Here is a 57671-nt window from a genome sequence, read left to right as displayed (position 1 = left end):
GAGGCTCGGGTGGCGGAGCGAACGCCAGTGGAGGGCCGTCCGGGCAGTCGACGCCGTGGGGCGTCCCACCCCTTTCGGTCCCGGATGACACGCGCAGGACGAAACAGCGCCGCACGACGGTCTTCTGGGAGTCGAGCCGGTCGCCGTACGCCGAGCCGGAGGTGCGGATGATCACCTCGATGCCGTCGTCGTGGGTCGAAGTGCCCGTCACACGCAGCACCTCGACGCCGTCGATGCCCGCGGCGGAACGGCCGACTTCCGCCGCCGATCGCGGACGCTGCCCGTACAGCTTTCCACCCGCCTCCACGGCCACGTCCTGGGCGGCGTCCGCCGCACGTTCCTCGGGGAGCTGCACCACCACCCCGCAGCCGACGACGAACGGCAACAGCGGTGCCAGCAGCAGGAGTCGGCGCATGCCCCAACCTCCCCTGCACGACGCCCGGCGGGCAGCCGCTCGCGTACTCGGACCGATGGGGGTGATCCTACTCAGTCGGTCCGAGACAGCCACAGGAACCGTCCCCCGGGGGTGGGGTCGGCTGGGCCGCCGAGGTGCATCAGAGCGAGGGAGAGCCGGGCGCCGCCGTCCCTGCCGTCGCCGGTGAACGGCAGGAAGGCGCACCAGGAAGATCTCCACCTGCGAGGCTGGACCGGCTGCCGGCCATCACCGGTAGCCTGGGCTCCTTCACGACACCGCTCCCCCCGTATCGAGAAGCCCTCGAACCCCGTCGATGAAGAAGAACGGTCCGCCCCACCGGACCCGACGGCACCAGATGAGCCACTGCCCGGCGGACGGCCGGGCGCCGGCACCACATATGGGGAGAACATGCCCGCACCGGACACCACCCCCGGCACCGCATCCGATGTGACCAGCCGGTCAGCAGGCTGCATCACCGAACTCCTCGACGTGCTCTGGGAACACGCCAGGAACTCCACCAGCCACGCCACCACGCCGTTGTCCACCTCGCAGCTGCGGCTGCTCTACGCCGTCGACCGAGACGACGGCATCCGTATGCGGAGGGCCTGCACCGTGCTGGCATCCTCGCCGTCCAACGTCAGCCGGCTGTGCGACCGCCTGCAAGCCATGGGATTCCTCGAACGCCACCCCTGCCCCGGCAGCAAGCGCGAGATCACCCTGAAACTGACCGCGGCAGGAAAGACGCACCTCCAGGAGATCCGCGAGAAGCGCGACGCCATGCTCCACCGGGCAATAGAGAACCTGGACCCCGCCGAACGCAACGCGCTGGGCGAGGGGCTCACGGCCCTCGCAGCCCAACTCCGCTCCCCCGCCGGGCGGGATCCCGACAACCCCCGCACCCGTCAAGCGGCCTGATCACACCCCGAACCTGTGCCTGCCGTCGCCTCGGCAAGCTCACCCGCAAGGCACCGGCCGTCGCCCGGCCTCTCGGAGGACGACGCGGCGGCACCGTTCAGGTCCTCGACCCGCAGGCCACGGGCCGGTGGCGCGTTGTCATCACGCCACACACCCGGGAGGAGGGTTGCTCCGACAGAGGTCAACGCCGCAGCCACTCGAGGAGTTCGTCGTGACGAACCTGGTAGACGGTGCCGGCTGACCGCAGCAGCCCGCGTTCGTGACACCAGCGAAGGAACGCGGTCAGGCGCCACGGCAGTTTTCCGCGCGTGGTCAGGAGCAGCGCGAGGTGCTGGCGGCCGGTGACCGAGACGAATCCGGGCCCCGCGGCTACGCCGCAGGCCAGGGCCGTGACAGCGGCGAGCGGCCAGGGGACACGCAACCACTCCACGCACAGTGTCCCGTAGAGGGTGAGCAGTACGACGACGGCACCGGACACCACCCCTGCGATCACGTCATTGCGCAGAGGGGAGAGCGGCGTGGGCACGCCGGGCGGATCCGGGTCCGGCTCTCCGCCGTTGTTGCGCCGAGCGGCGCTCAGCCCCGCGGTCACCCCCATCGCCAGTCCGATCGCTCCGGCACCGCATCCCGCGATGAGGCCGATGAAATTGCCGAGTCGGCCGACGAAGTAACCGGCCGCCGCCGCCACCGCCAGGGCTGTCGGAATACTGACGGCGACGAGTCGGGGGCGGTCGATGTCCGCCCTCACCGACAGCGCCAGGCCGAAGCCGAAGACCGTGGCGGAACCGGCGCCGGCGGCCAGCGCGAAACCCGCACCGAACAGGGGTGTCAGCGGCAGCATGAGCACGCCGCCCAAGGCGGTCCCCAGGAGCATCCGGCTCCAGCCGAGTATGCTGCCCAGCCGCTGGAACAGGATGCGGCGGGGCTGGACGTACGGCGAGCGCGCGTTCCAGGCCGACAGCAGCGGGGCGGGGGTCAGAAGTGCGAGCAACAGGGCGCCGGGCAGGGGCAGGGCGTTGTTGCGGCGGAGGCAGACCGCCAGGAGAAGCAGGGCGGGAAGCCAGCAGGCGAAGGTGATCGCCGCGGCGGCGTAGCGGGCCTTGCGTGGTCCGGCGACCGGCCACAGCGTGTGGATGGCCAGGTCCCGGGAAAGAATGGCGGCGCCACCTGCCACTGCCGCATGGCCGCCGCGCAGGCTCGCGGTGAGCGACCTCAACCACCGGGTCACGGCTTCCGCCCGGTACGGCCGGCGGCGGTCGGCCGGATCCGGCTCGCACAGGGACGGGATGAGTCCTTCCAGCAGGGCCGCCCTCAGTTCCTCCTGTGCCCGTCCGTCGGAGGCCGGCGCCCCGATGAAGGAGAGCAGTTTCGCGGCTCCGGCTTCCGTCTGCGAGGCAAGTGACGCCAGCGTCAGCATCCAGGGCGAGGACAGGACTGCTCCCGTGGCCGTCCCCACCGCGCACAGATCGTCCTCCAACTCGGCGAGCCGGGCCCTGTCCACGGTCCGCTCGACCAGAAATCGCCAGCCCTCGGCGGGGCCGACGCTGTCGATCCGCACTGTCGCGCAGTCCAGCAGACGCCGACCGGCGCGGCTGAGCCCGGCGTACTCGTCCGAGCGGCAGGTCAGCACCAGCGGCCCCGCGAACCGGTTGAGCTGGGAGAGCGCGGCAACGGCTCTGGGCCGCGTTCCCTCCGCGTCGTCCATCTCGTCGAGGCCGTCCAGGACCGGCATGACGCGGCCGGCGGCCAGCAGGTCGCGTGCCCTGGTCTCGGAACCGCCCAGATACTCCCGACCCAGGCGAGCGCTGAACCAGTCGGCGAACAGCACGCCGGTGTCCCACCCGGACAGGTCGACCGGGATCGGCACCGGTCCGTCGTGCTGCTTCCGGGCGAGCGACCGGTGAACGAGTTCGTAGGCCAGGAGCGTCTTGCCCGACCCGCGCTCGCCCGTGATGACCAGGCGTTGGGGCCGGAGCACCTCCATATAGCGGGCGATGCCGTCGAAGTCCCCACGCGGCCAGGCTCTGTCCGCGTCCCTGCCGTGCTGCGGCAGGGTGACGAAAGTGATGTTGATCGCCTTGCTGTCATTGCCCAGCAACTGCCGCCGACGCCGCCCGACCTCTGCCCGGACGGCCTCACGCAGCGCTCGTACGGCGGCTTCCCGGCCGTCTCCCGCCGACCGCGGGGCACGGAACCAGTCGATGCCCCATCCTGCCAGGAGGCCGGCGAGGACCGACCCGGTCGGCCATGTGGCGCCCGGCGCGGACGGGGCCAGTGCCCAGAGCGCCAGTGTCGTCGTCGTCCCCACCGCGAGGGGCGTCGACAGCCTCCTCAGGCGTTGCCGCGCGGAGGGCGGAGGTACGGCGATCGGTGTGAAATCCGGCTCGTCGTCGGAATCGGCAGGCGTCCCGTCGATGTCCTCGATGACGAAGTGGACACCGTGGGCGTGCAGGGTCTGCGCGAACCCCGGCTGTTCGGCGAGCACGCTGACGGGCAGGGCCTCCAGAACACCGGGGGCGAAACCCTTCTCCAGGGTGATGACCGCGATCAGGTGCGGCCCGCACAGCAGCCCGGTGCCCGAGCTGCCGCGCCATCCCGAGCGGGCCGGCAGTATGCCCACGTCGACCTGCACCGTCGTCATCCGCGATTTCATGCCGTGCAAGGGGTCCACATGGCCACGTACGGCCATGGTGTCCCGCACGCGGCCGGGACGCGTCGCGGCGTCGGGAAAGCCGAGCCCGACACAGGGCAGCCGGTGCTTGCCCACGACCCGGCCGAACCGCACCGGTGGAGACACCGGCGGTCGCCAGTGCGGCCCGGTGATCCGCAGGAGCGCACCGTCCGCGTCCGGCAGCGTCCCCGAAGCGGCCGCCTCCGGCAGCCACAACGGTTCGGCGTGCGTCCAGTCCGTGCCGCCCTCCGGATCCAGCCGCCGGACCTGCATGTCCCCGCGTAACGGAACCCCGTCCACGATGTGGCGCGCGGTGAGCACCACACGGTCGCCGATCAGGTATCCGCTGCCTGAGCGCGCCGAGACCGGATTCCAGATCTCCATGACTCGTGCCTGGTCCATCCCCCGCCCTGTCCCCCTCAGACGAGTCGGTCCCTCTTGGACCGACGCACTATGTCGGACGCTGTGGGGAGTCGGCGGAGATCTTCAGGTCGTCGCCGTCGCCGTCGACCGGCTGCAGGGTGAGCTTGACCCGGTGGCTCCGCCCCGCGGTCGCGGCGCCCTGGGCCTCGACCGTCCACGGAAGGACGAAGATCTTCGTCTTGACTCCGATGTCCTTCTTGACCTCCACGGTGAACTCCAGTTCAACCGGCCCGGTCCTGAACTTCAGCGGCTCGTCCTGGCCCGTTTCCATGGCGCTCTGCAACTCGGCGCGAATCACGCTGATGGTCTCCCCCAGCTCGGCCCACGGTTCCTGCGACACGTCGACACCCCTCGATTGGGACCGTATGCAGTCCCGGTCTCCCCGGGGTCCACAGGCGGCAAACACCGGCCCGCCCCGCCCCACGGACACCACGCCCCGGTCCGCCTCCGGATTTCCGCGGGCACCTGCCTGATCACATGTGGCTGCGCTATCCTGTCCATTTGGATTGTTGTCTGCTGACGATTCGTCATCACGGGGGCGCAGATGTCTCAGTACTCGAGGTCCGCGAAGGCGGGGACCACCGGAGAGCCTGTCTTAGCCGCCGGGACGCGAACGCCCGGCGCCAGTCGACGGATCATGGCCTGGCTGATCGATTTCTCTCTGGTGACAGCGGTGGCCGTGCTTCTCGGCTCCCTCACCTTCCAGCGCATCAGCGCGCTGATGACCGACACCACCGAACTGGTCGGCACCAGCGCTTGGGAGGTACTCACCTCGGGCGGTCGGCCGCTCGAGGCGACCGAGCAGGTGTGGGACGACATCTGGGGCTCCGCGGTGAGTGCCGTCCAGCAGGCCTTCGTCGCCCTGGTGTTCATCACCTTCGCCTACCACTTCACGGCGCTCGTGCTGACCAACCGCACGGTGGGCAAACTGCTTCTCGGCCTGCGTGTCCACCCCAACCGGCCCGGCAACCTCGGGCCCCGCAGAGCCGCGATCCGAGCCGCCGTCACCACGCTCGCCGATGTCGGCTGCTTCGCACTGGCCTGCCTGGTGCTGATCAGCGGCTCGTTCGCGCTGTCGGTGCTGTGCTGGATGGTGGCGGTGATCATCTTCTGGGCCAATGGCGCCCCCGCCCTCCGTGGCCGCGGGCTCTCTCTCGCCGACCGCACGGCCGGCACCACCGTCGGCAACATCAGGCTGCCCCAGCCCGATTGGGGCGCCGCGCGGCAGGGCGTCCGCCAGACGATGGACCTGGGGCGCACCAGGGCCCGTGATGGCCGGGCAGCCTGGCAGAACGCCGTCCGGACCACGCCGGACGGCGAGCGGAGGATCGCCGGGTACGAGACCGCGCGGCACGTCGTCGACTCCGAACTCGGCCGCGCGGCGGCGAGGAGAGGCCGGGCCGCGTTCGACCGTGCCAAGGCGACCGCCACTCGCAGGCGCCGCGAGGACGCGCCCCCGATGCCGTCCACTCCCCCTCCCACCGGCTTCGCCACTCCGCAGGCCCCGATCCCGCACCCCCCGCAGGCACCCCACCCCCCGCCCCACCGGGGGGACTGAACCTGGTGCGGCCCTCCGTGCGCATGTGCCGGCCGCGGGGCCGCGGCGTCTGCCGTGCCGGGACCTGGGTTTGCGAGGCAACCGTCACCGGCAGACTCCGGCCCGCAAAGCAGTACTGGCTCTGACGGAGAGCAGCATGGAAGCCCACCACGCGGGCATGACGGCCGGCTCCTTCCACGCCGCCGTCGCCAAGCGCAACCGGCCGCGCGCCGGCCTGTCGGCCGATCTCGTATACCGCCCATGGCTGAGGCACGCCCGCTCCGAGACACTGCCTGCTTCCCGGTGCTTGAAGCTGGCTCCCGAGCACCGAGAGATTCCAGGAAGGCGCCGTCGACAGCCCCGGCGCTGCGGCCGACAGGGCCGACGGGTCACCGCACTGCGTCGCACCCTGACGGAGGCCTTGCCCACGAAACGCTGCCCTCGGCAGGAATCAATATCTACCCCCACGGTCAGAGACTTTGAAGCACCCGACGAGAAGAATTTCTCCACATACCCGGGACGACGAGATTTCAGGCACACAAACCGCTGCAGCGTGCTACTGTCGATCTCGGTTGCAGTTTTGGTACCCAAAAAACTTCGAGCACTCCCGGTTCGCGCCACCTTTCACGCGCTTCACATTTCCGGGCATTTCTCCGGCGGGGCATCATCGCGGCGACACGGTTTCCGTACAGATCGGATGCCGGTCTACTGCGCCAAAGGAGATATGACATGGCATCTGGCATCGTGAAGTGGTTCAACCCGGCGAAGGGTTTCGGCTTCATCGAGCAGGACGGTGGCGGCGACGACGTCTTCGCCCACTTCTCGAACATCGCCGACCCGGGATCCCGCGAACTGGTGGAAGGCCAGAAGGTCACCTTCGACGTCGCACGGAGCCAGAAGGGCCTGACGGCCGAGAAAATCGTTCCCGCCTGACGGTGACGCGCACCTCGTAGCGGCCCGCAATCCTCGGGGGTGCGGGCCCCAATGCACGCTTTTTTCGTAGTGTCACCTACTGCACAGCATTCAGGGTTCCCGCCTGTTCCGCGGTCCACCTTTTCTTCTTCTTGGCTTCGCGTCTGCACGACGCCGCCCCATCTCCGTGCCTGCGACCGTACTGAAGCTCCGAAGTCAAGGTCGCTTTCGCATTCCATTCGGCTCGTTCTTGTGGCTCCCCGCGCTGCGTTTTTGCTGGGGGGGATTCCTTGATACGTGCCGCATCAAGGAAGGTTCTGAATGAACCGCACACGTACGAACGGCCGTTCCTCACGCACCCGCAGCCGAGGCGGCCCCGCTTTCGCCGCTGCCGCCGGTTCGCAGCGGCGCAACCGCTTCGGATCGTCGACGCCGAGCCCTTCCGCCGGCCCGATCCGCTCCGGTGGCTACGGCCGCCGGCCCGCCGCAGTACAGGGCGAGTTCGCCCTGCCGAAGACCATCACTCCCGCGCTACCCGCCGTCGAGGTCTTCGCCGACCTGGCCATGCCGGCCGAGCTGCTGGCCGCCCTCGGCGCGCAAGGCGTGCGCGTGCCGTTCCCGATCCAGGGCGCCACCCTGCCCAACACCCTTGCGGGCCGCGACGTGCTCGGCCGCGGGCGTACCGGCTCCGGCAAGACCCTGGCCTTCGGCCTCGCCCTGCTGGCCCGCACCGCCGGGCAGCGCGCCGAGCCCCGCCAGCCGCTCGCCCTGATCCTGGTACCGACCCGCGAGCTGGCTCAGCAGGTCACCGACTCCCTCGCCCCCTACGCCCGCGCCGTGAAGCTGCGCCTGACCACGGTCGTGGGCGGCATGTCGATCGGCAAGCAGGCCGGAGCGCTGCGCGGAGGTGTGGAGGTCGTCGTAGCCACGCCCGGTCGGTTGAAGGACCTCATCGACCGCGGCGACTGCCGGCTGAACACGGTCGCGATCACCGTCCTTGACGAGGCCGACCAGATGGCCGACATGGGCTTCATGCCGCAGGTCACCGCGCTGCTCGACCAGGTGCGGCCCGAGGGTCAGCGGATGCTATTCTCCGCCACCCTCGACCGCAACGTCGACCTGCTGGTCCGCCGCTACCTGACCGACCCGGTCGTGCACTCGGTGGACCCCTCGGCCGGTGCGGTGACCACGATGGAGCACCACGTGCTGCACGTCCACGGTGCCGACAAGCACCGGACGACCACGCAGATCGCGGCGCGCGAGGGCCGGGTCATGATGTTCCTGGACACCAAGCACGCCGTCGACCGGCTGACTCAAGACCTGCTGAACAGCGGTGTCCGGGCGGCCGCCCTGCACGGCGGGAAGTCGCAGCCCCAGCGCACCCGGACCCTCACCCAGTTCAGGACCGGGCACGTCACCGTGCTGGTCGCCACCAACGTCGCCGCACGCGGCATCCACGTCGACAGCCTCGACCTCGTCGTGAACGTGGACCCGCCGACCGATCCCAAGGACTACCTCCACCGCGGCGGCCGCACCGCCCGCGCCGGCGAGTCCGGCAGCGTCGTCACCCTGGTCACCCCCAACCAGCGTCGCGACATGACCCGCCTCCTGCGGGCCGCAGGCATCACCCCGCGGACCACCGAGGTCCGCTCGGGCGACGCAGCCCTGAACCGCATCACCGGCGCCCAGACACCCTCCGGCGTCCCCGTCGTCATCACCGCACCGGTCGTCGAACGCGCCAAGCGCCGTTCGGCCTCCCGTGGCAGGCGACGGCCCTCTTCGACGGCCCCCCGTGCGGGCGTGCCGCAGTCCGCCTACGATGCGGCGGCCTGAGAAGCACGTGATCAGGAAGCTGGCCCATCTCTGCAGGAGGTACGTTTTGACGCTGGTCCAGATGCAGCCCCGCTCGGCGAACGCCAACCCTGTGCACCGGACGGTGGACGAGGGGAGGGAGACGGCCGGTCCAGAGGTCTGTGACGACATGACGGTCGAGGTGGCCCTGGCTGTCATGGCCAGTGCCCGCGCGCGTCATCTGGTCGTCCGCGACCAGGACGGCCTGTGCACCGGGCTGGTCAGCCAGGCCGGACTCGCCACCCTCCGCGACAGCGAGGCGTACACGGACCAGATCCGTCTGCGCGACCTCCGAGGAGACCGCGGGCCGCTCGCACCGCCCACGACCGCGAGGGCCGAGGCCGAGCACGCGAGTCGCCACCGCAGACTCGATACCCTGCCGGTCGTCGACAAGCAGGACGGCACTCTGGGCGCCGTCACCCTCGCGCGCTGAACCGCCTCACCGCGGAGCGACCGTCCTCCCTTCTTCTCCTTCCTGTGAGGCACCATGCGCTGTGTCATCGCCCGTTTCCCGTTCGACCTGACCAAGAGCGGTGTCCTGGAGTCGATGAAGGGCGTCAAGCCCGAGCACGTCGTCGGCGAGTCCGTGACCATCGGGCGCCGTACCTACCCCGCGAAGCAGGTCGGTCAGGTCATCACCCGCCAGGACCGCCGCGACTTCAGCGCCGGCGAAGTCCTCCGGGCCATGACCCAGCTGGGGTTCACCTGCCGCAGCCTTCCCCCGAGCGCCACGCCCCCGCGTGACCTCAGCCCTCTCCAACAGGCTTCCGCGATGCTCGGCACCCCGGCGACCGCCTGACGGACCGGCCCTGCGCGAACCGACACCCGAACAGCCAGGACGGCCCGACCGGTACACACCGGTCGGGCCGTCCGCCTGCCCAGGGGTTCCTGACGCGACGCCGGGTCAGTGGTCGGAGTAACTGAAGTCGCCCACGGTCCAGGCGCTGACATCCGCGATCGAGACGCGGTACATCCCACCCGTCTCCGGGATCCCCACCGTGCCCTGGAGGATGCGGGCCATATGGAAGTGCAGATGAACGGGCGGCCCATCCTGGGGCGTCGTGGCGGTGAAGACGGCGGCGAACTCGCCCAGGCGGGCGGAATCCGTCAGGACCTCCGACACCCGCTGCCGCCACACGGCTTCGGGAGCAAGCCGGCCGGTGATGACAGCGCCACCGGTGACGACGGTCAGGGACATCTGATTGCTCTGCCCGGACTCCACCAGGGTGGCAACGTCAACGAGCAGTTCGTCAGGCTTCGACATGAGAGCCGATTTTATGCACCGGCCGTCCCATCCTTTCGGCCGGTGCCACCGGCCGAGAAGAGGCTGGCGGTCCTCCGGCCGGAGGCCCGGCGGGTGACCGCGGTCGCTCGGGCCGGACGGTTGACCGTGAGCCAGCCGAATCCACTGGTACCGCCGCGCAGGTCAAGGGGTGCAATACGCGGCGCGCGGGGGCTGGAGTCGGACCTCAGGCTCTCTCTACCGGCTGCCCGCCCCCACCAAGACGTTCGTGCTGAGTTCACTGGCCGAAGAAGACACCCGTCCGGCCGGTCAGATCCTCTCGGCCGTCGACGAGATGCCCCGTCCCGCCGCGTCCGCCCCACAGCCGGCCCCGGTTGTGCCGACACCCCGCTTCGCGGACACGGCAGTACCGTCGTCTCGCCTCGACAGCTTCGAGCTCGTTGATCACTCGGGAGTGCAGCTACCGGGATGGCTGGTCGGGGGGTGCTTGAGGGCGAACGGTCGGCGCATAGGCTCCAAGCGGCCCGGGGCGTGCCCAGATGAGCGTGGCCGGGCAGGACTGGGAGTCGGTGCGATGAGCGGTGAGAACGACTTCCTTCAGGTCGCGGCGCAGCGGCTCATAGATGGGTTGTTGGTCGCCGGGTGTCAGGGTGCCGGTGCTGAGTGGTGCTGTGGCGATGCGGTCCGGCTTGGCGGTGACGGTCCATCGCACGGCCGCGTCGCATGAGGCGTCGAGTCGGAGCGTCCCGTCGAGTTCGAGGGTGTCGCCGCGGGTGATGAGGTGGAACGCGGCCGTCTTCGCAGCGTCGGGTGGCAGGTTCCACCACCACGAGTGAAGTTCGCAGGCTCTGATGGTGCTGTTGGGGACGGGCGGTTTCCAGCATCTGTGGTCGCTGTGGGGAGCGTCGCCGCTGGCGAACCTCATCCCCTTGCCCAGTTCCGGCAGCATGGCTGCCATTGCCAGCATGATGACGGCGCCGGTCGCCACTGCGATGCGGGTCAGTTTGGACTTGTGCTCGGCCAGGTGCCTGGCCTGTTCGGTGTAGCGGGCTCTGAGCCGGACACCCTTGTCTCCCTGGCGTGCGAACTCTGCCGCGTCGTAGAGCGTGCGCAGCCGGTTCACGGCTCTCTCGCCCAGGGGCCTCTCCTGGCACTCCTCGACCGCTGCGATCAGAGGCAGCACAAAGGTGTCCCAGTCAGGGTGGCGCTCTCCCTTCCAGTAGCGGGAGATGTTGCTCGCGTCGTGCCCTGTCCGGTCGGCCAGCCTGTTCCCCGAGATGCCCGCTTTGTCCCGCAGGGCTGCAAGCTCGGCCGCCAGTTCGCTGACCTCAGGTAAGCCCTCTGTGCTCATCTTCCCCCCTGACATTCTCACCGTTCTCGGCTCATTGCCGACGTTGCACCAACTGTCAATCGGATTGCCGCTTGCGGCAACTCCCCTCGAGGGTCGCAACGTTGGTGCACCGGCGGCAGAGGCCGCCAGCGACGAAGGAGCAGACCCATGTCCGGATCACCGCGCCGCAGCACAGCCGACCGCTTCCGCCTCATACAGGCAGCCGTCGGCGGCACCTGCGCCGGCATTGCCCGCGCGTTCACAGCATGGTTGCTCGGTCCGGCCGGGCCCTTCTGAGGAAGCAGGGCCGTCGGCACACCCCGCGCCCTGTGGGGTGCAGCGGCCGCATCATGCCTCCAGGATGAGCCCGCAGCGGCACCCGGGGTCGGCGCCGCCTCGCCGCCCCGGGTGCCGCTCAGCCGCAAGAGGACAGCCCGATTCCGCAGGGGCGGAAGGAGAAAGAGTGACCAGCGCACCGGGGTACAGTTCGTAGCATTTGCGGCAGATGCCGCAGGGCGCACCGCGTCCGCCCTGCGGGTGTACCCATGGCAAGGTCCCGATGACAACTGACGCAGGAGGTACCCGTCCGCACGCCCTGTCACCAGGGACAATCAGCCGGCGCCTCCCTGAGCCGCATGGAGGTCCGGGGCCGCCCGGGGCTGCGGGGCGGATAGGGCGTCAGGAGGAGGCTTCCGGGCCGGCATTTTCGGCCGCTCGGCGGTACTCGGCGTTGATGCGCTGCGCTTCTTCGAGCTGGTCCTCGAGGATGATGATGCGACAGGCGGCCTCGATGGGGGTCCCCTGGTCGACGAGTTCCCGCGCGCGGGCTGCGATGCGCAGTTGGTAGCGCGAGTAGCGGCGGTGTCCGCCCGCGGAGCGGAGCGGGGTGATGAGGCGGGCCTCGCCGATCGCGCGGAGGAAGCCCTGGGTGGTGCCGAGCATTTCGGCGGCCCGGCCCATGGTGTAGGCGGGGTAGTCGTCGTCGTCCAGACGGCCGCCGAGCGGGCCCATCGGATTGTCTGCTGTCATCGAACCTCTTTCGTCAACGCGTTGAGGGGCCCTGGCGCCTTTAGCGCCAGGGCCCCGGAGGACAGTTACACCATCTGCCGGCCCTGATACTGCGCCGGCCTTCTGCTGCCGCCTACCCGGCCTGAGCTGCGCCGGGGTTGCGGGGATCGCGGTGCTTGACCGGAGACCACCTCACTATCGATGTCCTGCGGTACCCGGACTCGCGTGGCGTCCGGGCGATCCTGATGGCGTCCCAACTCCTCCGTTCTTCCCTCTGGTGATCAACCTACTTACCTGCAGGGAATTGCTGTACTGCTGATACTGCGACCTGCGGGCACTGCTCATGGCCTGACCAAGCGCCACGCTCCGGCAGCCAGCCCCGTTGCCCATCCTGCAACTACTCTGGCTTAGAACCCCACTGCCGGACTTCCCGGTGCGCGCGTCCGCAGCCGACGCCTTCACCGAGGGTGCTGCTCACTGACTTCACTGCTGGGTACCGCTGTCACTGCGTCTACTGCTGGTACTTCCGGTGGCGGCCCCTGAAACTGCGGGCCGCCCGGTCCGGTGATCAGTCCCGTCGCCGTGCCTCAATCACTCTGGCTTCGACACTCCACCACCGCACCGTCCTGCCGAACGGCGCACCCCCTGCACGCGCACCGCCGATACTGCTGCCCGGCAGTTCATCTCTGCCGAGCCCTTCGTCTTCTCTGGCTACGAGAGAAACCATAGCTATGCCACAGCCCAATGTCTACTGTCGCCGTGACAGATTTTGGAGTTGGGCCGTGGAAGACAATCGGACGTCAGCCCACGCAGAGCGGGCCTGAACAGCTACCGGCCGACGCGACCGCCTCCGAACGCGGCCTCGTCCCCTCTCCGCTGCGGGGCCCGGGTCAGCCGTAGGCAAGGGTGCCGGAGTGGGGGCCGTGCCAGTCCAGGCACAAGACGGTGGCGTCGTCCCGGGGCGGGCGGCCGTCGTAGGCGTCGGCGACCGCTCCGACCAGCGTGCGTACGACCTCGCGCGGGTGCTCGGCGGCGCTCTCGCGCAGGAGATGCGGAAGGTCGACGGCTGCGGCCTCGCGCTCCTGCATGCCGTCCGTATGCAGCAGCAGCCGGTCCCCGGGCCGCAGGTCGAGGTTCTGGACCAGGTAGGTCCCGTGGTGGGAATGGTCGACGCCGAACGGCAGGTTCACGGCCAAGCGCACTTCGGTGACTGTGTCGTCACGCAGCAGGAGCGGCCGTGGGTGGTCGGCGTTGACGAGCTGGGCGCTGGTGCCGTCCAGAGCGATGCGCAGCAGCTGGCCGGTGGGCCTGGAGCCGTTCGGTGTGCGACCGCGCTGCCGGCGGCGGGGGCAGCCCGCCGCGGTGAACGGCAGGCGGGGAAGGGCGGGGCGAGCGCATCGTCAGCGCGCGCGGGTGCGCAGTGCCGGCTACCGCGGGCCAATCGGACCGCGGGCAGCATCCGCTGAAGCCCACGCGCACTCCTCACCAGACGTGACAGATGCGACACTGGCCCCCGTTATGACCGGAGATCCTGCTGTCGAACATCTCGCTGAGGCAACTGCCGTGGCCGCGTGCGAGGCGATCGAGCTGCTGGAGATCATGTGGGACCGCGGCGGGGAATCGCTCGCCCCCACCGCGGTATCGGTCTCCCAGCTGCGCGTCCTGTACGCCCTCGAACGCCACACGGCGATCAGCCAGCGAGCACTGGGAGAAGTACTGGGTTCGGCTCCGTCAGCCGTGAGCCGCCTGTGCGAACGCCTGGAAGCGCTCAGCCTCATCCGCCGCCATCGCGCCCACACCAACCGGCGCCTCATGGAGTTGCACCTCACCGACCGCGGCCAGGCGTGCCTGAACGAGCTGCGCAACCGCCGTCGGAACGCTCTGCTCAGTGCCGTCGAGGCGATGCCTGCTCCAGCACACACCGCACTCTCCGAAGGCCTCACCGCCCTGCGGCACGCCGTCCAAGCCCGCGGCAGAGCCCCGGACTGACGGGCCCGGTCAAACGCGGTCGCCGGCCACACCAGCGCAGGGGCTCGGCCACGGGCCCAGTGCTGGCCGGCGCCTGGCACGGGCCAGCACCCCGCCGGCTTCCTCGTCGAAGCGCTGGCCGGCACCACCCGGCACGCCGTCGTCACGATCACCGCGTCCGATACCAAGCGGGACGACGGCGCCCAGCAGATGTAGACGCCGGGCCAGGCCCCGCCGCAGCACAGCAAAGCCCGCCAGGCGCTGACCGTGCCGCCGGGTCGACGAACCCGCTCCGCGGCACACGGCTCCACGACGACGCCACCATCGTGCTCGTCGAGTGGCATCCCCAACACTGCAGGTGCCACCCAGGGCCGATCTGTTCCTCGGGCGCCTGCCCACAACCAGGATGGACACCCCACCAACCGGTGGCCTGCGTCTTCAGTTGGCGGGCCTACTCGGGGCTGCGAGGGTGTCGAGCCGGGCGGCAAGGTCGGGACGGGTGGCGGCCAGGTGGGGGCGTGTGGCGGCCAGCGGCGCGATGAGGTCGGCGGGGTCGTCGTGGGCGAGGGCCGCATCGAGTTCGCTGAGCGGACGGCGAGCTGCGGCGGGCAGGTCGGTGAGTGCGGTGATCTGTCCGGCGAGACGTCTCAGCTCGCCGGCGTTGTGGCGCGCCCAGGCGGCGGTGGTGCGGGTCGCGGCACGGGCCTGGCGGGTGGCTGTCACGCGCTGTTCGCCGGTAGTACCGGCAGGGCCGGGGCGGCCGCGCAGGTAGCGGCGCTCGGCGGCCTGGCGGCTGGCCACGCCGAGGGGCTGGGCCAGGTCGGCCCAGCTGGCGCCCGCGTCGCGGGCGGTTTCGATCAGCCCTGTCTCCCATCCGGCGAGCTGGTCGCGGAGCTGTCGCAAGAGCATCAGTGAGGCCAGGGCCTGTTCCGGGCGCGGCCCGGCATCGGATGCGTGCGGAGCCTTCTGCCGGGCTTCGCGCATGGCGTCGTCTATGGCGTCGAGGGCCGCTGCGGCGGCGAGGAAGGACGCCGGGCTGTGGGCGTCGGTGCCGGTCGTGGGCGGTTGGTCGGCCGGGGTCACGAGCACCTCCCTGGTTGTCATCGCATAGATGACAGCTTGTTTGTCATCCATTGGATGACATGTTACAACGGTGTCAGTGAGGCGCATTGGCAGTTACTGCCTGAACCTGCTGGAGGTGTTTTCACGATGTTGATGCGCACTGACCCCTTCCGTGAGCTGGACCGGCTGACGCAGCAGCTGCTGGTACCGGGGACCTGGTCGAAGCCGTCGGCTATGCCGATGGACGCCTACCGCGAGGGCGACCAGTACGTGGTGGCCTTCGATCTTCCCGGCGTCGCAGCGGACGCGATCGACATCGACGTCGAACGGAACATGCTCACCGTCAAGGCCGAGCGCCGGCCGGTGGCCAAGGCCGACGACGTGCAGATGGAACTGTCCGAGCGGCCCCTGGGTGTCTTCTCCCGCCAGATCGTGCTCGCCGACACCCTCGACACCGAGCACATCAAGGCCGACTACGACGCGGGCGTGCTCACCCTGCGCATCCCGATCGCCGAGCGCGCCAAGCCCCGCAAGATCTCCATCGGCGTCGGTTCCGGGCACAAGGAGATCTCCGGCTAGAGCCGGCCGCAACGGTGCGGAGGACGGGGGTACCTGACCTTCCCCTCGCCCCGTCCTCCGTACCCCCGCGGGCAGTTCGCAGGACAGGAAAGGGTGGCTGTCGAGATGACTCTGCGACGTGAAGCGTTTCTCGATCACGTCAAGGAACGCGGAGAGTACGGCACTGTGGAGGAAGCCGAGCGCGCGGCTCGTGTAGTGCTCGCTCTGCTCGGCGCACACCTGGTCGGCGAGGTCCGCGCCCAGCTCGCGGCACGCCTGCCGGAGGGATACGCCCTGATCCTGCTCAACCCGCTCCAGAGCGCCGAGCCGCTGCCGCCGGAGCGATTCGTGCGGGCGACCGCGGCCTGGATCGAGGGCGCCACCGAGCAGACCGCGACCTGGGACGTCAGCGCCGTGCTGTCCACAGTCGCCGACGCCACCGGCGACGAACTGCTGGGCCAGATCCTGCTCCAGCTCCCCGTCGGCTACGACCTCCTCTTCGGCCGCCCCCAAACCACCTGACCACCGGGTGCCGCCCACCGGCACCCACCCGACCCCGGCTTGACGAAAGGCATCCCACCGCAGTGATCACCGACGTGCGCGCACCGCTCGAACACCAGCAGCCGTACTCGACGGCGTACGAGCAGATGCTGGAGAAGGTCCGCTACGAAGGCGCCTACCCCACACGCGAGCGAGCCGACGAAGCCGTCCGCCTGGTCCTGGCAGGACTGGGACGCCAGCTGACCGGCGACGAACGCGTCGACCTGGCCGCCCGCCTGCCCCTCGAAGCCGCACGCATCCTGACCAAGCAGACCCCCGGCACCCAGCCGCTGGGAGGCTGGGCCTTCGTCAAGGACCTCGCTGCCCGCAACGGTGCACCCCTGGCCACGACCCGGTGGGACACCGGCTCCGTCCTCGCGGCCGTCGCAACCCATGCCGGACCCGACCTCATCACCCGCATCCTGCACCAACTCCCCACCGGTTACGCACTGCTGTTCGGCCGCGCCGAACTCACCCCGGCCGCATAATCGGTCCGTCCGCCGCAGGCCGCGGTCTCGAACCGCGTGATGCCGCAGAGTCGTTTCCCGGCCATGCGCCAGCCGCCGACATGGACGTAGAGGCGAGGCGGTCGGCGCCGATGCCGGTCTCGATCATCCAATCCGGCACCGCCGCCGCGGCCGCACGGCCGCGGCGGCGCTCGACCTCCCTACGCTCCAGGCAGCGATACGCTCCTGAACGCGCTGGAGGGCGAGCTGGAGCCAGGACACACCGACATCCGCGGATTCGCCTCTTCACCCGACAGCCGACGTGGCACTGACCGGGGTGGGTGAACGATCTGCCTGGACCGACGACGACTGCGCGCCACCGCGGGCCTGATGCCGCACGGGCCAGTCAGCGCCCTCGGCCCTCGGAGACCGACAGCCGGCTCGACTTCACGGATGTTGTGCCAGGACCGACTGCGAACAGCGCTTGTCTACGGCTCCGGCAGGGGCTGGTCAGGTCAGCACCTACCGCTTTCGTAGGCGTTCCAGGCTCCCTCCGCAGCATGAACAGTCGCCCGCCCGGATCACCACCGGATACAGGCCCTAGAAGCTCATATCAGGGGCGCCGGAGAGGTTGATGCGGGCCGTGATGCGCTTGCCGAGCGGCTCCTGCTCCATGAACAGGCTTTCCGTGACCGCCTGGACGATCTCCAGGCCGTGCTGGCCTACCCTGCCGGGATCGGCGGCCCGGGTGCGTCCCGTAGGGAGCCGGCCTTGTCTCGTGTTTGGCTCGGCCTTACCAGGCACCACGCCCGATCCGGGAACAGCCAGCAGGGCTGCCAGGGCGCCTTCCCGAAGCTGCGAGCCGCGGGCGGGCAGCGCGGCCGGGTTGCGGCACGCTGTGGGGATGAACGCTGCGGATGCGGTGGTGCTGGGCTACACCGGGCCCGTGGATCAACCACGGCAGCTCGTCCTGAAGCTCCCCGGCGGAAGGCTCGTCCTCGGTGGGTGCGGGCGGCGGAGCCGCCGTGCCGGACGATTGGGTCGCGGCGGCGATCGTGATCCATCCTGCCCAGCCGCCCCGCCGGTTTACCGTCATCCCGCCCGCCCCCCCCCGTTACCTTTTTCGTGGCTCTGCAATGGGGCCTCCGGCCTTCGGGTCCGGCATGACTTCCCCCTCCTGTTGTTGATGATCCGGGGGGTGGTGTCACCGGGTCCGGAGGCATCGACGGACCGCTGATGAGGGGCTTGAGCACCGGCTTCACCCATGACCGGAAGAGCTCTCCGTAACGTGGATGTGGCAGCTCGGTGCCCAGGCAAGGCCGGACGAAAGCGTGATGGAGGGGCCTGCACGTGATCGACACCGGCGACATCGACGTCTTCCTCGGCCTGGACGTCGGCAAGGGCGAACACCACGCCACCGCCGTCACCCCGGCCGGCAAGAAGGCATTCGACAAGCGGCTGCCCAACACTGAACCCAAGCTCCGCGATCTGTTCGCGAAACTGAAGGCCAAGCACGGAACAGTGCTGGTCGTGGTCGACCAGCCGGCCTCGATCGGCGCCCTGCCGCTGGCGGTCGCCCGGGACATGGGCTGCCCGGTCGCCTACCTGCCCGGGCTGACGATGCGGCGGATCGCCGACCTCTACCCGGGCGAGGCCAAGACCGACGCGAAGGACGCGTTCATCATCGCCGATGCGGCCCGCGCGATGCCGCACACGCTGCGGGCGATCGACGGCGAGGACGAGACGATCGCCGAGCTGGAGATGATCGTCGGCTTCGACGACGACCTGGCCGGCGAGGCCACCCGCGTCGCGAACCGGCTCCACGGGCTGCTGACGCAGATCCATCCGTCGCTGGAGCGGGTGCTGGGGCCCCGGTTGCAGCACCCGGCCGTTCTTGCGTTGCTGGAGCGGTTCGGGTCACCGGCCCAGATACGCAAGGCCGGCAGGCGGCGACTGGTCACGCTGCTGCGGCCGAAGGCGCCGAGGATGGCCGAGCGGCTGGTCGAGGAGATCTTCGCCGCCCTCGACGAACAGACCGTGACCGTCCCGGGGACCGACGCGGCCGCGCTGATCGTCCCCAGCCTCGCCACCTCTCTGACCGCCGTGCTCGACCAGCGGAAACTGCTGGCCGGGCGGATCGAAGAACTCCTGGACGCCCACCCTCTTTCGAAGGTCCTGACGTCGATGCCAGGAGTCGGCGTCAGAACCGGAGCCCGCATCCTGATCGAGGTCGGCGACGGCAGCACCTTCCCGACCGCAGGCCACCTCGCCGCCTACGCCGGCCTCGCCCCGGCGACCCGGAGCTCGGGCTCGTCGATCCGCGGTGAACAGCCTTCCCGGAGAGGAAACAAGCAGCTCAAACGAGCCTTCTTCCTCTCCGCGTTCGCCGCCCTGGCCGACCCGGCATCCAGGGCCTACTACGACAAGAAGATCGCCCAGGGAAAGCACCACACCCAGGCCCTGCTCTGCCTCGCCAGACGCCGGGCCGACGTCCTCTTCGCGATGCTCCGCGACGGAACCTTCTACGAACCGCGGCCGGCCAGTTCCTGACCGCCGTCCCCGCAGGCGTCACTGCGACGAGGAATCGGGGGCCGCCTCCAGAACTGCCTGCAGTTCCGCGAACCGCCGGTCCTGCGAGGTTCCTGCGGCCAGCTCGCTCAGCGCATAGGCCGTGGTCTTGAAGCCGTCTCCGTGATGGAACTCCGCACCCCACGCGCCAAGCCGCACCGATGCCACCTCGTCCAGCGCCAGGTGGTGGGTCCCCCATGGGTTGACCGCCACGATCCCGTCAGGGCCGACCGCAAGCCGGACCCTGAGAATCGCCCACCAGAAGAACAACGCGACGCCGACGGCCAGCCCCGACCACAACCCGGCCAGTCGTGCCGTCTCCGCTCCCGGAGAGGAAACCCACCCCGCCCAGCCGAAGAGCGCCTTCACCCCCACAGCAGCCGGGATCGCATAGCCCGCCAATCGAGCCGCCCCACCCACCCGCCACACCGACACCGAGTCCCCACCCTGGTCATCCATGCCCGCATTGTGAGCCACACAGCTTGACCAAACGCATAGGGGCACCCCCCCCCCGCGAACCTTCGCACCCGGACCGGACCCGTCGTTGTTTCAGCGCTGGAGAGTCAGCAGACCCGGGCGATAGGGCAGCAGGCCGTAGTCGCCACCGGAGTCGGGGCTGCGTCCCTGGTAGAGAAACTGCAGGTGGCAGGGGTCGACGGTCATGGTCTGGTCGGCGCTGGTGCGGAGCAGTTCACCGTGACTGATGTCGTTGGTCCAGGTGGCGCCGCTGTTGGCCTTGCCGGCGAAGGGATTGCCCTCGCTCGTGGCGTGGGGTGTCCAGGAGCCCGTCAGACTGGTGGCCGTGAACGAGCGGAAGTAGCGGCCCTGCGCGCCGATGGCTTCGACGATCATGAGGTAGCGGTTCTGGCCCTGCAATTTGTAGACCTGCGGGGCTTCGAACAGGTTGTTCGTCGTGTCGCTCATGATCACGGTCGAGGTCGAGCCGAAGCTGCCCGGGAAGTTCCCGATCGGCATGCCGGCACGGTAGATCCGGCCGTTGTCGCCGGCGAAGAACAGGTACATGTTCGTGCCGTCACCTATGAGTGCCTGGTCGATGGGCCCCGTGCCGGAGTCCGGGATGGTTCCGGAGAAGAGAACCTGCTCGGACGACCAGCCGTGGGGGTTGGCGGGGTCGCTCGACGTGCGGTAGGAGAACGCGGTTCCGCCCCATTGGTAGGCGAGCACCCAGATGTTCTTCGGCGCGAAGTGGAAGAGGGTGGGTGCGACGGTCGGCACGGACATCGCGTTCTGGCCGGCCGAGGCCATCTGCGACCAGTTGGTGAACGGGCCGAAGTTCATCGACCCCCACCGCGTCCCCGTGTCGTGCGTGGTCGCGTAGACGAGTTGGCCGCCGTTGTAGGGGGCGACGGTGAAGTCCTTGAGCGAGGCCCAGCCCTGTCTGGGTTGCGCCAGTGCGCCTGTCGAGGTCCAGCGGAGGGCCGACGGAAGATCACACGGGCCCGGGGTGTCCGCACCGACCTTGACGAGCCGCCACTGCTGGTTGGCGCCGCCCCAGTCGTCGTACTGGACGACGTTCGCGTTGTCCGCGATGGCGGCGCCCTGCACTTCGAGGGCCTTGTTGCTGTGGCGCGAGACAAGCCGGATATAGCCGTCGGAGCTGTCGGCCAGCCGCCACTGCTGGTTGGCGGCGTTCAGGTCTGCCCACTGGACGATGGAGCCGCCGTTCACGGTGGACCAGTTGTAGACGTCCAGAACCTTGCCCGAGTGACGGGACTTGAGGCGGTAGTAGCCGTCGCCGGAATCGACGAACTGCCACTGCTGCTGGCTTTGGTCGTTCCTGGTCCACTGGGTGATGCGGGCGCCGTCGCCGGTAGCCATGTTGTAGACGTCGAGGACTTTGCCGCTGTTGCGGTTGACCAGCACATATGAGGCGTTGGGGTCCACGGTCGCGGCCTCGGCGGGCTGGGCGCCCAGGAAGGTGGCGACCAGCAACAGGGGCGCGAGGACGCCGAGTAATCGTCGTGGACGGACCGGGGACGGGGGGTGGAACCACATCGGGGCCTCCTTGGGGGCGGGAGCGGGCTGTCGCCGAAGCGCAGGCGGTTCTCGCATCCGGGCTCGGTGTCGAATGTTTCGACAATCTTTCGGTTCCGTGACGCCACAAGGTAGGAACGCTTTGGCTTCGGGTCAAGGGATGCCGTCCGTCCGAATGCGAGGTGACGCCTCGCTCTCGGGCGTGACCATCAGCTGAACCCAGGAAAACCACAGGTGGAGCGTCGTGCGACCTGCGGGTCCAGCAATCCATCGGCCTTCAACCTGATCCGCAAGTTTCGAAATACATTCGGAAACTCATCAATGCCCGAGGGTTGACGAGGCACCGTCAATCCCTCAATCATCCTGTCTGGAGAGTCGATCGTCAGACGAAATTTCGAACGGCTCGTGAGCGGGCTCCCTTCGGACCGCGACGAAGTACCCGCCGCGTGTCCCGGGGCGTGAGACCGCCGCCGGGGGCACATCGCCCGGCGGCCGGCCTGGCCCGCCCGGGCCGGCCGAGTCCCCGCCGGGCCTCGTGACCGCGGTGCCCGTTGATCCCGTCATCCTTTCCCTGGAGGCACAGTCATGGGCTCATACGCCCGTCCCAGTCCCGTCGGCCGACGCGGGGCCCGAGCTCTGCTCCTCACGCTGCTCGCCGGCGTGCTCGCTGTGATCGCGTCGCTGTCCGCGCCGCCGCCCGCTCTGGCAGCCGAAAGCACCCTTGGCGCGGCGGCTGCGCAGAGCGGCCGCTACTTCGGCGTCGCCGTCGCAGCGAACCGGCTGAGTGACGCGACCTACGTGTCGATCGCCGCACGTGAATTCAACTCGGTGACGGCCGAGAACGAGATGAAGATCGACGCCACCCAGCCGCAGCGGGGCCAGTTCAACTTCCAAGCCGCCGACCGCGTCTACAACTGGGCGGTGCAGAACGGCAAGGAGGTGCGCGGGCACACCCTGGCCTGGCATTCGCAGCAGCCCGGATGGATGCAGAGCCTCAGCGGCAGCGCGCTGCGCCAGGCGATGATCGATCACATCAACGGTGTGATGAGCCACTACAGGGGCAAGATCACACAGTGGGACGTCGTCAACGAGGCTTTCGCCGATGGGAGTTCGGGAGCCCGGCGCGACTCCAACCTGCAGCGCACCGGCAACGACTGGATCGAGGCGGCCTTCCGCGCCGCGCGAGCCGCCGACCCCTCCGCCAAGCTCTGCTACAACGACTACAACGTCGAGGACTGGACCTGGGCCAAGACCCAGGCCATGTACGCCATGGTGCGGGACTTCAAGCAGCGCGGCGTGCCGATCGACTGCGTCGGCTTCCAGTCGCACTTCAACAGCGGCAGCCCCTACAACAGCAACTTCCGCACCACCCTGCAAAACTTCGCTGCCCTCGGTGTCGACGTGGCCGTCACCGAACTCGACATCCAGGGGGCCCCGTCCTCGACCTACGCCAGCGTCGTCAACGACTGCCTGGCCGTCTCCCGCTGCCTCGGCGTCACCGTCTGGGGCGTGCGTGACAGCGACTCATGGCGGTCCGAGCACACGCCGCTGCTGTTCTACAACGATGGCAGCAAGAAGCCCGCGTACACCGCTGTCCTCAACGCACTCAACGGCGGCTCCACCACGCCGCCCGCGGACGGCGAGACGATCAGGGGCGTCGGTTCGGGCCGGTGCCTGGACGTGCCCGGCAGCACCGCCGACGGTACCCAGGTCCAGCTGTGGGACTGTCACAGCGGCGCCAACCAGCAGTGGACGTACACCGGCGCCGGGGAGCTCAGGGGCTACGGCGACAAGTGCCTGGACGCCGCCGGCACCGGCAACGGCGCCACGGTCCAGATCTACAGCTGCTGGGGCGGCGACAACCAGAAGTGGCGTCTCAACTCCGACGGATCCATCGTGGGCGTCCAGTCCGGTCTCTGCCTCGACGCGGTCGGGGGCGCCACCGCCAACGGCACCCGGATCCAGCTCTACTCCTGCTCGAACGGTTCCAACCAGCGCTGGTCCCGCGCCTGACGCACCCCATGGTGTGCCGGTCGCGACGACCGCCGCGACCGGCACCGCATGGGCGGAACGTCACCCCGTTTCACGGCCCCGCAGGGTCGGTGGGCCATGCCCGCCCCGGACTGTCCCGGACCGGGGCGGGGACCCGGGCGGGCTCGGGTGCGGGGTCGAGAGTGTGCGCACCTTCGGCGCGAGGACGGCCCCGCCTAGAGCGTGCTGTGAAAGCAGCTTCGTCCACCCGAAGGTGGGGGCCTGCGGCGTCTGAGCTGTCGAAGCTGGTCAACTCGCTCAAGGGCGTCTCGGCCCGGACGCTGCGCAAGGAGTACGAGAGCCACGTGCGCCGGTACCTGTGGGTTAAACACCTCTGGTCCGGCTCTCGCACTTCGCCCGCAGCTGCGGCGGCGCACCGCTGCCCATGCCCTAGCCGTGATGGTTCTGCGGTCCGGTGGAAACCGCAGCCTTGCGGGCAGCTGCGGCGAGCCAGGGCTGGATGGAGCCGTCCTTGGTTAGGTCGGCGCGGTAGGCCAGCGCCGCGGTCAGGTAGCGGTGGTTTCTCTGGCTGTACCGCCATCGGAAGCTGCGGCGGACCGTGTCGGGACAGGGGGTGAGGCCGCCCCCCTCGCGGGCGCTCCAGATGGTGAGTTGCCAGGGCCTGCCCTCGTCTGCCAGGTAATTCTGCGCGTCCTGGGCCGTCGCCGCGTCGGGGAATGCGAAAACTTGGACTGAGACGTAGACAGGGTTCTCTGGCGTGGTGTGGGGCCCGGGCTGCTCCGCATAGACACCGACGACCACTTCGGTACAACCACGGTGCTCGAGTTCCTCGGCCAGGTCGCTGGGGCCCGCTTCATGGGAGAAGCGGGTGTCCTCGGCGATCCGCGTGAACTTGATGTCCAGGTCGTTGGTGAACCGCTGCGGCAGTAGGGCGTCCGGAGTGAACGGAGTCTCGTCGGTGGAAGCGCGGTTCCAGGAGCCGGGAGAGGGCGACTGGTGCCGCCGCTGCGTGTCGTCGTCCATGATGCGGGTGCGAGGGGGGCGGGACATCGCCGCGGTGGGAGCTTCTGCTGCCGCACACGACACCAGGATTGCCTGCAGCCGCTGCTGGACCTGCTCTGCTGACTGGGGACGCCGGTCGGGATCGCGCTCCAGGAGGTCGGCAACAAGTGTGGTCACCTCCGGCGGCAGGCCGGGGCGAAGTCCGTCGAGGGGCGGGGCCTCCTCGTCGAGCTTGCGCCGCACGACCGCGATGCTGTTGTGCCCGGTGAAAGGCGCTCGCCCTGCGAGCATCGCGAAGAGCACCCCACCGAGTGCGTACAGGTCCGACCGTTCGTCGCCGCGTTCCGTGAGGAACTGCTCCGGTGCGCCGAACTCCGGCGTTCCAGCAGGGGCCAGTTGAGAGGAGCGGGCCACGGTGAAGGCAGCCTCGACGAACCCGGCGATCCCGAAGTCGATGACCTTCACCAGCCCGTCGCCGGTGATGATGACGTTGTGGGGCTTGATGTCGTAGTGGATGACCTGGGCCCGGTGGGCGGCCTCCAGCGCGGCACAGATGCCGCTGGCGATGGCCACGGCACGTGTCACGGGCAATGCACGCTCAGCAGAGAGACTGGCTGTGAGTGTCTGGCCGCACACCTTCTCCATGACCAGGAACAACCCGTCGCCGTGGACGCCCCGGTCAAACAGGGCGGCGACGTTGGGGTGGACGATCTGGGCGGCAGCTATCGCCTCGCGCTCGAACCGCTGGGGCAGGTCGGCCTGGGTCATCCCGTCCAGATCCAGGAGTTTAAGTGCAACCTCACGGTGGAGCACGCGATCCCGCGCGGCCCACACCTCGCCCATACCACCGCGGCCCAGACGACCGATCAGCTCGTACCGGTCCGCGATCAGCCTTCCCCGCTCCACGCTGTCAGCATACGAGACGCCTCCGCACCTGCGAAGGCGGTTGGTGCCGTCTATAGACAGATCGTTCCGATCCTCGCCGACCGCGCCACTAGGGCGCCGGTCCCTGGGTCACCACCAAACTCAAACGGCCACCTGGCGGTGAACGCATCCTCACCCAGCGCACCGTCAACCGGACCCTGGCCGCAGCAAGGACACCCGTCGAACGCGGCATGGCACGGCTGAAGTCCTGGCAGATCTTCCGCAGAGCCCGCACCAGCCCGAACGCATGACCGTCATCGCCAAGGCCCTCGCCACCCTGGAGAGGCAACGCTGAAACACTCACTGTTGTCGCATTCGACATCTGGGCCCGCCGCACAGGCAGGCTCCCTCAGTCGGCCGCAGCCTCACACTCGACTCCAGCCCGCTAACTGCGCCCCCGCAGAGGGACTTGACCGGATCGACCGCACCGCGGAAGCGGTGACCGCCGAGTCGACCGAAGGCGGTCCCTCAAAGTCAGGGGGTTAGGAGGTGTGTGGGGTCACCAGGCCGGATTCGTAGGCGAGGACCACGAGCTGGGCGCGGTCGCGGGCGTGGAGCTTGGTCATGGCCCGGTTGATGTGGGTCTTGGCGGTCAGCGGGGTGATGACCATGCGGGCGGCGATCTCGTCGTTGGACAAGCCCTGCGCGGCGAGAGCGACCGCCTCGCGTTCGCGGCTGGTCAGTTCCTCCAGGCAGCCGCCGACGGCGCGGCTGGTGGGTGGCTGGGTGACGAACCGGTCGATGAGTTTGCGGGTGATCGCTGGCGCCAGCAGGGCGTCACCGCGGGCGGCGACGCGTACGGCGTGCAGGAAGTCCTCCGGGACGATGTCCTTGACGAGGAACCCGGCGGCACCGGCGCGCAGCGCGTCGAAGACGTACTCGTCCATGCCGTAGTTGGTCAGCATGACGACGTGCACGCCTGCCAGGGCCGGGTCTGCGGCGATGCGCCGGGTTGCTTCGATGCCGTCCATGACAGGCATCTGGATGTCGATGAGGGCAACGTCAGGCACATGCTTCCTGACGAGCGCCAGGCCCTCTTCGCCGTCGGCGGCCTCGGCCACCACTTCGATGTCGTCTTCGAGGCTGAGCAGCGCGCAGAAGCCGCTGCGCAGGAGCGGCTGGTCGTCGACGAGCAGGACCCGGATCACGACGCTCCGCTCAAGGGGAGTTCGGCCTGGACGGTGAAGCCGCCCGCGCTGCGCGGCTCTGTGCGAAGGCAGCCGCCCAGGGCGGTGACGCGTTCGTGCATGCCGAGCAGCCCGAGGCCAGGCGTCGGCGCGGTGTCCGGCGTGGCCTTTCCGTTGTCGTCTACGCGGATAGCGAGGGCGTCTGGCCGGTGGTCGATCAGGACCGAGGCGGTGGTGGCGGCGGCGTGCCGGGAGACGTTGGTGAGCGACTCCTGAACGATCCGGTAGGCGGTGCGGCCTACCGCGGCCGGCACGGCGTACGGGCGCCCTTCGACTCTCAGCGCCGTCTCCAGGCCGGTCGTTTGGAACTGTTTCACCAGGTCCGGTATGTGGTCGAATCCGTGCGGCGGAGTGAGGCCGTCGTCGCGCAACGCCTCCAGGGTCGCGCGCAGCTCCCGGCTCGCCTCCCGGCCGGCTTCCTGGATCACCAGCAGCGCTTCCGGCACCTGCTCGCCCCGCCGCCGGGCCACGTGGACGGCGACCTCGGACTGCACCTTGATGACCGAAATCTGGTGGGTGAGCGAGTCGTGGAGCTCCCGCGCGATGCGCAGCCGCTCCTCACCCGCCCGGCGCCGTGCGGTCTCCTCCCGGGTGTGCTCAGCTTCGTCCGCCCGCCGTTCGGCCTGCCGCACCGCCTCGCCGGCGGCAATGGCGGCGATCAGCCAGGCAATCTCCAGAGTCGTCCGGGCCTGGCCCACCACCTCGCGAAGGTCACCGCCAGGGAAGACGAGGGCCGTGAGGAAGAGCGCAGCCAGCAGGCCCACGGACACGGCCAGGGTGACGGCGCGGTGCCCGGCACGTACGGCGCTGTACACCGCGACCAGGTAAGAGACGGCGAGCACCTCGAACCCGGCCGCCTGGTAACCCACCGCGGACAGCCCGCCGACGGCCAGCACCACGAGCGGTGCCCGGCGGCGAGCGGCCAGTGCCAGCGCTCCGGCCGCCAGCAGTGCCAGGCCGAGCACCTCGCGGCTCTCGGACGGGTGGGGCCCGGACAGCCCGGTGCCCAGGAGAAGTGCCGCCACCCCCAAAGCGATCGACCAGTCGGTGACCTTGGCCGGAACAGTGAACCGCCCCTTGTTCATGAGGGCACCGTAGCCGGACGCGGTGGCGGGCGAGTCCGGCCCACGGACGAGCGGCCGACTACTGCGGGCGCGGTACCTGTGCGCCGCCTGCCGTAACCGCAGGACCCGGCTGCCGCACCGGCGGCAGGGGAAAGTGCCTGCGCATGCGGGACGACCGGCAGGAGGGCCGTGGCGCATTCTCAAGGCGCACCACAGCCCGGACTCAAACGACGGAGAAAAAGGAGGACAGCGGTATGAGTGCTTCGGCAGTACTGATAGCGGCGGCCGAGGGCGGGATCATCGGCGACGGACGGACGGGGGCCAACCTGGCCCTCGGGGTAGGGCTGCTCGGCCTGGTGATCGGCTGGCTGGCCCTGACGCGCTCCGGCGGCCGGACCGGCAGCGCGCGCACCGGCGGAAGGTCGGCCATTGCGATAGGGGCGATCGGCACGGTCCTTGCGGTGCTGCACCTGGTCACCTCCAGCGGGGGCCCCGGTACGGGCAACGGGCTCGTCGGCGCCATCGTGGCCGTCCCGCTGGGGCTGGGCGGTGTGTTCCTCGGCCGCCAAGCGCTGACCCGTTTCCGCCGCGCCGGTCAGCCGGCCGGATGACCGTCTGACCGCCGGGTCATGGCGTGCGCGCGGCCACTGCACGCCGGACCCCGTAGGCGGCGGCGCCGAGGGCCAGGACCGCGGCACCCCCGATCACCGAGGACAGCGGGAGGGCAAAGGCCAGAATGAGGCAGCCGACTAGCCCGAGGACAGGGATCACTCTGGCCGGGCGGCCCTCGTCCGGGGTGAGGGTCCAGGCGGAGGCGTTGGCGATGGCGTAGTACGCCAGGACGCCGAAGGAGGAGAACCCGATCGCCTCGCGCACGTCCCCCATCGCAGCGACTACGGCTACTACGGCGCCCACCAAAAGCTCTGCCCGGTGCGGCACCTCGAACTTCGGGTGGACCGCGGCTAGGCCGTGCGGGAGGTGCCGGTCGCGCGCCATGGCCAAAGTGGTGCGCGACACGCCGAGGATCAGCGCGAGCAGCGAGCCGAGTGCGGCCACAGCCCCACCGACGCGCACCGCCGGCACCAGCCAGTCGGCGCCCGCCGCCCTTGCAGCGTCGGACAGGGGCGCGCCAGCCTGTCCCAGCCCCTGCGGGCCGAGAACGCTCAGCACAGATATGGCGACGACGGTGTAGACGAACAGCGTGATACCGAGGGCAATCGCAATACCCCGGGGGATGGTGCGCTGCGGGTCGCGGACCTCCTCGCCGAGGGTGGCGATGCGGGCGTACCCGGCAAAGGCGAAGAACAGCATTCCCGCCGCCTGGAGCACCCCGCCGAAGGTCGCATCTCCCCCGACACCGAGCCGGGCCGCACTGGACGCGGAAGAGGTGAGGGAGGCGACCACTACGGCGGCGAGCACTGCAAGCACCACGGCCACGATCACCCGGGTCAGCAGCGCCGACTTCTGCACCCCTGCATAGTTCACTGCGGTCAGCGCCACCACCGCCGCGACCGCGACGGCATGCGCCTGGCCGGGCCACACGTACGAGCCCACCGTGAGGGCCATGGCCGCGCAGGAAGCGGTCTTGCCCACCACAAAGGCCCACCCGGCGAGGTAGCCCCAGAAGTCGCCGAGCCGCTCACGGCCGTAGAAGTAGGTGCCGCCCGAGGCCGGGTAGCGGGCGGCGAGCCGGGCGGAGGAGGTGGCGTTGCAATACGCGACCACTGCGGCCAGGGCCAGGCTGATCAGCAGCCCGGAACCGGCCGCTAGCGCGGCCGGCGCGAGCGCAGCGAAGATGCCCGCGCCGATCATCGCCCCCAGGCCGATCACCACGGCGTCAGACACCCCCAGCCGCCGCTGAAGTTCGTCCGGTATCCCGGCGGCAGTCGGTGACTTGCTCACGGCCCACTCCTCGGCGGCACCAGCCGCGTACGTTACGCGCTCCGATATCGGGCGACGATACGGGAGCCGGGCCGGGCCGTCTGGCGCAACCCCAGGCCACGAGCACACGCACCAAACCAGACCCGGCGGCGTTGCGCCACTGCGTCGTCGCCCTGCACGCCGCCCCCGGCGACTTCCTCTTCACCGACGACCGCGACGAGAACGTACGCGCAGCGCACTGTCTCGGGGGGTGACGAGTGCAGCTTCAGTGGCGCGGTCATCGCCGGGCCGGCCGGTGACGTCCAAGAGGAGTCCGCTGGGGGGCGTCGGTGAGTTCGGCGTAGTCGTATCCAGGCCGTGGCCCCGCGTCCTCAGACATGGGACTTGGACCGCCCGCCATCGAAGCTGGATCGATTGTTCGGGTACGTACATGTGGACCGGGCATCCGGGAAGGCGGGCCTTGATCAGTTACATGAATGGACGGGAATCGACATGTCGCAGATGCAGCTCTTGGCCAAGGGAGCGGGCGAGGGCTCCCCACCGTTCTGGATCATCGCCATCATTTTGATCGTCATTGTGGGAGCGGCCTTTCTGGTTGCACGGGCGCGCAGGAGATAGAGCGCAGCGCTCAAGCCGCGGCAAAGTGTCGGGGGCAGGGGTGTCCGGCTCGGAGTTGACGCTGATCACGACGATCGTCAGGTCTAAGCGGTGTGTCTTTTGGGCCGTGAGCTCGCGCCTGCTGGCTCGGCGCGGGCTCCACCATGACGGCCGAGGACAGGCGCAGCCCATGCTCGGCGACACGGAATTCCTCGCCGGCCAGGCCCTCAGGCTTCCCCACAGCACACCCGTCTTTGAGGGGTGGGTAGCCGTGGGGCGGTGATGTCCTTCAGCACCGAGGCGAGAATGTCGGCCATCGCACGCTGGTCGGCCGCGTGCGCACGGGCGGACGCGGCGGCCTGCCTCGGCGAGGGGCCGGCGGTTGGGCATGAAGGCACACTGCAGAGGCTGGATTCCAGGCATCGTGGCAGACTTCGCCAAGTAGGCTGCCGCATAGCGCCGTTGGCGGCTGGCCTGTGGAGTCATGACGGCCAGACGGGGGCGTCCGGTGTCATACCCATCGAGCGGGGCGGGGGTTCCCTGTCATGAACGGCGGCCGGGCGTGGATCGCCACCGGTTGACTGTTCGCGTTCGCAGGTTTCAACGCGGCCCTGTCAGCTCGTCGGCCTGCCCACCCAGGCCGACGAGGAAGTCGGCAAACAGGCCCATGCCCTCCCCCCTCTGAAAGCTCGTGCCCGTTCATCTCTGTATCCACTGCGGCGCCAGGGGGAAGTAGTCCCCTGGGGAAGTCGACGCCAACGCAGACGATGTCGCGGCACTCGCCTGTGTCCGGGGCTCCCTCACCCTGCGGCTGGATGCGAAACGGTCCGCGCCGGCCAGTAGAGGGAGAGCACGTGGGTCCTGCGGCGCCGTCCGCCCGCCGGCGCAGGTGGGCGTTGTCCGTCCGTCGAGCAGGGGTGAGAGCTGACAGCGCTCCAGTTAGGATCGCCGGGCTGCGCGGGCTTTTGTGTACGAGCGCGCGGGCGCGACGCATGCCACACAGTCACAGGACCAAGGTCCATGCGCCACAAATCCGCCCCGAAGGCGGAAATACGGGCGCCGATGGTGCCGGCCGGGCAGGCCTGGGCCGTCAACTCCCCCCGGCAGTCGAAGCTGCCCTACGGCATGCCCTCACTCCGGAACACGGTTCCGATCATCGCAGTGGCCCTCCATCTCCCCGCCAGGTTCGTAGCGCCCTAATTTATGTATCGAAGCGCTGGTCGTCGGCGTGGCGCCACCTAACCTCGATCTTTCGTGACGGTCCGTGGGTTTCTTCGGCGGGCCGTTTCGGTTGTTCGGGCTGGTGGTGGTCAGGCTGATGGCCCGGCTGTCGCGTCGGGTGGGCGCCGGGTTCCACGGCTCCGGCGGGGGTGGTGCTGCTCGCAGGGACGGGAACACGCTGGTCAGCCGGGGTTCGGGAGGGCTTCGAGTCGTGCCAGGGCGTCGGTGATCATGTGGGTCCAGGGCCAGTGGCGGGCGAACCGCAGGTGCCGGCGGCGGGCGGTGGTGACCAGCTGGGCGGCGGCGGAGAAGAGGCGGAGCCTCAGGCGGCGGGGTTCCCACCTGCGGGTTTCGCCGGTCAGGGCGAGCATGGGCATCCAGGCGAGGAGGTCGAGGGCGATCTGGACGATCTCCAGCCAGATCTGGTTCTGCTTGGTGTCGTGCAGGGGCAGGTTGCGCAGGCCGGTGGCGCGAGCGGCACGGATGCGGTCCTCCGCCCGGGCTCGCCGGCGGTGCCGCAGTTCGAGTGCGGCGATCGGGATGCCGGTGGTGTTGGTGGCGAACGCGGTGAGCCGCAGGCCGTCGGCGTCGGTGATCCGCAACTGGGCGCCGGGGTGAGGCCGTTCCTTCCGCACGATCAGCCGCATTCCCTTCGGCCAGCCCTTCAGGCAGTCGCCGGACAGTTCGGCGACCCAGGCCCCGTCCCGGATCTCGCCGCCGGGCTCGGTCGCCGCCGTCCAGGCCGAGGCGGGGGCCTTGAGGACGGCCTGGTGAATCTGCTCGGTGATGGTCATGCCGACCGAGTACGACAGCCACCGGCCGCGTTGGGCGAGCCAGGCGACGAACTCGTGGGTGCCGCCTCCTGAGTCGGTACGGATCAGCGTCCGGCGTCCGCGCCGGTACTTCTTCGGCAGCTGGGCCAGGGCGAGTTGGGTGGTGGTGATGTGGTCGGCGGCGGTGTTGCTGCCTGCGTTGCCGGGCCTGAGCAGGCCGGCCACCGGCTCCCCGCTGCCACTGCTTCCGTGGTCGACGAACCCCATCAGGGGGTGGTGTCCGAAGGTCTTCTTCCAGGTCGCGGTGGCGTCCTGCTTCTCGGAGTGGGCCAGAACGAGGACCCCGTCCAGGTCCACGATCACCTGCCCGCCCGCGTCAGGAGCCGCGGTTTTGGCCAGGCTCCAGACGCGCTCGCGGGCTTCGGCCCGCGCGGCCCGTATCGCGGACAGGGCCTTCGGCCCGGCGGCGGCGAGGGTGTCGACGAGCCGGGAGACGGTCGGGTCGGACGCCACCGGCCCGAACACGGCCGGCTCGGCCCGCAGCATCCCGACATCCGCGAGGCAGTCCCCGCCCAGGGCGACCGCGAGTGCCACGTCCAGCAGGATCTTCCCTGGATCGTGCACTGCCCGTGAACGTCGCCACGGCGTCAGTGCCGTCGATATCGCCTGGTCCAGCCCGGCCTTGCGGGCGGTCTCGACCAGCAGCACGGCCCCGGCCTGGGACACCACTCCGCGACCACCGCCCTCGATGCGGACGCGTGGATAGGACCCGATACGCTTCTTCACCTGGGAAGTGCCTCCGGCATGGCAGGAACAAGGACCTCGACAATCCTCATTCTTGCTGGTCAGAGGCACTTCTCGTTTACCTGACCGCCCGTCGGACAGCCCGCTTCATGAAAGCGCGAGGCTAAACTGACATGCGGTCTTCGCCCGATCATGCTGGTATCGACCCCTATGAATGACTACTTTCCCGATGAAGCCGAGTTGACGGACAGGATGGAGCGGAATCTGGCGGAACACGCCTGCCATCTGCACCGGAGCATGTCCGGTGCGACTGTCGCGGAGACCGGTGACCTCCTGGTAGCGGACAGCGGCCTGGACGACGACACGTTCAACATCGTCGCAGCGGCCCGCTTCACTGCCGGCGACGCCGCGGCCCGTATCTCCGAGACCGTCGGGCCGCTGGCCCGCACCGGCCGCAGTTTCTCCTGGTGGGTGGGACCTGCCTCGACACCGACAGACCTCACCACCCGCCTGACCGCGGCCGGTCTGCCGGTGTCCGAGCGTGAGACAGCAATGTGGGCCGAGCTGGACGACACCCTGCCGATCCCCTCAGTCCCGGGTCTGGACATCCGAACGGTGACTACGCCCGAGCAGCTCACCGACTACGCCACGGTCCTATCCGCGAACTGGAATCCACCCGCCGCAACCGTCCGCGACTTCTTTGCCCGGGCCGCTTCCCGGGCGCTGGCCCCTACCTGCCCGGCCCGGTACCTGGTGGGCTACGTGGAGAATCACCCGGTCTGCTCCGCCGAGGTGTTCCACCACGCGGGAGTCGCCGGCGTCTACAACATTTCCACCCTGGCCGCCCACCGCCGGCGCGGCTACGGCGAAGCCATCACGCTCGCGGCCCTTCACGCTGCCCGCGAGCGAGACCACGGCATCGCGGTCCTGCAGGCGTCGGCCGACGGCGAGCCTGTGTACTCCCGCCTGGGGTTCCGCGCCTGCGGCCAGTTCGTCGAACACGCCATCAACACCTGAAACTCCACGGACATCCGTCCGTCGCCCGTGATTGAGCTGGTCACAGCCATCATTGTTCGAGTCATCTGCCGCACCGGGCTCAGCAAACCCGGCCCGCAACATGCCTAGGCCAGCGAAGGCTTGTAGGCGTGATGACGACGAGGCACATGGCCATGGGGGCTACCGGCGGTGGGTTCGATGGCCGCAGCTGGTGCCGCGCCCGCCGTGGCGGCCCATCTGCCTCAACCGAGCCCGGAGGGATTGGTGTGGGTCGACGAGGCGGTCGGGGACGGTGGTGTTGCCTCCGCCGGGGCACGGGAAGGCCTGCCCGCGATGCTCACCCGCGTGTGAGGGAGACGGTTCGGTGGAGGTGTCGATGTAGTCGCAGTGGGACCGGGCCGCCCGGTCACCCTGTCTGGAACTCCCCCGTGGTTGAGGAACACGTCGACCGGATCAAGAGCCTCAAGCGCCAGTGGTTCGGCCGGGCTGGCTTCGCTGCCCTGCGGAATCGGTTCTACTGGCCAACGGACGGTGGCGCCGCGGACCGGCCGGAGGAACGCTGTCGGCACACGGCCCTACCCTGCCCTCAGGGGACGGGGCCTACGGTTCCTGTCAGGAGGAGCGGTGTCGCAGCGCCGCGTCCCCGCAGCTCAGTTCATCGACCACAGGCTCGGCGACCTTTACGAGACTCTCCTCAGCGGGCCAGGATCCGAAGCCCTGCACCATCTGCTGGCCACCGTGCTCGCGGACATCTGCTGCCCGCCCTCGGGCCATCCGGTCTCCTGGCACACCGCCTACAACGCCTTCTCGCAGCCGGTCATGCCAGACAAGGCGCATTCGCTATTGGACCGCCACGGTGAACCGGCGCGCCTCCCCTACCACCTCATCGATCCCGCCCTGCACCGCGCGCGGACGGCGCGGCGGCTCGCCGTCCGGATCCGCGAGGCACGGCAAGTGCCGCTCGGCCCCCAGGGTTGGTTGACACACCCGGGCACCGGGAGCAGCCGGCAGCGGGCTTCGGAATTGCGGGCGTGTCTCGTGCTCTTGGCGCTCGTCATCGGCGGCGCCGGCGCAGGAAGACGGCTGCAAGGTCAGGCAGCGCGCATCATGGAGACAGTGTCCGTGTGACGTGCCCGCAGGAGCGCGTCGACGCACACGGTCACACAGAGACGGGCCCCATCGACTGGCAACGCTCCTATGCCGCCCCGCGGACTGCTGTCGGGCGCTCGCAGGCGAGGGCGGGATTTTGGCCGGTCGTGGAACCGGCGATTATGGTCCGCAGCGTCAATGTCGGCTTTGCCGCCGTGCTGAGGCAGGACTGGCAGCGCCTCGTCCCAGGCTTGGGGCGAGCGCTTGAAGCATCTCGGCGTACGCCCCCTGTCGGCAGCAGAGGCAGGCCCTCCGCCACGGTGCGGGGCAAGAGGTCGGGGAGCAGAGCGACCTCGGCATTCGAACCCGGCATCACAGCACTTACCCAGTACATCGAGCGGGAAGACCGCACTGTCGTTCCGCGGGGCTGGTGCGGAAACGTGGCCTCTGCTCACGAAACGCTACACTCGGCGGGAATCAATATCTGCGCCCGCGGTCGGAGACTTTAGCGGACCCCGCAGAAAGGATGCGCGTGATGGAAGGATTTCAGGCACGCAAACCGCTGCAGCATGCTACTGTCAGTCTCGGTTGCAGTTTTGGTACCCAAAAACTCCAAGCACTCCAGTCGACGTCCGCGTCACATGTAGAGTGCTTCACATTTCCGGGCAATTTTCCGGTGGGGCATCATCGCGGCGACACGGTGTCCGTACAGTGCGGATACTGGTGTACTGCCCCTAAGGAGATACGACATGGCATCTGGAACCGTGAAGTGGTTCAACGCGGCCAAGGGTTTCGGCTTTATCGAGCAGGACGGTGGCGGCGACGACGTCTTCGCCCACTTCTCGAACATCGCCGACCAGGGAACCCGCGAACTACTGGAAGGCCAGAAGGTCACCTTCCATGTCGCGCAGGGCCAGAAGGGCCCGACGGCCGAGAACATCGTTCCGGCTTGACGCTGACGCGCATTTCGTAGCTGGGGCCCGCATCCCTAGGGGTGCGGGCCCCAGCTACGCACATTTCCCGCGGTGGTGCCACCTGCGTTACGCAGCATTCAGGATTACCGTCTGCTCCACGCTTCACCCCGCGGTTCTTCTGGTTTCGCGTCCCTATGACGCAACCCCATCTCAGCGGATGCGACCGTACAGGGTATCTGCAATTCAAAGTCGCTTTCGCATTCCATTCGGCTCGTTCCTGTGACTCCCCGCGTCGCGTTTCCGCTGCGGGAATTCCTTGATACGTGCCGCGTCAAGGAAGGTTCTCAATGAACCGCACACGTACGAACGGCCGTTCCTCCCGCACCCGCAGCCGAACCGGCAGCCCCGCCTTCGGCGCTGACGGTTCGCAGCGGCGCAGCCGCTTCGGATCGTCGACCCCGAGCCGTTCCGCAGGCCCGTCCCGCTCCGGTGGCTACGGCCGCCGGCCCGCCGCAGTTCAGGGCGAGTTCGCCCTGCCGAAGACCATCACTCCCGCGCTGCCCGCCGTCGAGGTCTTCGCCGACCTGGCCATGCCGGCCGGGCTGTTGGCCGCCCTCGGCGCGCAGGGCTTGAGCGTGCCGTTCCCGATTCAGGGTGCCACCCTGCCCAACACCCTTGCGGGCCGTGACGTGCTCGGCCGCGGGCGTACCGGCTCCGGCAAGACCCTGGCCTTCGGCCTCGCCCTGCTGGCCCGCACCGCCGGGCAGCGCGCCGAGCCCCGCCAGCCGCTCGCTCTGGTCCTCGTGCCGACCCGCGAGCTGGCTCAGCAGGTCACCGATGCCCTCGCCCCCTACGCCCGGGCCGTGAAGCTGCGCTTGACCACGGTTGTGGGCGGCATGTCGATCGGCAAGCAGGCCGGAGCGCTGCGCGGAGGTGTAGAGGTCGTCGTAGCCACGCCTGGCCGGTTGAAGGACCTCATCGACCGCGGCGACTGCCGGCTGGACCAGGTCGCGATCACCGTCCTGGACGAGGCCGACCAGATGGCCGACATGGGCTTCATGCCGCAGGTCACCGCGCTGCTCGATCAGGTGCGCCCCGAGGGTCAGCGGATGCTGTTCTCCGCCACCCTCGACCGCAACGTCGACCTGCTGGTCCGCCGCTACCTGACCGATCCGGTCGTGCACTCGGTGGACCCCTCGGCGGGCGCGGTGACCACGATGGAGCACCATGTGCTGCACGTCCACGGCGCCGACAAGCACCGGACGACCACGCAGATCGCGGCGCGCGAGGGCCGGGTCATGATGTTCCTGGACACCAAGCACGCCGTCGACCGGCTGACTCAGGACCTGCTGAACAGCGGTGTCCGGGCGGCCGCCCTGCACGGCGGGAAGTCGCAGCCCCAGCGCACCCGGACCCTCACCCAGTTCAAGACCGGGCACGTCACCGTGCTGGTCGCCACCAACGTCGCCGCACGCGGCATCCACATCGACAGCCTCGACCTCGTCGTGAACGTGGACCCGCCGACCGACCCGAAGGACTATCTCCACCGCGGCGGCCGCACCGCCCGCGCCGGCGAGTCAGGCAGCGTCGTCACCCTGGTCACCCCCAACCAGCGCCGCGACATGACCCGCCTCCTGCGGGCCGCCGGCATCACCCCGCAGACCACCGAGGTCCGCTCGGGCGACAAGGCCCTGAACCGCATCACCGGCGCCCAGGCGCCCTCCGGCGTCCCCGTCGTCATCACCGCACCGGTCGTCGAACGCGCCAAGCGCCGTTCGGCCTCCCGTGGCAGGCGTCGGTCCTTGTCGCCGGCCCGGGGCGTGAACGTGCCGCAGCCCGCCTTCGATGCGGCGGCCTGAGAAGCACGTGACCAGAAGCTGGCCCATTCTGCAGGAGGTACGTTTTGACGCTGGTTCAGATGCAGCCCCGCTCGGCGAACGCCAACCCTGTGCACCAGACCGTGGACGAGGCGATGGAGGCGGACGGTCCACAGGTCTGTGACGACATGACGGTCGAGGTGGCCCTGGCTGTCATGGCCAGTGCCCGCGCGGGTCATCTGCTCGTCTGCGACGAGGACGGCGTGTGCACCGGGCTGGTCACCCATGCCGGGCTCGCCACCGTCCGCGACAGCGCGGCGTACACGGACCAGGTCCGTCTACGTGATCTCCTGGGGGACCGCAGGCCGCTCGCCTCGCCTTTGACCACGATGGCCGAAGCCGAGAACGCGCGTCGCCACCGCAGACTCGATGCCCTGCCGGTCGTCGACAAGCAGGGCGGCGCTCTGGGCGCCGTCCCCCTTGCACACTGAACCGTCTCACCGCGGAGCGACCGTCCCCCCTCTCTTCTTCCTGTGAGGCAACATGCGCTGTGTCATCGCCCGATTCCCGTTCGACCTCACCAGGAGCGGTGTCCTGGAGTCGATGAAGGGCGTCAGGCCCGAGCAAGTCGTCGGCGAGTCCGTGACCATCGGCCGCCGTACCTACCCCGCGAAACAGGTCGGTCAGGTCATCACGGGTCAGGACCGCCGCGACTTCAGCGCCGGCGAAGTCCTCCGGGCCATGACCCAGCTCGGGTTCACCTGCCGCAGCCTTCCCCGGTCCTCCACTCCCCCGCATGACGTCAGCCCTCTCCAGCAGGCTTCTGCGATGCCCGGCATCTGGTGACCGACTGACGGACCGGATTTGCGCAAGCCAACACCCGAACAGCGAGAAGGGGCTCGACTGGCACACGCCGGTCGGGCCCCTCCGCCTACCGAGGGTTTCTTACGCGACGCCGGGTCAGCGGTCGGAGTAGCTGAAGTCGCCCACGGTCCAGGCACTGACATCTGCGATCGAGACGCGGTACATCCCACCCGTCTCCGGGATACCCACTGTGCCCTGGAGGATGCGGGCCATATGGAAGTGCAGATGAACGGGCGGCCCCTCCTGGGGCGTCGTGCCGGTGAAGACGGCGGCGAACTCGCCCAGGCGGGCGGAATCCGTCAGGACCTCCGACACCCGCTGCCTCCACACGGCTTCGGGAGCCAGCCGGCCGGTGATGACAGCGCCACCAGTAACGACGGTCAGGGACATCTGATTGCTCTGCCCGGACTCCACCAAGGTGGCAACGTCAACGAGCAGCTCGTCAGGCTTCGACATGAGAGACGATTCTATGCACCAGTCGTCCCGTCCTTTCGACCGGTAGTGCTACCGGTCGAAAGGACGGGACGACGGTCTTCCAGCCGGAGGCCCGACGGGTGACCGCGGTCGCTAGGGCCAGACGGTCGGCCATGGGCCGGCCGAATCCACTGGTACCGCCACGCAGGTCAAGGGGTGCATATACGCGGCGCGCGGGGGGCTGGAGTCGTGAACGGCGATGACGGCCCGGTCGGCCTCCAAGGCCTGTGCTTCGAGCTCGGCACCGGCGCACTTGGCCCTGCGAAGGGCGCCCACTGTGAGGGCGACGGGTAGCGCGGCTCATTGACATCCTCTCCGCCCCAAAGGGGACTAAGATTCCCGCCTGGTTGCCGGATGCCCGGTTGGTGCTTCGGGTGGGTTCCTGTTTCTTCGCGCTGTGCCGGGATGAGTCCCGGTCTTACACGCGCCGCGTTGATGTCCCGTCCAGGTGCGCCCCACAGCCCCGCATGCCCACGTCCGGACGTGCAGGGGCTTGGGGCCGTCCTTGACGCCGCAGCGTGAGCAGACCTGCGAAGTCGGCTCGAAGCGTCCGATGCGGTGGAAGCTGCGCCCGTACAGGGCGGCCTTGTACTCCAGCATCGTGGTAAACGCCGACCATCCGGCGTCGTGCACGGACTTGGCCATGCGGGTGCGGGCGAGGCCCTTGACTGCCAGGTCTTTTACCGCGACCGCTGGTTTTCGCGGATCAGCCGGGTGGGGAGCTGGTCGTGGATCTCGCGCCGGGCATCGGCGGTCCGTGCGTGGGCGCGGGCGACCGCGATCCGGGCCCTGGCCCGGTTGTTGCTGCCTTTCGCCTTCCGGCTCAGGTTCCGCTGTGCCTTCTTCAGCTTCTTCTCGACCCTGCGCAAAAAGCGCGGGGACTCGATCTTCGTGCCGTCGGAGAGGATCGCGAAGTGGGTCAGACCCAGGTCGATGCCGACCGCTGCATCCGTGGCGGGCAGCGCCTCGGGCTCGGTCTCCTTACTCAGCGGAGTCCTTCAGGGCGGAACACTGGCCAAGCTCAGAGGTAGACGGTGAAGGAGATGGCGATGTAGTGCGCGGTGAAGGCCGCCACGGTCAGGGCGTGGAAGACCTCGTGGAAGCCGAACCAGCCGGGCGAGGGGTCGGGGCGCTGGAGGGCGTAGACAACCGCGCCCGCACTGTAGAGAAGCCCGCCGGTCACGATCAAGGTGAGTACGGGCGTCCCACCACTTTCGAGGAAGTCGGGCAGGTAGCGCACCGGTGCCCAGCCCAGGGCCAGGTAGCAGGGGATATACAGCCAGCGGGGAGCCCCGACCCACAGGACGCGGAAGGCGATGCCGGCCAGAGCGCCCGTCCACACAATCCACAGCAGGGCGGACCGCTGGTCGGGGGCGAGAAGAAGCACGGCAAGCGGAGTGCAGGTGCCGGCGATGATCAGAAAGATGTTGGCGTGGTCGAGGCGACGCAGAACGGCCTCACCGAGTGGTCCCCACGTGCCGAGGTGGTAGACGGCGCTCGTCCCGAACAGCATCCAGGCGGTGACGGAGTACACGGTGCAGGCTAGGGTGGCTTGCGGTGTCCCCGCCAGGCAGATGAGGACGATGCCCGCGGCCAGCGATGCAGGGACCATTCCTGCGTGAAGCCAGCCTCGTAGCCTCGGCTTGATCGGCTCCACCAGATCGGCCGCTCGCTCGACCAGGTCGGCAACCGGGCGGGAGCCCCTGTCGGCCTTGTCATGGTGCGATCCGGAGGGAGGATCACTTGCCTCCCGACCTCCGACCGCCGGTGCGGAGGACACACCGCCGGTTTCGACGTCGTCGCGGGACACTGCTTCCCTTCCTGCCTTGGACTGTTGGGGTCACTGCCGACCACGTGCCCATGGTAGAAGCCTGCCCGCAGGAGCATTGCCCGAGGTCTGCCCCGGACCACCGGCACCTCCTCGGACTGCCGGCCGTGCTCCCCGCTCCCACCGAGGGCGGAGAACGCTTCCGGTCGGACCCGCGGAGGACCTCAGGCTCCCTCTACCGGCTACCCGCCACCATCAAGACTTCGTGCTGAGTTCGCTGGCTGAAGAAGGCACCCGTCTGGCCGGTCAGATCCTCTCGGCCGTCGACAATCGCCCCCGTCCCGGCGCGTCCGCCCCACAGCCGGCCCAGGGGTCCACCGCCCTCGGCGACCGCCCACCGAAGGAGGTCAGAGCCGTCTCGTGGTGAACAAGGTGGTCCCGCGTACCGCGTCCGCTTCCTTCCGGTCGGTTTCGGTGAACCCGACCTTGGCCAGCACTCGGCGAGAAGCAGTGTTCCAGTCCCAGACGGTGGCCCACAGACGTTCGTACCCAGACGATCGCGCCCAATCCAGAACCGCCAACGAGGCCTCGGTCGCGTATCCCTGACGCCAGACTCGACGTAGCAGCTCGAATGCCAGTTCCGGTTCCCCTGCCGATCCTCGCCCGCTGTCGACCAGCCCGCAATAGCCGATGACATCACGAGACGCCTTCCGTTCGACCGCCAGCAGCCCGGTCGACCACACCATGTCGGTGCGGATCGAATCCTCCAGCTCCGCGACCGTGGGGTGTCCGTCCGCATCAATGCGGCGGTGCGGCGGCACTCGTGGATCACGTTCGGTCCACAGTTCACGCTGAACGTTAGCCTCGTCTACCCGCCAAGCTCTGAGCAGCAGCCGACTCGTCTCGAGTAGAACCTCGCTGCCCGGCGTGCCAACAGTCATGAGAGCAACCATCTCACGGGCAAACGAGCGGTCGTGCCACGGGACATGGCGCCGATCCCGGACGCTCGGCATGCGGGACAACCGAGATCCGTCCCCGAGCGCCACCTTGAACCTGTGCACGTTCGGCTGTACCCGGTGGGATACGTCGACCAGTTGCGCCGACACCCCGCTTCGCAGACACGGCAGTACCGTCGTCTCGCCTCGACAGCTTCGAGCTCGTTGATCACTCGGGAAGCGCACCTACCGGGATGGCTGGTCGGGGGGTGCTTGAGGGCGAACGGCCGACGCATAGGCTCCAAGCGAGCCGGGGCGTGCCCAGATGAGCGTGGCCGGGCAGGACTGGGAGTCGGTGCGATGGGCGGTGAGAATGACTTCCTTCAGGTCGCGGCGCAACGGCTCGTAGATGAGTTGTTGGTCGCCGGGTGTCAGGGTGCCGGTGCTGAGTGGTGCCGTGGCGATGCGGTCCGGCTTGGCGGTGACGGTCCATCGCACGGCCGCGTCGCATGGCGCGTCGAATCGGAGCGTCCCGTCGAGTTCGAGGGTGTCGCCGCGGGTGGTGAGGTGGAACGCGGCCGTCTTCGCAGCGTCGGGTGGCAGGTTCCACCACCACGAGTGAAGTTCGCAGGTTCTGATGGTGCTGTTGGGGACGGGCGGTTTCCAGCATCTGTGGTCGCTGTGGGGAGCGTCGCCGCTAGCGAACTTCATCCCCTTGCCCAGTTCCGGCAGCATGGCTGTCATTGCCAGCATGATGACGGCGCCGGTCGCCACTGCGATGCGGGTCAGTTTGGACTTGTGCTCGGCCAGGCGCCTGGTCTGTTCGGTGTAGCGGGCTCTGAGCCGGACGCCCTTGTCTCCCTGGCGTGCGAACTCTGCCGCGTCGTAGAGCGTGCGCAGCCGGTTCACGGCTCTCTCGCCCAGGGGCCTCTCCTGGCACTCCTCGACCGCTGCGATCAGAGGGAGCACAAAGGTGTCCCAGTCAGGGTGGCGCTCTCCCTTCCAGTAGCGGGAGATGTTGCTCGCGTCGTGCCCTGTCCGGTCGGCCAGCCTGTTCCCCGAGATGCCCGCTTTGTCCCGCAGGGCTGCAAGCTCGGCCGCCAGTTCGCTGACCTCAGGTAAGTCCTCTGTGCTCATCTTCCCCCCTGCCATTCTCACTGTTCTCGGCTCATTGCCGACGTTGCACCAACTGTCAATCGGATTGCGCTTGCGGCAACGCCCCTCGGGGGCCGCAACGTTGGTGCACCAGCGGCAGAGGTCGCCAGCGACGAAGGAGCAGACCCATGTCCGGATCACCGCGCCGCAGCACAGCCGACCGCTTCCGTCTCCTACAGGCAGCCGTCGGCGGCACCTGCGCCGGCATTGCCCGCGCGTTCACAGCATGGTTGCTCGGTCCGGCCGGGCCCTTCTGAGGAAGCAAAACCGACGGCACACCCCGCGCCCTGTGGGATGCAGCGGCCGCATCATGCCTCCAGGATGAGCCCGCAGCAGTCCCGGGGCCGGCGCCGCCTCGCCGCCCCGGGTGCCGCTCAGTCGTAAGAGGACAGCCCGATTCCGCAGGGGGCGAAAGAAGAAAGAGTGACCAGTGCACCGGGTACAGTTCGCAGCATTTGCGACAGATGACGCAGGACCCACCTCGTCCGCCCTGGGGGTGTGGCCATGGCCAGGTCCGGTTGACAGCTGGCGCAGGAGATACCCGTCCGCACGCCCTCTCACCAGGGGCAATCAGCCGGCACATCCCTGAGCGGCACGGAGGTGCTGGGCCGCCCGGGACTGCGGGAACGGATACGGCGTCAGGAGGAAGCTTCCGGACCGGCCGTGCCGGCCGCTCGGCGGTACTCGGCGTTGATGCGCTGCGCCTCTTCGAGCTGGTCCTCGAGGATGATGATGCGGCAGGCGGCCTCGATGGGGGTGCCCTGGTCGACGAGTTCCCGCGCGCGGGCTGCGATGCGCAGTTGGTAGCGCGAGTAGCGGCGGTGTCCGCCCGCGGAGCGGAGCGGGGTAATGAGGCGAGCCTCGCCGATCGCGCGGAGGAAGCCCTGGGTGGTGCCGAGCATTTCGGCAGCGCGGCCCATGGTGTAGGCGGGGTAGTCGTCGTCGTCCAGACGGCCGCCGAGCGGGCCCATCGGATGGTCTGCTGTCATCGAACCTCTTTCGTCAACGCGTGGAGGGGCCCTGGCGCCTATAGCGCCAGGGCCCCGGAGGAACAGTTACACCATCTGCCGGCCCTGATACTGCGCCGGCCCTCTGTTGCCGCCTACCCGGCTGAGCTGCGCCGGGGAGTACGGGGATCGCGGTGCTTGACCGAAGACCACCTCACTATCGATGTCCTGCGGTACCCGGACTCGCGTGGCGTCCGGGCGATCCTGATGGCGTCCCAACTCCTCCGTTCTTCCCTCTGGTGATCAACTTACTTACCTGCAGGGAACTGCTGTACTGCTGATACTGCGACCTGCGGGCACTGCTCGTGGCCTGACCAAGCGCCACGCTCCGGCAGCCAGCCCCGTTGCCCATCCTGCAACCACTCTGGCTTAGAACCCCACTGCCGGACTTCCCGGTGCGCGCGTCCGCAGCCGACGCCTTCACCGAGGGTGCTGCTCACTGACTTCACTGCTGGGTACTTCTGCAACTGCATCAACTGCTGGTGGCGGCCCCTGTGACTGCGGGCCACCCGGTCCGGTGATCAGCCCCGTCGCCGTCCCGCAACCACTCTGGCTTCGACACTCCACCACCGCACCGTCCTGCTGAGCGGCGCACCACCTGCACGCGCACCGCGGGTACTGCTGCCCGGCAGTTCGTCTCTGCCGAGCCCTTCGCTCTCTCTGGCTACGAGAGAAACCATAACCACGCAACCACTCAATGTCTACTCCGGCCACGACAGATTTTGGGATCGTGTCGTGGAAGACAATCGGATGTCCGCATACGCAAGGCGGGCCCTGCAAGCTTCCGGCCACGCGACCGCCTCCGAACGCGGCCTCGTTCCCCTCTCTACCGCGGGCCCGGGTCAGCCGTCGACGAGGGTCCCGGAGTGTGGGCCGTGCCAGTCGAGGCACAGGACAGTGGCGTCGTCCCGGGGCGGACGGCTGTCGTAAGCGTCGGCGACCGCTCCGACCAGAGCGCGTACGACCTCGCGCGGGTGCTCGGTAGCGCTCTTGCGCAGCAGGTGCGGCAGGTCGACGGCTTCGGCCTCGCGCTCCTGCATGCCGTCCGTATAAAGCAGGAGCCGGTCCCCGGGCCGCAGGTCGAGGTTCTGGACCAGGTAGCTCCCGTGCCGGGGATGGTCGACACCGAACGGCAAGTTCACGGCCAAGCGCACCTCGGTGACCGCGCCGTCACGCAGCAGCAGCGGCCGTGGGTGGCCTGCGTTGACAAGCTGGGCGCTGGTGCCGTCCAGAGCGATGCGCAGGAGCTGGCCGGTGGCGAAGGTGCGGTTGCCGTGGTGGACGACGGCTTGGTGGGTTTGGCGTGCCTGTTCGGCGAGGTCTTCGCCGGCTCGGCGGGCGCCCCGGGAGGCGTTGACGAGGAGGGTGGCCATGAGAGAAGCGTTCGTGTCGTGGCCCATGGCGTCGGTGATGGACAGATGCAGGGTGTGGGTGTCGAGGCTGTAGTCGTAAGTGTCGCCGGCGATGGTGGCGGCCGGGACCAGGGCGCCCGCAAGGGTGAACTGGGGGGCTTCGCAAGAGGCAGCGGCGGGCAGGAGCTGGCGCTGGATCTCGGCTGCCAGACTGACCGCGGTGGTGCGGTTGCCCCAGTGGTAGAGGTCGGTGAACCGGCGGTCGGTCACGATGATGTACGCCAGCGCGTGCGCGGCCTCCTCCACCTGGGCCAGGACTTCCGGGGTGACATCGCCGGTGAGGAAGAGTTCCAGAACTCCGATGGCGTCGCCGCGGTTCGTCACCGGGGCGAGGACCCGCCGGCCATTTCCGCCACCCGCTGTCATGACCAGGCGCTGGTCGCGCAGGACCTCGTCGTAGGCACCGCTGTCGGACAGAGAGATCGGCTCGGCGCGGTCCTCCGCGGGCGCACCTGCGGTGTCGTGGACCCGCAGCAGCCGCCGACCGACGATATCGACGAACAGGAATGACACATACAGGGCACCGAACCGGTCCCGCAGGTTACGCGCCACCACGTCAAGGGAGTCCCCCGGAGCGGCGGCCTCCGCCAGCACCTGGGCCAGCCCGATCCGATCACTCGCCATATGAGCCTCCAAACGGAATTGTGGGCTCTTCTTCCCGCCCGGCCGACCCCAACACACCCACGAGAACCTCAGTGCCTGGTCCGCCTCTTCACTCCGAGGAGGGGATATCACTTCCTCACGACGCCGCCGAAGCTGTCGGGACGATTGACCTGAGTAACGCGGACACCAAGGCGCGTCAGCGCCTTGCGGACCGGTCGCACCGCGGCACCGGCGCTGGGAACCCTCATTCCATATCGGTGGATCAGGATGTTGCAGACGGACGAGCGCCCGGCCCGGCGGCCCTGGTTCCGTGAGGCCTGAAGGGTTCGCACGGAGGCCGCGGCAGACGCGTGCCTCGGTTCCGAAGGCCAATTGACACTAGGGTGCGTGGCAGTCGGCTCTGCCAGGTGCGCCCTCATGGCTTTCGGGCGGCGGCGTCCTCAAAGTGCCGGGCCCGAAAGGGCTCGGTCCGTCCACGCTTGGGCCAGGCGCTGCCGTGCCTCGTCTGCGCAGCGACGGCAACGGGTCAAAGTGATGCGCTTCCACCGGACGCCGACGATCGGGTGTTGTGATCAACTGTCACCTCGGGCTGTTGATGAGCTCTTCGGGTGACGTGGACGTTACTGAGTGTCGCAAACAGGCATGAAGCGTTGGTGGCTATGTGGAGCCACGTGAACTATGGGAACGCAACACGCTGCTGGCCGAGGCATTCTGCAGCACGGATGACCGAGTGCGTGAGGCACAGGCGGTGATGGACGAGGCACTGGTCAGCCGGACGAGAGTCCTGGCTGCGTTTGCCGTAACGGTCGGCAGTGACGCTGCTGTCGCGGACCTGATGGGGTTGAACGAGCGCGAGGTACGGGTCGCGCGCCGCACGGTCGGCAAGGAGGACGCCCGTGTCATCGCTGACCAGTTGCTCAGCCAGCCTACCGAGACGACCGCGCATCCGGCTCCGCCCGTGAGCCATCCTGCCGAAGCGTCCTCTCAGCCGCCTGTGCCCGTCACGGATCCCGAGTGGGAACTTCACGCGGAAGCGGTGCGCGCCCCCGTGCCCCATCCGCGTGCGGACGCAGAGTCGCCCCTCCCCTCGCCTCTGGTGGACAGTGGTGTTTCGGCTGCCACGGTGACCTGGACGGCCGGGATGGACTCTGTACTGCAGTGGAGCTGGCAATCCGGCCTTGACGTCCAAACCGTTGCGGAAGAGCTCGGCCTGAGTTCGAAGGACCTACTCATGCGAGCGCAGGTGCTTGCCGCCGAAGGACTATTGACGCCGAAGGCCCCGACATACGACACGAGCCAGTCCGGCCGCCACCGCCGACACAACCCCATGCAGTACAGCCCGGTCCCCGACAGCCCGGAGACCCTGTACTACTCCCCGAGCCCCTACGTCTGAGGCTCAGGATCGTCCATGTGGCTGCCTCCGGTCCCTCTCTGTCACGGTAGCCAGGTCTCCGGCTGTGGGTGGCCCTTTCTTCGTGGGAAAGATGCTGGCCGAGCGGGAAGGGGCGGTTCGATGGCCTGCCTCGTCGCATCTCATCTGTGTCCCGTACAGGTTCTGGTTCTTGGCCTCACCGCAGCGTACGCAAGCAGGTGATAGCCGTCGGGCTACCGGATGAAGGCGAGAGCCAGGCGCCTCCTTACTGCGGCCGCTTGAGGTCGCGCGAAGCACGCAGTCGATCACCCGGCTGCCAGCCCGCCAGCGCGCCATCGTCGCCCGCCCGGACACGCAGACTGTCGACCCATGGTGCCTGCTCCACGAAGCCCGCCCGCGCCAAAGCCCCAGCAGAGAGCGGATCAGGCACCACGCCAGCGTCGTAGCTATACGACCGTGATCCCAGCGGCGAGCACACCGGGGAGCAGCCCGTGACAGGACGGCGCCAGTGGCTGGGCCCGGAGCAGCTCACTGTGTGACCGCGCTGCCGTCGGCGGGTCCGCCCGCCGACGGCAGCGCGGTCGGCAGGCGGGAAGTGCGGGGCGAGCGCATCGTCGGCGCGCGCGGGTATGCAGTGCTCAGCACCCCCCGCGGGCCCGACGGGCCGCGGGCAGCATCCGCTGAAGCCCACGCGCGCTTCTCGCCAGACGGGACAGATGCGACACTGGCCTGCGTTATGAACGAAGATCTTGCTGTCGAACATCTCGCTGAGGCAACTGCCGTGGCCGCGTGCGAGGCGATCGAGCTGCTGGAGATCATGTGGGACGGCGGCGGGGAATCGCTGGCCCCCACCGCGGTTTCGGTCTCCCAGCTGCGCGTCCTGTACGCCCTCGAACGCGACACGGCAATCAGCCAGCGAGCACTGGGAGGAGTACTGGGTTCGGCTCCGTCGGCTGTGAGCCGCCTGTGCGAACGGCTGGAAGCACTGGGCCTGATCCGCCGGCAGCGCGCCCACACCAACCGGCGCCGCATGGAGCTGCACCTTACCGATCGCGGCCAAGCGTGCTTGGACGAGCTGCGCGACCGCCGTCGAAACGCTCTGCTCGACGCTGTCGAGGCGATGCCTGCTTCGGCACACGCAGCACTCCTCGAAGGCCTCACCGCTCTGCGGCACGCCGTCGGGGCCCGCGGCAAAGCCCGGAGGTGATGAGCTCGGTCAATCGTGGTCGTCGGTCACACCGGTGCGCGGTTTCGACCGCGGGACCAGTGCCGACCGGCGCCGGGCCGCGACGCCCGCTCACGACGGCCAGACCATCATCAGCATCACGACTGGCTTCCTTGTCGAGGTTCTGACCGGGCCACAAGGCTCGCCTGTCACGATCACCCGCGTCTGATGGTACGGGACCCAGGTAGTTGTCGAAGGCGGGCAGGGCCCCGCCGCTGCACAGCGAAGCCGGGTTGGCCCTGACTATTCCGCCGGGTTCGCCGAGCCCACGAGGCAGCGCACCGCGCCTACATGGCGAGCCTGAGAGTCCGGCCAGCCTGTCTTACTGAAGGACGAGAGACGCAGCGCGGGAACGCTGCGCATTCGTCACAGGTAGGCAGCAGGGTGTGACGCTTACCGATCGCGCGAGTCGCAGCCTTCGTCCGGCGCTCCGTGATCGGGCGACTCAGGTCAGGGGCGTCGGTCCGCGGGGCGGGGGAACGGCGCGCAGGAGTTCCCAAAGCGGGCGTGAGCTGGCTGCCCAGAGGGCGAGGGTGTGGCGGTCGACGACATGGAGGTGCTGCTGCTGGGCGAAGGCGACGGCTGGTGCCGTGACGCGTCCGTCGCCGCCCCTCCGCTGCCACCTCACCGGTCCCGCCCTGCGCCGCGCGGGCGTCGCAGCGGATCGCCGTCCGGATCCGGCGCGAGGCACGGAACCTGCCGCTCGGCGCTCAGCCTCTTGGCGCCCCGGGTCGGCGATGCGGTCCCGGACGCGCTGGAGGGACAGCTGGAGCCACAGCTCCAGGACGCGGAGCCGGTCGGCGTCCGGAGGCAGATGCCGCACGGCCCGGTCCTTCGTCATCCGGCGTGCCGGTAGGTGGCGGCAGGTTCGGCGGTGCGGGGCCCGAACCGCTGGTTGAGCCGGTCGACGGCCTTCTCCGCGGTCAGCCGGTGCGCGCGCTCCGGCTCGAAGGAGAGCTGCTCCGCGACGGTGGCAGCGTCGACGAGGTCGTCGCAGCGCAGTGTCAGGCCGCGTACCCGGGCGCGCTGGAGGCCGAGGGAGGCGAGCAGGTCGTAGGCGAGGTCGCGCAGGTCGTCGGTGTGTGCCGAGGCGCCGAGCGACAGGCGGCGGCTGCGCTCGATCTGGCTGCCGCCCGCGAAACCCACGGTGAGGGTGAGCGCGCGGGCTGCCTGCCGGCGGCCGCGCAGCCGCTCCCCCAGTTCGACCGCGAGTGACAGCGCCACGGAGCGCAGCAGTTCGGGGGCGAGGGTGTCGGCCGGCAGGCGGCGCTGTGTGCTGGTGCTGCGGGGCAGGTCGGTGGCGACGACGGTGCGGTGGTCGAGGCCGCGGGCCCGCTCGCGCAGTAGGCGGCCGGCGCGGCCGCCGATCAGCTGCTGCACGGTGGCTTCGGGTAGGTGGGCGAGCAGGCCGATGGTGTGGACGCCGTAGGAGGTCAGGGTGCGTTCCTGCGCCGGGCCGATCCCGTCCAGCGCGCGGACGGGCTGCGGGTGCAGCCAGGCGGTCACGTTCTGCGGTTCGACGGCGAGCACGCCCCCGTCCTCGGCGGCGTCGGTGGCGGCCGCGCGGGAGGCCATGGCCGCGACGGACCACGACGGGCCGACGCCTATGAGCAGCGGGATGCCGCTGTGGGCGAGGACCCGGGTGCGCAGCATCCGCGCGAGGTCTGCGGGGCCGCGCCGGTGGTAGCGCAGGCTGCCGGTGACGTCGGCGATCAGCGCGGCGGGCGGCAGGACCTGAACCTGCGGGGTTACGTCCTGGGCCCTCTCGACCACTTGCCGGTACGCGGCGGGGTCGATACGGCGGGGGCACCTGACGTGCAGCAGCACCGGGCTGCGGTGGAGCTCCGTCACGGTGATCCGCCTCCCGCCGCGTGTTCGCGGGCCTGGGCGCGCAGCTCGCCGAGACTCGCGCCCGCGCTGGCCTCGCTCGACCAGTACGGGTGGGCCAGGAGCTGGGCCGACAGGCGGATGACCCGCCGGCGCAGTGCCGTGCTGCCACCCGGGCCGGCGGGCCGGACGAGGCGTGCGTATGCCCGGTCCAGATCCTGCTGGGTCTCGATCAGCTCGTGCGGGTACCGGGTCTGCGTCATACCCCGAGTAAAACACTTGTTCGATTTAATGGGCCAATCCGGGAGCCGGCCCCGGGGACGCACCCGCGAGGGCCAGACCTGCCTCAGCGCGTCGGCGCTGCTCCTCGTCGGCGGGCCGCGGCCGGGACTACCGGCACGCCGCAATGACGATCACCGCGTCCGGCGGAAGGGGCGAGGGGGCCCCGGCAGTTGTCGAAGCCGGGCGGGGCCCCGCCGCAGTACGGCGGAGCCCGCCAGGCTTGGCCGTACATCGGTCCAACGAGGCCGGGCGCGGCAGGGACACGGCAGTTGTTGGCTGCTGTGTCTGCCCTGCTATCGCCGGGTGTATTGCCACAGCACGTCATCACGATCCTGGAAGTGGAATCCGCACCGCTGCAGGATCTTGTCTGCCGCCGGTTGGGGGAAGAGCCGGAACCGAAGGCGCTGGTGTGCGAGAACTACTCCCTGGTCCTCGATGAAGTAGTCCTTGGTGTGCTGGCCCTGCGCGTCCACCGCCACGTGCTGGGTGTAGTGCAGTCCTCCGGGCAGGGACCGGCCTGCGCGGCGGTGGGGGCCCTGGACGGAGAGAAGAAGAGTCCCGCCGGGTCGGACGGCGGCGGCAAGGTTGGCGAGCGCCGTCTCGTTGTCCTCCTCCTCCATGAGGTGGCTGCTCAGCCAGGACTGTTCACCGTCCTCGACGATGTACCAGACGCCACCGATCGAGTACGCGGCATCGAACGCCGAAGGCAGGGACATGTCCAGAATGTCCTTACGGCGAAGCGTCACCCGGTCGCCCAGTCTGCCGCGGGCCTGGGCCAGCATGCTGTCGGTGTGGTCGATGCCGGTGAGGCGCAGGTCCCGCGGTCCCAGGGCCAGCAGCCGGTCGGCGACCAGTCCGGTGCCTACCCCCAGCTCCAGTACGTCCCTGCGGGTGCCAATGCGGGCCAGCAGGGCTTGCGCGTAGGCGTCGTAGTCGTAGTACCCCGAGGTCATGACGAGGTCGTAGTAGCGCGACAGGTCAGCGTAGGAGTCCGGCATCCGCCGGACGGTAGCGACGGGGCCCGCAGGGCATCAAGGACGCGTTTTGAGCCGCTGCCATGCGTGGCGGGCGGGACAGTGGCGGAGCCTGCTCGTGCTCTGCTGGTCGAAGTTGCCGGGGAGCGGCCGGAACGCTGGCGGTGAAGTTGTAGCGGCTCAGAAGGTCAGCTTGCGGTCCCTGAGCGGGGACACCCGCGTGCAGCGAATCAGCCAGACAACCCATTGCGCCCCACGGGCCGGGCGCCGCCGCGCCGACCGCCACCATCGCGGTGGCCCTTCGTTCGGCAGCATCACCATCTCGATCACCGTGTGCCACGGCCAGCGCTCCACCGAGATCTGACCGCGGGCCGCCGGGTTGGTGGGGTGGGTGCGTCGTGCCAGTGCCTGGGGGTGCGGGCCCCAGACGCGGTCGGCGGTCGGCGGTCGGCGGTCGGCGGTCGGCGACGATCGTGGGCCAGGCGCCGGCGACGAGATCGAAGAGGAGGCTGACGACGAGCCGGGCTCGTCGGGGGAAGGCGGGTCTGAGCGTGGGCGAGCGAGGTACAGGAGGCGGTGGACGCAGAAGGCATGAGCGGGCGCCTTCCCTCTACGCGGGAAGGCGCCCGCCGGTTCTGGTTTTGTGCCCGTGGTAGCCGGTCCTTCGTGGCCTGGCGGGCGCTGTGGTGGTGTGGTCCTGGTTCAGTCCTGGTGGCGGCTGGCGGGCCGCAGGTACAGGGCCTTGCCGGACCGGTCGTCCAGCCAGATGCGGCCGGTCTCGCTGTGGGGGCGCAGGGCAGGGTGGGTGTAGCGGCGGGGGTCGCGGCTGTCGGGGTTGACGGTGACCGAAACCCATTCGATGCACCAGGGCGGTTCGCTACCCGAGGTCTCCATGCGCAGGTAGACGGGGAAGTGGGCCAGGTCGTCGGTGTCCAGTTGGGGCTTGCGCGGGTCGTTGTACTCCGCGTTGTCGGCGTTGGTGCCTTCGCCGAAGTAGTAGGTGTCGTCCGCTGCGCGGCCGGTGTCGCTGCGGCCCTGGAGGTCGAGCAGGAACTCCCTGCCGCCTACGCCGAGGTAGATCCAGCTGTCGCTGCCGGCTCCGCCGACGTCCGCGGTCTCGACGTGAGCCCGGATCTGAGTGATCGGTGCCATGTCATGCTCCTTCTGTTCTGTCGCCGCGGTGGCTGACCCGGTTTCAGACCGTCAGAAAAAGTGGGGCGGCGCGGCACGCTGGCGTCCCCGCAGACGGTCAGGGAGGGCAGCGCATGCCCACCAGGCCCCGCAGGGGCGGCGTGTGGCGGGCGACTGCGGCAAAGGGTGGGGGTGATCGTGCCGCGCATCACTGACATGCCCACCGCTCATCCGCCCGAAAGGCCGAGGCCGTGAAACCCGCTCAACCCGGTGAAACGGGAGCTTGACTGAGGCAGCGAATGCTCCGCGGTGGCGCCCGGGGGCAGCCGCTTTCAACACCGCCGCACCCCCGGGTATGGGGCGGCAGCGGACCATGCAGCGCCAGGGCGCACGCCGCCGTGCCAGTGAAAGCGGCCCGGCCGCTTGCACTCCTTCCTTGAGGCTCGATGAGCCATGCGCGGCGCCTGTGCTTCCGCTCCCCGCGCACACCCGGTAGAAGGAAACCTTCCGCCTCAATGCCGCGGGTGAGCACCATCGGGTGGTTTGAGCCCTGATACCTGGAGACGGCCGCCGCTCCTCCCGATAGCAGAAGGTCCACCCCTCACCCACGAACCGGGAATCACGCGTCCCGGCCCGTCTGCTGCCCCGTCAGCAGATCGAGTACAACACCCTCCAGGCGCAAGACGTCGGAGCATCATCGCGAAGCGAGCCGACGGGGCGTACCGGGGCTGCTCGCGCGACCCGTGCCGGATCCGGCACGAGGAGACCGGGAAGTTGATCGTCGTCGCCTCCATGGGGTCCGGTCCCGGCCGCTGGCGCTCGCCGTGCGGCGCCCGGAAGGCGCCGTCGCTCTCCCAGCGCCTCGCCGTCCTGCTAGCGGCCGCACCGCAGACCGGCAGGCCCCGACGCCGAGGTCCTTCACCTTGCGGGCAGCGTCCAGCACCGTCTCGTCGGCGCCGACCCACTGAGTCCCGCCCGTCATGATCGATACCGCGGGCTGGCGTCGGCGCTCCGCTTCGGCAGTCCTTCGCGCCGGTTTGAGACAACAGCACTGCCCCGAGGTGGGGATTTCGTGGGCTCCGGTTGGCGTGTGACGGCCGTCCCCGGAGCCCACGACGCAGCCCCCTCGCGCACCTCACACCAGACGGCACAGGCTGCGATCCCACTGTCTCCCCTGGGCCGCCAACAGGGGCGCAGGGCAAGACCCGTGTCGCCTCCCGCGCCAGGGTTTCACCCATGGGGCGCAAGGAACCTCGCTACAGGGGCAGGCGTCCGGTGACGGCGCCGCCCGGGTCGTCGGGCAGGGCGAGGCGGGCGGTGATGCTCTTGCCGACGGGCTGGCGCTGCGCTTCGAAGGCCTGCGCGACGCTCATGACGATCTCCATGCCGTGCTGGCCGACTCGGGCGGGGTCGGCCGCGCGGGCGATCGGCAGAACGGGGTCGCTGTCCCAGACCGTGATCTCGACCAGGTCGCCGACGATCCGCAGCTCCAGCAGGATCGGACCGGGCGCGTATTTGCAGGAGTTGGTGACCAGTTCGCTCACCAGCAGCTGGGTGAGGTCCATCGCCCGGTCGGAGACCGGCAGTCCGTGCACGGCCTGGACACGGGTCAGGAAGTCCGCGGCCATCCGGCGCGCGGTGGAAATACACGGTCCCTCACCGTCCAGAGCGACGCTGAACGCCGGCTCACTCGACCCCACCTCGCTGCCTTCGGCGGGCACTGCGGGTTCTGTGTCGCCCATGGTGGTCCCCTCCCCCGGTCCTGTCCCCCGCCTACCCGCCCCACGCCTGCACAGACGTGGATGGATACCTGCGCACAGACGTTCTGCGCCGCCCCCAGCGCTGCGAAGAATCTACGGAACGCCTACCCGGCGGCGCATATCCCCGCCGGTGCCGGTTTCGCTCGGCACTCTAATCGTTTCGTTTTCTGGCTATCCAGTACATCGCGCAGCAGCTTTGCAGTTGCGGGGTTCTGCCAGGCCGAGAGGGGTGCGACGCCGCGCGAGCCGTTCGGGGCGGGCGTAGGCAGCTCGTTCGCGGGGCCTCGTCCTGGCACTGAGCGCGCCCGGTGTGTCAATCTGGGCGGACAAGAGACTGAGCCGGTGCCGCCAAGGCCCGGCTCCTTTGGGTTTCGGGCGTTGCCCCCACCCCGGGCATCCGCAACCCGCCATAGCCGCCAGCCACGCTGATCGTGGCTCGTCTGTGGGCTCACAACCCCCTGGAGAGGGGGCCGCCCACCATGAACATCACCACCGAGATCCACGGCGCCGCCGCCACCCTCACGCCCCGCGGCGACATCGACTTCCAGCACCTCGACCTGCTGCGCGCCACCCTGCAGCAGCTCCCGCCCACCGTGACGAACGTGGCATGGGACCTGCGCGACACCCCCTTCGCCGACGTCGCCGCCCTCCACCTGCTCAGCACCCCGGGCGACCCGCAGCGCGCAACCAGCCTCGCCAACCTCCAGCCCCAGCACCGCAGGCTCCTCACCATCGCCTGCGAACTCTTCCCCGACGCAGACTTCGACCGCTACCTCAACTGCCCCGGTGCGCCCCAGGCCGTGTGAGGGTGAGGGGCTGCAGGCGGGCCGGCGCGAGGCCCGGGTGACGGGTCCCGAGGTAACCTCGCCGCCACGCGAGAGCGCTCCGGGGCGGTGGCGTTGTGCGGCATGCGGGTGACGGACCGCACCCCCCAGGGTGCCTTGGTCTTTGCAGAGGGTGGCACTGCTTTCGCCCTCGAACGGCACTGCCCGGGCCCCGTCCTGCTGCCGCTTGGCCGGGGCACGTACTCCGCCTCCCGCCAGACTTGAATTCTCCCTGCGCTGCCCACGGTTCAGCAGGAATGCTGAGGCGGTCGAGCGGACACAGACGTAACGTCCGCAGCAGCCGGAGATCGTCACCACAGGAGGGCGGCATGCAGTCGCTGGCGTTTCACAGCCAGGACCACGAGGAGACCATCCACTTCCCCCCACCCGACGGGCCGTCTCCAGTGGTCGGCGGCACGCCTGAAAAGGGCCGACCGGGGGCGGACGTAAGCCGGATGGCAGACGGTGAGCTCGTGGTCGACGCGCGGTCCTTCACGGCGGACGTTACCTACCAGGCCCCCGCCCAGGACCGGGTCCTGCTGGCCACCGTCCACCGCGGCACCATGATCGACACCACCGGCGGGCACCACGACGTCCACGAGCCAGGCGACACCTTCCTCCTCGCCCCGCCCGGCGTCCCCGCGACCGGACAAGCACACAACGCCCGCTGCACCATCACCCTGTTCGATGCCTCCCTGCTCACCGAAGTAACAGCCCACAGCCCGTCCTCAGGCCGAGGGCCCATCCGCTTCACCGGCCGGCGACCCCTCGACGCCGGCGCCAACCGGCGCCTGGGCACCACCATCGCGTTCCTGCGCGACCACGTCCTCGCCGACCCCGAGGCCACCGACGGCCCGGTCGGCAAAACCGCCGCCCGCCACCTCGCCGCCGTCACCCTCGCCACCCTCCCCAACACCACCCGGAACACCCCCACCACAGCGGCCGTCAACGCCGCTCCGGCCACCGAGACCCTGCGCCGCGCCATGACGTTCATCGAGGACAACGCGCACCGCGACATCGGCCTCGCCGACATCGCCACCGCCAGCCACGTCACCCCCCGCGCTGTGCAGTACGCCTTCAGCCGCCACGCCGACCTCACCCCCCTCGGCTACCTCCGCCGCGTCCGGCTCCACCACGCCCACACCGCGCTACGTGCGTCGTTCCCTGGCACCACTACCGTCAAGGCCATCGCCGCCCGGTGGGGCTTCACCCACCAAGGCCGCTTCGCCGCCGCCCACCGCGCCGTCTATCGGCGAATCCCCCTCCACCACCCTGCACACCCCACCCTGACTGCCCCCACCATGGCACCCGGCATAACAGCCACCGCGCTCACACAAAAGCCTCCCGGGGGCGGTGGACGCCAAACCCGGGAGGCAACGCCACCACTCCCCCAGGAATGGTGGACGCCCCAACATCGCACACCCGCCACTCCCGTCTACCAGCGGCACGCCGCACCAGGCACAGGAATATCCCGCGCGGCCCCTCCCGTAGGAGTGGCACGGCGACCCGGCTGGGAAGGCAGCAAGAACGCGCTTCAGGTGGGCAGCCCTCGTCCCCGCTCCCCAGCGGCACCGCGCGCGGGTGGTGTCGGCGCGGGCGGCGGGGGCGGGCCCCGCTGAGCGCACAAGACGGGACCCGCGATACGACCGAGGGCGCCAGCACCACCGCCGGCGCGCCCGGCCAGGGCCAAGCGCACCTGCCATTCCCCACACTCACGGGGACACCGAAAGGGTGCGGTTCCGCACGCAAGCAGCGCCACAGCCGCTGACGCCCTCGTCCCGTATGCGCCGCATGCCCTACACGCGGCGCACACTCCCTGATTAACTACCTAATGAGACGTAACACCAGCCGATGGTGGCCAGGGGCGGAGCTCACCCGCTCTGCGCCACGCTTCAGGCATCCACCGGCCAGCAGGCCACCCCTCTCCCCTGCTGCGCCGCAAGAGTGAACACGGCCCGGCACTCCTACGGGCGTCCCTCACCTGGTGCGCTCGCGTGGCAGGCTGAGCCCGTCACATCAGACGTCTCCCCGGATGACGTGACACCCCGGGGCTCCCAGACCCCCCCGTGCGGAGGCCCCGGGCATCCGGCTGTGCGAGCAGACCATGCGGAGGGCGCAGGGACGATGGCCCTGGCAGGATTTCCACTCCCGCAGGAACCCGTCCTCGACGCCTACACCGAACACGGCGTCCAGGTCCTCATCTTGTACGGCGACGCCGACCACGCCCACCGCGCCGCCCTCGAAGCGGCGTTCACCGCCGTGGGGGCCACCGGACGGCGCCTGGTCGTCGACGTTACCCAGCTCACCTACGCCGACGAAACCCTCCACGGGCTACTGCTCACCGCCCGCACCCGCGCCCGGCTCGTCCTCGCCGGCACCCTGCCACCCGTCCTGCGCCAGCGGATCGCCGTGGCC

At 69.4% G+C, this 57671-nt stretch carries 49 protein-coding genes and 6 pseudogenes (2 of these 55 cut by a window edge); 26 read left to right on the top strand and 29 right to left on the bottom strand.

Going from position 1 to position 57671, the window contains the following annotated elements; genetic code table 11:
- Positions 1-415: the 5' portion of a translation initiation factor IF-2 gene (locus JE024_RS37380; RefSeq protein ID WP_205378262.1), read on the bottom strand. It extends 320 nt beyond the left edge of the window; the window shows 415 of its 735 coding nt (coding positions 1-415); its start codon is at positions 413-415; its stop codon lies beyond the left edge, outside the window.
- 408 nt (positions 416-823) lie between these two features.
- On the opposite strand from JE024_RS37380, the gene JE024_RS37375 reads away from it, so the two are divergent.
- Positions 824-1330 (top strand): MarR family winged helix-turn-helix transcriptional regulator, encoded by a 507-nt coding sequence (locus JE024_RS37375; RefSeq protein WP_205378261.1) that lies wholly within the window; start codon positions 824-826, stop codon positions 1328-1330.
- Positions 1331-1511: 181 nt separating this feature from the next.
- On the opposite strand, the gene JE024_RS37370 is transcribed toward JE024_RS37375, so the two are convergent.
- On the bottom strand, positions 1512-4403 hold the full coding sequence (locus tag JE024_RS37370; RefSeq protein ID WP_205378260.1) for an NACHT domain-containing protein: 2892 nt from the start codon (positions 4401-4403) through the stop codon (positions 1512-1514).
- Between the two features lie 49 nt (positions 4404-4452).
- Entirely contained in the window at positions 4453-4764 is a 312-nt protein-coding gene (locus JE024_RS37365; protein ID WP_244883525.1) for a trypco2 family protein, read from the bottom strand.
- A 204-nt stretch (positions 4765-4968) separates the two neighbouring features.
- Here JE024_RS37365 and JE024_RS41550 point away from each other — a divergent pair, with 204 nt between their 5' ends.
- The 5 genes from JE024_RS41550 (at position 4969) to JE024_RS37340 (ending at position 9523) form a co-directional block, all read left to right on the top strand.
- Positions 4969-5982 carry an RDD family protein gene (locus JE024_RS41550; RefSeq protein ID WP_280521589.1) on the top strand — a complete coding sequence of 338 codons (1014 nt, stop codon included), beginning with the start codon at positions 4969-4971 and terminating at the stop codon, positions 5980-5982.
- A gap of 708 nt (positions 5983-6690) precedes the next feature.
- Complete coding sequence (locus JE024_RS37355; RefSeq protein WP_205378259.1) at positions 6691-6894, top strand: cold-shock protein; 204 nt, start codon at positions 6691-6693, stop codon at positions 6892-6894.
- A 300-nt stretch (positions 6895-7194) separates the two neighbouring features.
- Complete coding sequence (locus tag JE024_RS37350; RefSeq protein ID WP_205378258.1) at positions 7195-8706, top strand: DEAD/DEAH box helicase; 1512 nt, start codon at positions 7195-7197, stop codon at positions 8704-8706.
- 46 nt (positions 8707-8752) lie between these two features.
- Entirely contained in the window at positions 8753-9157 is a 405-nt protein-coding gene (locus JE024_RS37345; protein WP_205378257.1) for a CBS domain-containing protein, read from the top strand.
- 54 nt (positions 9158-9211) lie between these two features.
- Positions 9212-9523, top strand: coding sequence for an SCO5918 family protein (locus JE024_RS37340; RefSeq protein WP_205378256.1), 312 nt, complete (start codon positions 9212-9214; stop codon positions 9521-9523).
- A gap of 105 nt (positions 9524-9628) precedes the next feature.
- Here the strand turns inward: JE024_RS37340 and JE024_RS37335 are convergent, their stop codons facing one another.
- From JE024_RS37335 to JE024_RS37320, 4 genes and pseudogenes are all read right to left on the bottom strand, one after another.
- A complete protein-coding gene (locus JE024_RS37335; RefSeq protein ID WP_205378255.1) occupies positions 9629-9988 on the bottom strand; it encodes a hypothetical protein in 360 nt (119 codons plus the stop codon).
- 439 nt (positions 9989-10427) lie between these two features.
- The gene (locus JE024_RS37330; protein WP_205378254.1) at positions 10428-11318 is read right to left on the bottom strand and encodes a helix-turn-helix domain-containing protein; all 891 of its coding nucleotides are present in this window, start codon (positions 11316-11318) and stop codon (positions 10428-10430) included.
- Between the two features lie 657 nt (positions 11319-11975).
- Positions 11976-12326, bottom strand: a complete 351-nt coding sequence (locus JE024_RS37325; protein WP_205378253.1) for a MerR family transcriptional regulator — start codon at positions 12324-12326, stop codon at positions 11976-11978.
- Positions 12327-13195: 869 nt separating this feature from the next.
- Positions 13196-13609, bottom strand: a pseudogene (locus tag JE024_RS37320) (PP2C family protein-serine/threonine phosphatase); the annotation flags it as partial.
- 259 nt (positions 13610-13868) lie between these two features.
- On the opposite strand from JE024_RS37320, the gene JE024_RS37315 reads away from it, so the two are divergent.
- A complete protein-coding gene (locus tag JE024_RS37315) occupies positions 13869-14294 on the top strand; it encodes a MarR family winged helix-turn-helix transcriptional regulator (RefSeq protein WP_244883522.1) in 426 nt (141 codons plus the stop codon).
- Positions 14295-14711: 417 nt separating this feature from the next.
- On the opposite strand, the gene JE024_RS37310 is transcribed toward JE024_RS37315, so the two are convergent.
- Positions 14712-15356 (bottom strand): type III effector protein, encoded by a 645-nt coding sequence (locus JE024_RS37310; RefSeq protein WP_205378576.1) that lies wholly within the window; start codon positions 15354-15356, stop codon positions 14712-14714.
- Between the two features lie 126 nt (positions 15357-15482).
- On the opposite strand from JE024_RS37310, the gene JE024_RS37305 reads away from it, so the two are divergent.
- From JE024_RS37305 to JE024_RS37295, 3 genes are all read left to right on the top strand, one after another.
- Positions 15483-15914, top strand: coding sequence for an Hsp20/alpha crystallin family protein (locus JE024_RS37305; RefSeq protein WP_205378251.1), 432 nt, complete (start codon positions 15483-15485; stop codon positions 15912-15914).
- 105 nt (positions 15915-16019) lie between these two features.
- Entirely contained in the window at positions 16020-16415 is a 396-nt protein-coding gene (locus JE024_RS37300) for a DUF2267 domain-containing protein (RefSeq protein ID WP_205378250.1), read from the top strand.
- 62 nt (positions 16416-16477) lie between these two features.
- Complete coding sequence (locus JE024_RS37295) at positions 16478-16921, top strand: DUF2267 domain-containing protein (protein ID WP_205378249.1); 444 nt, start codon at positions 16478-16480, stop codon at positions 16919-16921.
- A gap of 558 nt (positions 16922-17479) precedes the next feature.
- Here the strand turns inward: JE024_RS37295 and JE024_RS37290 are convergent.
- A pseudogene (locus JE024_RS37290) lies at positions 17480-17626 on the bottom strand (ATP-binding protein); the annotation flags it as partial.
- Between the two features lie 603 nt (positions 17627-18229).
- Here JE024_RS37290 and JE024_RS37285 point away from each other — a divergent pair.
- Complete coding sequence (locus JE024_RS37285) at positions 18230-19429, top strand: IS110 family RNA-guided transposase (RefSeq protein WP_372449904.1); 1200 nt, start codon at positions 18230-18232, stop codon at positions 19427-19429.
- Between the two features lie 18 nt (positions 19430-19447).
- Here JE024_RS37285 and JE024_RS37280 read toward each other — a convergent pair whose 3' ends face one another.
- Together JE024_RS37280 and JE024_RS37275 are read right to left on the bottom strand one after the other, a co-directional pair.
- Positions 19448-19906 (bottom strand): PH domain-containing protein, encoded by a 459-nt coding sequence (locus JE024_RS37280; protein ID WP_244883521.1) that lies wholly within the window; start codon positions 19904-19906, stop codon positions 19448-19450.
- A 90-nt stretch (positions 19907-19996) separates the two neighbouring features.
- Positions 19997-21463 (bottom strand): non-reducing end alpha-L-arabinofuranosidase family hydrolase, encoded by a 1467-nt coding sequence (locus JE024_RS37275; protein ID WP_205378248.1) that lies wholly within the window; start codon positions 21461-21463, stop codon positions 19997-19999.
- Between the two features lie 564 nt (positions 21464-22027).
- On the opposite strand from JE024_RS37275, the gene JE024_RS37270 reads away from it, so the two are divergent.
- Positions 22028-23455, top strand: coding sequence for an endo-1,4-beta-xylanase (locus JE024_RS37270; RefSeq protein ID WP_205378247.1), 1428 nt, complete (start codon positions 22028-22030; stop codon positions 23453-23455).
- 239 nt (positions 23456-23694) lie between these two features.
- Positions 23695-23867: pseudogene (locus tag JE024_RS42610) on the top strand (transposase); the annotation flags it as partial.
- Here JE024_RS42610 and JE024_RS37260 read toward each other — a convergent pair.
- Positions 23864-25342: a serine/threonine-protein kinase gene (locus JE024_RS37260; RefSeq protein ID WP_244883520.1), complete on the bottom strand. Its 1479-nt coding sequence runs from the start codon at positions 25340-25342 to the stop codon at positions 23864-23866. The pseudogene JE024_RS42610 and the gene JE024_RS37260 sit on opposite strands and share 4 nt — an antisense overlap.
- A 54-nt stretch (positions 25343-25396) precedes the next feature.
- Here JE024_RS37260 and JE024_RS37255 point away from each other — a divergent pair.
- Positions 25397-25655: pseudogene (locus tag JE024_RS37255) on the top strand (transposase family protein); the annotation flags it as partial.
- A 187-nt stretch (positions 25656-25842) separates the two neighbouring features.
- On the opposite strand, the gene JE024_RS37250 reads toward JE024_RS37255, so the two are convergent.
- Together JE024_RS37250 and JE024_RS37245 are read right to left on the bottom strand one after the other, a co-directional pair.
- Positions 25843-26508, bottom strand: a complete 666-nt coding sequence (locus tag JE024_RS37250; RefSeq protein WP_205378245.1) for a response regulator — start codon at positions 26506-26508, stop codon at positions 25843-25845.
- A complete protein-coding gene (locus JE024_RS37245) occupies positions 26505-27632 on the bottom strand; it encodes a sensor histidine kinase (RefSeq protein WP_205378244.1) in 1128 nt (375 codons plus the stop codon). Before JE024_RS37245 ends, JE024_RS37250 begins: the two co-directional genes overlap by 4 nt.
- A gap of 233 nt (positions 27633-27865) precedes the next feature.
- Between JE024_RS37245 and JE024_RS37240 the strand changes: the two genes are divergently transcribed.
- Positions 27866-28222 (top strand): DUF6223 family protein, encoded by a 357-nt coding sequence (locus tag JE024_RS37240; protein ID WP_205378243.1) that lies wholly within the window; start codon positions 27866-27868, stop codon positions 28220-28222.
- Positions 28223-28238: 16 nt separating this feature from the next.
- On the opposite strand, the gene JE024_RS37235 is transcribed toward JE024_RS37240, so the two are convergent.
- Positions 28239-29513 carry an APC family permease gene (locus tag JE024_RS37235; protein ID WP_244883516.1) on the bottom strand — a complete coding sequence of 425 codons (1275 nt, stop codon included), beginning with the start codon at positions 29511-29513 and terminating at the stop codon, positions 28239-28241.
- 1979 nt (positions 29514-31492) lie between these two features.
- A complete protein-coding gene (locus JE024_RS37230; protein ID WP_205377879.1) occupies positions 31493-32869 on the bottom strand; it encodes an IS1380 family transposase in 1377 nt (458 codons plus the stop codon).
- 210 nt (positions 32870-33079) lie between these two features.
- Between JE024_RS37230 and JE024_RS37225 the strand changes: the two genes are divergently transcribed.
- From JE024_RS37225 to JE024_RS37200, 6 genes are all read left to right on the top strand, one after another.
- Positions 33080-33844, top strand: a complete 765-nt coding sequence (locus JE024_RS37225; protein ID WP_205378572.1) for a GNAT family N-acetyltransferase — start codon at positions 33080-33082, stop codon at positions 33842-33844.
- A gap of 603 nt (positions 33845-34447) precedes the next feature.
- Positions 34448-34951, top strand: a complete 504-nt coding sequence (locus tag JE024_RS37220) for a hypothetical protein (RefSeq protein WP_205378242.1) — start codon at positions 34448-34450, stop codon at positions 34949-34951.
- 710 nt (positions 34952-35661) lie between these two features.
- Positions 35662-35865 carry a cold-shock protein gene (locus tag JE024_RS37215; RefSeq protein WP_205378241.1) on the top strand — a complete coding sequence of 68 codons (204 nt, stop codon included), beginning with the start codon at positions 35662-35664 and terminating at the stop codon, positions 35863-35865.
- 308 nt (positions 35866-36173) lie between these two features.
- The gene (locus tag JE024_RS37210) at positions 36174-37685 is read left to right on the top strand and encodes a DEAD/DEAH box helicase (protein ID WP_205378240.1); all 1512 of its coding nucleotides are present in this window, start codon (positions 36174-36176) and stop codon (positions 37683-37685) included.
- 44 nt (positions 37686-37729) lie between these two features.
- On the top strand, positions 37730-38134 hold the full coding sequence (locus tag JE024_RS37205) for a CBS domain-containing protein (RefSeq protein ID WP_205378239.1): 405 nt from the start codon (positions 37730-37732) through the stop codon (positions 38132-38134).
- Positions 38135-38186: 52 nt separating this feature from the next.
- A complete protein-coding gene (locus JE024_RS37200) occupies positions 38187-38489 on the top strand; it encodes an SCO5918 family protein (protein WP_205378238.1) in 303 nt (100 codons plus the stop codon).
- A 114-nt stretch (positions 38490-38603) separates the two neighbouring features.
- Here the strand turns inward: JE024_RS37200 and JE024_RS37195 are convergent, their stop codons facing one another.
- From JE024_RS37195 to JE024_RS37165, 7 genes and pseudogenes are all read right to left on the bottom strand, one after another.
- Complete coding sequence (locus JE024_RS37195; RefSeq protein WP_205378237.1) at positions 38604-38963, bottom strand: hypothetical protein; 360 nt, start codon at positions 38961-38963, stop codon at positions 38604-38606.
- 392 nt (positions 38964-39355) lie between these two features.
- Positions 39356-39961 (bottom strand): annotated as a pseudogene (locus tag JE024_RS37190) (RNA-guided endonuclease InsQ/TnpB family protein); the annotation flags it as partial.
- A gap of 41 nt (positions 39962-40002) precedes the next feature.
- The gene (gene trhA, locus JE024_RS37185; protein WP_205378236.1) at positions 40003-40791 is read right to left on the bottom strand and encodes a PAQR family membrane homeostasis protein TrhA; all 789 of its coding nucleotides are present in this window, start codon (positions 40789-40791) and stop codon (positions 40003-40005) included.
- Positions 40792-41156: 365 nt separating this feature from the next.
- Entirely contained in the window at positions 41157-41690 is a 534-nt protein-coding gene (locus tag JE024_RS37180; RefSeq protein WP_244883515.1) for a GNAT family N-acetyltransferase, read from the bottom strand.
- Between the two features lie 240 nt (positions 41691-41930).
- A complete protein-coding gene (locus tag JE024_RS37175; protein WP_205378234.1) occupies positions 41931-42821 on the bottom strand; it encodes a helix-turn-helix domain-containing protein in 891 nt (296 codons plus the stop codon).
- A 656-nt stretch (positions 42822-43477) separates the two neighbouring features.
- Positions 43478-43828, bottom strand: a complete 351-nt coding sequence (locus JE024_RS37170; protein WP_205378233.1) for a MerR family transcriptional regulator — start codon at positions 43826-43828, stop codon at positions 43478-43480.
- An 860-nt stretch (positions 43829-44688) separates the two neighbouring features.
- Entirely contained in the window at positions 44689-45882 is a 1194-nt protein-coding gene (locus tag JE024_RS37165) for a PP2C family protein-serine/threonine phosphatase (RefSeq protein WP_205378232.1), read from the bottom strand.
- A 709-nt stretch (positions 45883-46591) separates the two neighbouring features.
- Between JE024_RS37165 and JE024_RS37160 the strand changes: the two genes are divergently transcribed.
- Together JE024_RS37160 and JE024_RS37155 are read left to right on the top strand one after the other, a co-directional pair.
- On the top strand, positions 46592-47254 hold the full coding sequence (locus JE024_RS37160; RefSeq protein ID WP_244883514.1) for a hypothetical protein: 663 nt from the start codon (positions 46592-46594) through the stop codon (positions 47252-47254).
- Positions 47255-47969: 715 nt separating this feature from the next.
- Complete coding sequence (locus JE024_RS37155) at positions 47970-48440, top strand: MarR family winged helix-turn-helix transcriptional regulator (RefSeq protein WP_205378231.1); 471 nt, start codon at positions 47970-47972, stop codon at positions 48438-48440.
- A gap of 463 nt (positions 48441-48903) precedes the next feature.
- On the opposite strand, the pseudogene JE024_RS37150 reads toward JE024_RS37155, so the two are convergent.
- From JE024_RS37150 to JE024_RS37125, 6 genes and pseudogenes are all read right to left on the bottom strand, one after another.
- A pseudogene (locus JE024_RS37150) lies at positions 48904-49062 on the bottom strand (restriction endonuclease); the annotation flags it as partial.
- A gap of 233 nt (positions 49063-49295) precedes the next feature.
- A complete protein-coding gene (locus JE024_RS37145) occupies positions 49296-50309 on the bottom strand; it encodes a DNA polymerase Y family protein (protein WP_205378230.1) in 1014 nt (337 codons plus the stop codon).
- Entirely contained in the window at positions 50306-50548 is a 243-nt protein-coding gene (locus JE024_RS37140; protein WP_205378229.1) for a DUF8825 domain-containing protein, read from the bottom strand. The genes JE024_RS37145 and JE024_RS37140 overlap by 4 nt, the downstream gene beginning before the upstream one ends.
- Before the next feature lie 312 nt (positions 50549-50860).
- Entirely contained in the window at positions 50861-51565 is a 705-nt protein-coding gene (locus JE024_RS37135) for a class I SAM-dependent methyltransferase (protein WP_205378228.1), read from the bottom strand.
- A 678-nt stretch (positions 51566-52243) separates the two neighbouring features.
- On the bottom strand, positions 52244-52693 hold the full coding sequence (locus JE024_RS37130; protein WP_205378227.1) for a hypothetical protein: 450 nt from the start codon (positions 52691-52693) through the stop codon (positions 52244-52246).
- A 1235-nt stretch (positions 52694-53928) separates the two neighbouring features.
- On the bottom strand, positions 53929-54300 hold the full coding sequence (locus JE024_RS37125; RefSeq protein ID WP_244883652.1) for an ATP-binding protein: 372 nt from the start codon (positions 54298-54300) through the stop codon (positions 53929-53931).
- Between the two features lie 611 nt (positions 54301-54911).
- Between JE024_RS37125 and JE024_RS37120 the strand changes: the two genes are divergently transcribed.
- The 3 genes from JE024_RS37120 to JE024_RS37110 all read left to right on the top strand — a co-directional run.
- Entirely contained in the window at positions 54912-55238 is a 327-nt protein-coding gene (locus tag JE024_RS37120; protein ID WP_205378226.1) for an STAS domain-containing protein, read from the top strand.
- Positions 55239-55711: 473 nt separating this feature from the next.
- Positions 55712-56875, top strand: coding sequence for a helix-turn-helix transcriptional regulator (locus tag JE024_RS37115; RefSeq protein WP_205378225.1), 1164 nt, complete (start codon positions 55712-55714; stop codon positions 56873-56875).
- 505 nt (positions 56876-57380) lie between these two features.
- Positions 57381-57671, top strand: the 5' portion of a protein-coding gene (locus JE024_RS37110; RefSeq protein WP_205378224.1) for an STAS domain-containing protein. Its footprint extends 72 nt past the window's final position; the window shows 291 of its 363 coding nt (coding positions 1-291); its start codon is at positions 57381-57383; the stop codon falls past the right edge of the window.

This window comes from Streptomyces zhihengii (assembly GCF_016919245.1).
Taxonomy (GTDB): Bacteria; Actinomycetota; Actinomycetes; order Streptomycetales; family Streptomycetaceae; genus Streptomyces; species Streptomyces zhihengii.
The sequence above is the reverse complement of the archived record's forward strand: the minus strand, read 5'-3'. Positions and strand labels throughout refer to the sequence as shown.

Excerpts from the sequence above, each read along its gene's own strand:
- JE024_RS37370 (WP_205378260.1), bottom strand. The coding sequence starts at position 4,403 with ATGGACCAGGCACGAGTCATGGAGATCTGGAATCCGGTCTCGGCGCGC.
- JE024_RS37125 (WP_244883652.1), bottom strand. The coding sequence starts at position 54,300 with ATGGCCGCGGACTTCCTGACCCGTGTCCAGGCCGTGCACGGACTGCCG.
- JE024_RS37335 (WP_205378255.1), bottom strand. The coding sequence starts at position 9,988 with ATGTCGAAGCCTGACGAACTGCTCGTTGACGTTGCCACCCTGGTGGAG.
- JE024_RS37155 (WP_205378231.1), top strand. The coding sequence starts at position 47,970 with ATGAACGAAGATCTTGCTGTCGAACATCTCGCTGAGGCAACTGCCGTG.
- JE024_RS37350 (WP_205378258.1), top strand. The coding sequence starts at position 7,195 with ATGAACCGCACACGTACGAACGGCCGTTCCTCACGCACCCGCAGCCGA.
- JE024_RS37355 (WP_205378259.1), top strand. The coding sequence starts at position 6,691 with ATGGCATCTGGCATCGTGAAGTGGTTCAACCCGGCGAAGGGTTTCGGC.
- JE024_RS37210 (WP_205378240.1), top strand. The coding sequence starts at position 36,174 with ATGAACCGCACACGTACGAACGGCCGTTCCTCCCGCACCCGCAGCCGA.
- JE024_RS37120 (WP_205378226.1), top strand. The coding sequence starts at position 54,912 with ATGAACATCACCACCGAGATCCACGGCGCCGCCGCCACCCTCACGCCC.
- JE024_RS37240 (WP_205378243.1), top strand. The coding sequence starts at position 27,866 with ATGAGTGCTTCGGCAGTACTGATAGCGGCGGCCGAGGGCGGGATCATC.
- JE024_RS37305 (WP_205378251.1), top strand. The coding sequence starts at position 15,483 with ATGTTGATGCGCACTGACCCCTTCCGTGAGCTGGACCGGCTGACGCAG.
- JE024_RS37225 (WP_205378572.1), top strand. The coding sequence starts at position 33,080 with ATGGAGCGGAATCTGGCGGAACACGCCTGCCATCTGCACCGGAGCATG.
- JE024_RS37275 (WP_205378248.1), bottom strand. The coding sequence starts at position 21,463 with ATGTGGTTCCACCCCCCGTCCCCGGTCCGTCCACGACGATTACTCGGC.
- JE024_RS41550 (WP_280521589.1), top strand. The coding sequence starts at position 4,969 with ATGTCTCAGTACTCGAGGTCCGCGAAGGCGGGGACCACCGGAGAGCCT.
- JE024_RS37140 (WP_205378229.1), bottom strand. The coding sequence starts at position 50,548 with ATGACGCAGACCCGGTACCCGCACGAGCTGATCGAGACCCAGCAGGAT.
- JE024_RS37215 (WP_205378241.1), top strand. The coding sequence starts at position 35,662 with ATGGCATCTGGAACCGTGAAGTGGTTCAACGCGGCCAAGGGTTTCGGC.
- JE024_RS37270 (WP_205378247.1), top strand. The coding sequence starts at position 22,028 with ATGGGCTCATACGCCCGTCCCAGTCCCGTCGGCCGACGCGGGGCCCGA.
- JE024_RS37175 (WP_205378234.1), bottom strand. The coding sequence starts at position 42,821 with ATGAGCACAGAGGACTTACCTGAGGTCAGCGAACTGGCGGCCGAGCTT.
- JE024_RS37115 (WP_205378225.1), top strand. The coding sequence starts at position 55,712 with ATGGCAGACGGTGAGCTCGTGGTCGACGCGCGGTCCTTCACGGCGGAC.
- JE024_RS37375 (WP_205378261.1), top strand. The coding sequence starts at position 824 with ATGCCCGCACCGGACACCACCCCCGGCACCGCATCCGATGTGACCAGC.
- JE024_RS37245 (WP_205378244.1), bottom strand. The coding sequence starts at position 27,632 with ATGAACAAGGGGCGGTTCACTGTTCCGGCCAAGGTCACCGACTGGTCG.
- JE024_RS37195 (WP_205378237.1), bottom strand. The coding sequence starts at position 38,963 with ATGTCGAAGCCTGACGAGCTGCTCGTTGACGTTGCCACCTTGGTGGAG.
- JE024_RS37330 (WP_205378254.1), bottom strand. The coding sequence starts at position 11,318 with ATGAGCACAGAGGGCTTACCTGAGGTCAGCGAACTGGCGGCCGAGCTT.
- JE024_RS37165 (WP_205378232.1), bottom strand. The coding sequence starts at position 45,882 with ATGGCGAGTGATCGGATCGGGCTGGCCCAGGTGCTGGCGGAGGCCGCC.
- JE024_RS37280 (WP_244883521.1), bottom strand. The coding sequence starts at position 19,906 with ATGGATGACCAGGGTGGGGACTCGGTGTCGGTGTGGCGGGTGGGTGGG.
- JE024_RS37200 (WP_205378238.1), top strand. The coding sequence starts at position 38,187 with ATGCGCTGTGTCATCGCCCGATTCCCGTTCGACCTCACCAGGAGCGGT.
- JE024_RS37170 (WP_205378233.1), bottom strand. The coding sequence starts at position 43,828 with ATGACAGCAGACCATCCGATGGGCCCGCTCGGCGGCCGTCTGGACGAC.
- JE024_RS37135 (WP_205378228.1), bottom strand. The coding sequence starts at position 51,565 with ATGCCGGACTCCTACGCTGACCTGTCGCGCTACTACGACCTCGTCATG.
- JE024_RS37340 (WP_205378256.1), top strand. The coding sequence starts at position 9,212 with ATGCGCTGTGTCATCGCCCGTTTCCCGTTCGACCTGACCAAGAGCGGT.
- JE024_RS37180 (WP_244883515.1), bottom strand. The coding sequence starts at position 41,690 with ATGACTGTTGGCACGCCGGGCAGCGAGGTTCTACTCGAGACGAGTCGG.
- JE024_RS37130 (WP_205378227.1), bottom strand. The coding sequence starts at position 52,693 with ATGGCACCGATCACTCAGATCCGGGCTCACGTCGAGACCGCGGACGTC.
- JE024_RS37300 (WP_205378250.1), top strand. The coding sequence starts at position 16,020 with ATGACTCTGCGACGTGAAGCGTTTCTCGATCACGTCAAGGAACGCGGA.
- JE024_RS37325 (WP_205378253.1), bottom strand. The coding sequence starts at position 12,326 with ATGACAGCAGACAATCCGATGGGCCCGCTCGGCGGCCGTCTGGACGAC.